This is a genomic window from Vogesella sp. EB (genome assembly GCF_001037925.1).
Classification (GTDB): domain Bacteria; phylum Pseudomonadota; class Gammaproteobacteria; order Burkholderiales; family Chromobacteriaceae; genus Vogesella; species Vogesella indigofera.
Genome location: NZ_LFDT01000027.1, coordinates 1 through 42,991, shown reverse-complemented (window position 1 = coordinate 42,991; position 42,991 = coordinate 1). Strand labels below are relative to the sequence as shown.

The window sequence follows — 42,991 nt, the reverse complement described above, 5'->3', positions numbered from 1 at the left end:
GCGTCGGCGCCTGCGCGGTGGCGGACACGCGGTGGTAGACCACCTCGGGCGGGGTGTGGCGGATCAGCTCGGCCGCCAGCGCGGCGTAGTGCGCCTGCGTCAGCGGGGTGATCTCGCCGCGACGGTACTGCGCCGCCATGCGGCTGCCGCGCACGATCATCAGCGGGTGCAGCTTGAGGCCTTCCACGCCGATGTCCAGCACCGTGGCCAGCGTCTGCCGCACGTGGCGGTCGTCTTCGCCGGGCAGGCCGGCGATCAGGTGGGTGCAGACCTTCAGCCCGCGCTGGTGTGCGCGCTGCACCGCGTCGCGGTAGTCGGCGAGGCCGTGGCCGCGCCGGATCAGCGCCTGGGTGGCGTCGTGCGCGGTCTGCAGGCCCAGCTCCAGCCAGACTTCATAGCCGCGCTGCTGGTAGCCGGCAAGCAGGTCGAGCGCGGCATCCGGCACGCAGTCGGGGCGGGTGCCGACGCACAGGCCGACGACATCGCGCTGGCTCGCCGCCTCGTCGTACAGCGCCTTGAGCGTGGCCACCTCGGCGTAGGTGCTGGTATAGGCCTGGAAGTAGGCCAGATAACGGCGGGCACGGTCGGTCTTGTGCTTCTCGCGGGCGATCTGCTCGGCGATGGACAGCGCGGCGCCCTCGCGGCCGAAGCTTTTCACGTTGCAGAAGGTGCAGCCGCCGCGGTCCAGCGTGCCGTCGCGGTTGGGACAGGTGAAGTCGCCGGCCAGCGACAGCTTGTGCACCTTTTCCCCGAAACGGGTCTTCAGGTAGTGGCCGAAGGTATGAAGGTGGCGGGTCAGGTCCATGCGCAGCCAGGGCTCGTCGGCAGAAAAGCCGGCAGTCTAGCGCCTTGGCCGCCGCGGCGGAGTGAGCGGGATCAAGGCTGTCGACTACAGCCGCACGCCGGCCAGACTCAGCAGCAGGAACAGCAGCGAGCTGCCCAGCAGCGCGATGGCGAGGGTGCGGATGAACTCGCGGACGGTCTGGCGCTGTTCGCGGCTGAACAGCCAGCGGATCAGCAGGAAAGCGGTGACAAACAGCAGGGCAAGCCGGAACAGGCGACCGATCATGGCGAAAAACCGCGAAAATTTGCAGGGAATGATTATTGGCGGCGTTGGCAGGCCTGTGCAAGCGTGCGTCGGCAAGCTAAGCTCTGTCCTTGCTCAGGAGCAGCCTTGAACGGGGACGGGCAGAGCCGAAAAGGCCGCCATTCCTGCCCCCGCCGCCGATTACAAGAGGCAGTTATGTCCAATCTTTCGTCATCCGTCGGCATCGTGACGCCACAGCATGCGGATTTTGCCACGCCGCTGCCGCTCAACAGCGGCCATGTGCTGGCGTCGTATCGCCTGACTTTTGAAACCTACGGCACGCTGAATGCCACGCGCAGCAATGGCATTCTGATCTGCCACGCGCTGTCCGGCCATCACCACGTTGCCGGCCGCTACAGCCCGGACGACAAGGCCGCCGGCTGGTGGGACAACATGGTCGGCCCCGGCAAGCCGATCGATACCAACCGGTTTTTCGTGGTCGGGGTCAACAACCTCGGCGGCTGTCACGGCAGCAGCGGCCCGTCCAGCATCGATCCGGATTGCGGCCAACCCTGGGGCTCGCGCTTTCCGGTGGTGACGGTGCCGGACTGGGTCACCGCGCAGGCGCGCCTCGCCGACCGCCTCGGCATCGACCGCTGGGCGGCGGTGATCGGCGGCAGCCTCGGCGGCATGCAGGCGCTGCAGTGGAGCATCGACTACCCGGAGCGCATCGCCCACGCGCTGGTGATCGCCTCGGCGCCCAAGCTGTCGGCGCAGAACATCGCCTTCAACGACGTGGCGCGGCAGGCGATCATTACCGATCCCGATTTCCTCGGCGGCGATTTCTACGCCCACGGCACCATCCCGCGCCGCGGCCTGCGCCTGGCGCGGATGCTGGGCCACATCACCTACCTGTCCGATGACGGCATGGGCGAGAAATTCGGCCGCATGCTGCGCTCCGGCGAATACCAGTTCGGCTATGACGTCGAGTTCGAGATCGAGAGCTACCTGCGCTACCAGGGCGACAAGTTCTCCGACTACTTCGACGCCAACACCTATCTGCTGATGACCAAGGCGCTGGACTATTTCGACCCGGCCAAGGACTACGGCGGCGACCTGGTGGCGGCGCTGAAAAAGGCGACGGCCAGCTTCCTGGTGGCCAGCTTCACCAGCGACTGGCGCTTCTCGCCGGAACGCTCGCGCGAGACGGTGAAGGCGCTGATCGCCGCCGGCAAGCGCGTCTGCTACGGCGAGATCGAATCGGTGCACGGCCACGACGCCTTCCTGATGACCGACCAACCCTATGTCGACCTGATGCAGGCCTATCTGGACCGCGTGGCCGAGGAGGTGAACGCATGACGACACTGACAACATTGCGCCCCGATCTGCAGCTGATCGCCGACTGGGTGGCCCCGGCCAGCCGCGTGCTGGACCTCGGTTGCGGCGAGGGCGAACTGCTGGCCTGGCTGCAGCAGCACAAGCAGGTCAACGGCTACGGCGTCGATTTCGACGTCAATAACGTGGTCAGCTGCGTCAAGGCCGGCGTCAACGCCATCCAGGGCGACCTCGAGGCCGGCCTCGCCGAATTCGAGGACCAGCGTTTCGAGCACGTGGTGCTGTCGCAGACCATCCAGGCGATGCAGCACACCGAAGAGATCCTGCTGGAGATGCTCAGGGTTGGCCGCGAGGCCATCGTCACCTTCCCCAACTTCGGCTACTGGCAGAACCGCTGGCAGATCATGCAGGGCCACATGCCGGTGTCCGACGACATGCCCTACCAGTGGTACAACACCCCCAACATCCACTGGTGCATGCTGGGCGACTTCGAGAACCTGTGCGCCAAGAACCACATCCGCGTGTTGGAGCGGGTGGTGATGGCGCACGGCCGGCGGGTGAGCTTCCTGCCCAATCTGCGCGGCAGCCTGGCGTTTTACCGGGTCGGCCGCGGCTGACGCAGTGCTGGCCGGGGCCCGGCCCCGGCGGCTTCAGGGCGCGTGATCCGCGCTCTTTTTATTTTGCAGGGACAGGAACGAGTAGATGGCTGATTTTCGCAAGAGCGGCGCGTGGCGCATGGTCATGATCGGGGTGCTGGGTTTTGCCAGCGGCCTGCCGCTGGCGCTGTCCGGCACCGCGATGCAGGCGTGGCTGACGGTGGACGGCCTCGACATCGCCACCATCGGCTTTCTCAGCCTGGTCGGGCTACCGTACACCTTCAAGTTCCTGTGGGCGCCGCTGATGGACCGCTTCGAGCCGCCGCTGCTGGGGCGCCGCCGCGGCTGGCTGGTGCTGTCGCAGCTGGGCATCGCCGCCACGCTGGCGCTGATGTCCCGCACCTCGCCGGCACACGGCATCCAGGCGTTTGCGCTGCTGGCGGTGCTGCTGTCCTTTTTGTCGGCGTCGCAGGACGTGGTGATCGACGCCTACCGCACCGACGTGCTGGCGCCGCAGGAACGCGGCCTCGGCTCCTCGCTGGGGGTGTTCGGTTACCGGCTGGCGATGATCCTGTCCGGCGGCATCGCCATGGTGTGGGCCGATCCGGTCAGCGGCAGCGGTCTGAACTGGAACGGCATCTACCTGCTGATGGCGGGGCTGATGCTGGCGGCGGCGCTGGTGTCGCTGCTGCTGGTGCCGCCGGTGCCGGCCGGCAATGTCGCGCCGCACAGCAACGCGCGCAACGACCTGAAAGGCTTTGTCGCGGTGCTGCTGGCGGTGGTGATCGGCTACCAGTTCACCACCCGCGTCGGCGCGCCGCTGGCCGACGCCGTGCTGTCGCCGCTGTTCGGCAGCGCGGCCCCGGCTGCGGCCAACCTTGTGCCGCCGGTCAATCCGGAGCAGAAAAAATGGGTCGACCTGCTGACGCTGCTGATCGGCATGGCGGTGACCATTCCGCTGGCGTGGTGGGCGGCGCGGCGCGCGCGCTTCGAAACGCTGAACCGCTCGCTGGGCAACTATTTCAGCATGGAGGCGGCCGGCGCCTTCCTGGCGCTGATCATCCTCTACAAGCTGGGCGACGCTTTTGCCGGCGCGCTGACCACCACCTTTCTGCTGAAGGGCGTCGGTTTTGCCCAGGCCGAGATCGGCGTGGTCAACAAGGTGATCGGCATTTGGCTGACCATCGTCGGCGCGCTGGCCGGCGGTGCACTGATGATGAAGCTGGGGCTGTTCCGCTCGCTGCTGCTGTTCGGCGTGCTGCAGCTCTTGTCCAACCTCGGCTTCTGGCTGGTGGCGGTGTCGGGCAAGGGCGCCTGGGGCGGCTTCTCGCTGCCGCCGTTCGACTGGGGACTGGTGGCGCTGCACGAGGCCACCGCGGTCGACAACCTGCTGCTGTTCGCGGTCAGCATCGAGAACCTGACTGCCGGCATGGGCACCGCCGCCTTCGTCGCCTTCCTGATGGCGCTGTGCAACCAGAAATTCACCGCCACCCAGTTCGCGCTGCTGTCGGCGTTTTCCGCCATCGGCCGCGTCTGGGTCGGGCCGATGTCCGGGGTGCTGGCCGAAAGCGTCGGCTGGCCGGTGTTCTTCCTGTTCTCGACGGTGATGGCGCTGCCGGGACTGCTGATGCTGTGCTATCTGCGCGGGCGCATCCAGGCGCTGGACGTACCGCGCGGCGCGCTGCCGGCGGACGATTAAGCCACACCGCAAACCGATTCAAGGAGTCCGAAACATGAAAGGCAAGACCATGGCACTGGCGCTGCTGCTGGCGGCGGCAACGCTGCAGGCGCAGACGGTGGATCAGCAACTGCTGGCGGCGCAGATGGCGTACCAGAGTGCCGACAGCCGCCTCGATGGCGCGCGGCGGCAGAAACAGCAGGCGGAGGCGGAGCAAAGGTTGGCCGCACAGCGGCTGGAGCAGGCGCAGCAGCAGCTGGCGCAGGCCAATCTGCAGTTGCAGCACGCCGACAGCCAGTTGCTGGCGGCGGAGAGCGGCCTGCAGCAGGCGCAGCAGGTATTGAAGGACGCCTGGCAGCAGAAGGAAGCCGCGCAGCAGTAAGCGCCGCGCACGACACCGCTGATCCGGCATTGCGCCGCCTTGTCGTGCGCCCGGTCCGGCCTGTGTCGATGCGCCAGGGTTCGACTACGCGGTGCGGTGTGCTTGGCCGCGGCGGGCCGGTTTAGGGCGCGCTGGCGCCGAGCAGCTGGCGCAGGCGCTGGCTGTCCTGTTCCGCCTTCAGGCGTAGCGTCTCGATCTCGTTGCTGCGCAATTGCAGCTGGGCGCTGGTGCCATCGAGCAGGCGCTGCTGCACCGCGATCTGGCTGGGCAGCCCCTGCAGCGGCTTGCCGGCCTGCTGCAGTCTGTTCGCCTCGGCCTGCAGGCTGGCCAGATGCTGGCGCTCGTGCTGTTGCTGGCGTTGCAATTGCAGCAGGCCCGGCTGCAGTCGCTGCAGCTCGGCGTCACGTTGCCGCTCGATGTCGCGCACGCTGTCGTAGCGCTCGCGCAGTAGCCGGTCCTGGCGCTGCTGCTCGCGGCGTAGTGCCTGCTGCTGCTTGTGTTGGGCGGCGGCGGCGAGGCGGGCCGCCTGCTGTGCCGCCGATTCGCCCGCTTCCAGCAGCACGCCCTGCGGGTTCAGGCGGCTGACGCCGTCGGCCTGTTCCTGCGTCGGCCGCTGGTCGCTGTAGTGCACCGCGCCGTGCTGGTCCTGCCACTTGTATAGCCCGCCGGCCGTGGCCGGCACGGTGACGAGACAGCAGAGCAGGACGGCGCGGCGGGCCATGTCAGGCGCTGACGCCGTACTGGGCGCGGTAGGCACGCACCGCTTCCAGGTTGTCGGCCAGCTCCGGGCTGTCTTCGAGGAAGCCGAGCAGGTCGTGCAGGTTGGCGATGGCCACCACCGGCAGGTTGAAGTCGCGGGCCACCTCCTGCACCGCCGACAGCTCGCCAGTGCCGCGTTCCATGCGGTCCAGCGCGATGGCGACACCGGCCGGCTCGGCACCGGCGGCACGGATCAGCTGCACCGATTCGCGCACCGAGGTGCCGGCGGAGATCACGTCGTCGATGATCAGTACGCGGCCCTTGAGCGGCGCGCCGACCAGGCTGCCGCCTTCGCCGTGGTCCTTGGCTTCCTTGCGGTTGTAGGCGAACGGCACGTTGCGGCCCTGTTCTGCCAGCGCCATCGAGGCGGCGGCGGCGAGGATGATGCCCTTGTAGGCCGGCCCGAAAATCATGTCAAACTCTACGGCGCTGCTGCTGATGGATTTTGCATAAAAACGCGACAGCTGCAGTACGCTGTCGCCATCATTGAACAGGCCGGCGTTGAAGAAGTACGGCGAGGTGCGTCCGGCTTTGGTGACGAATGCGCCAAAACGCAATACCTGCTTGCTCAGCGCAAAACGAATAAAATCCTGACGAAAATCGCTCATTCCCATTTACCTCTTTATGATTAACACTTTGACGTGGCTGAAAAATTGCCGGCAAGGATACCACGGGAGACCCCATGCTTCGAATCGTTTCCGCCAACCTTAACGGCATCCGTTCTGCCGACAAGAAGGGTTTTTTTGACTGGCTGGCTGGGCATCACGCCGATTTTGTCTGCGTGCAGGAGCTGAAGGCGCAGGCCGGCGACCTGTCGCCGCGGATGCAGAATCCGGACGGCATGACCGGCTACTTTCATTACGCCGACAAGAAGGGCTACAGCGGCGTCGGCATCTACACCCGCCAGCAGCCGGACGCGGTCACCATCGGCCTCGGCGTGGACTGGATCGACGCCGAAGGCCGCTATCTGCAGGTCGATAGCGGCAATCTGTCGGTGATCTCGCTGTACCTGCCGTCCGGCTCCAGCAGCGACGAGCGCCAGGACGTGAAATTCCGCTTCCTCGAGGTGTTCAAGCCGCACCTCGACCAGCTGCGCGCGCAGGGCCGCGACGTGGTGATCTGCGGCGACTGGAACATCGCCCACCAGGAGATCGACCTCAAGAACTGGAAGGGCAATGTCAAGAACTCCGGCTTCCTGCCGGAGGAGCGCGCGTGGATGACGCAGCTGCTCGGCGACGGCTGGTGCGACGTGTGGCGCCGCCTGTATCCGGAGGCGCCGGGCTATAGTTGGTGGAGTAACCGCGGCCAGGCCTACGCCAAGGATGTCGGCTGGCGCATCGATTACCACATCGTGACGCCGTCGCTGATGGCGCAGGCGCGCACGGCCAGCGTTTATAAAGACGAGAAGTTCTCCGACCACGCACCGTTGACGGTGGACTACGACAGGAGTGAGTGATGCTGGACGATGACGACGTGTTTCTGATTACCGTCCCCGGCTGGGGCAACTCCGGCGCCAGCCACTGGCAGAGCTACTGGGAGGTGCTGTACCCGCTGGCGCGGCGGGTGGAGCAGGACGACTGGCTGTACCCGACGCGCGACGCCTGGGTGCAAAGGTTGGCCGCGACGGTGGCGGACTGCGACGGCAAGGTGGTGATCGCCGCGCACAGTCTCGGCTGTCACGCCACGGTGGAGTGGCTGGGCCAGGCCAGTCTGCTGGAGCAGAAAAAGGTGAAGGGGGTGCTGCTGGTGGCGCCACCGGCGCTGCCGATCACGCCGCAGCGCGCTGCCGCCAGTGGCGAGCTGCCAGCGGGGGCGCCGCTGCCGGATTTTGCCGGCTTTGCCGCGCCGCGCGAACTGCGCCTGCCGGTGCCGGCACGGCTGGTGGCCAGCCGCGACGACCTGTTCTGCGACTGGACGGAGGCGGAAGCGCTGGCGGCGTGCTGGCAGGTACCGTTGCTCAGCGCCGGCAACAGCGGCCACATGGGCAGCAACAGCGGCCTTGGCGACTGGAAGGCCGGCCAGCGTCTGATCCAGCAGCTGATCCTCGACTGAGGTTGGCCGCGCCTTGCGGCCAACCTTGCAATGAAAACCCCCGCCGAGGCGGGGGTTTTTGTTGCCATTCTCAGAATCTGTCCAAGGTCTCGCGAGCAAGAGCGAGACAAGGCGAAAACGGCTGGGGAAGCGGCGTTGAGCTGGAGATAAACCAGCATGCCGAAGGTGTTTTCAACGCCGTATCGCCCCATTTGCGATCACGTCGCCGCAGACATTGAACCGCTGCTCAGGCGCCGGTGGCGACCGGGCGCGTCGGGTCGCTGCACCACTCGCTCCACGAGCCGGCGTACAGCCGCGCACCGGAGAGACCGGCGTATTCCAGCGCCAGCTTGTTGTGGCAGGCGGTGACGCCGCTGCCGCAGGACAGGATCACCTGTCCGACCGGGGTGCCGTCCAGCAGCGCCAGCCATTCGCTGCGCAGCTGCGCGGCCGGCTTGAACAGGCCGTCGCTGCCGAGGTTGTCCATGAAGAAGCGGTTCTTGGCGCCGGGGATGTGGCCACCGACCGGGTCCAGCGTCTCGTTCTCGCCGGCAAAACGGTCCGGCGCACGGGCGTCGACCAGCTGGTACTGCGGCGTGCACAGGTTGGCCGCAATCTCGTCAAGCAGCACCGCGCTTTCCTGCGGCGTGCCCATGCTGAAGCGGGTGGCGTCGCGTTCCGGCGTGCCGGTGTCCAGCTCGCCGCCTGCCTGCTGCCACGCCTGAATGCCGCCATCGAGCACTGCCACTGCCTCGTGGCCCAGCCAGCGCAGCAGCCACCAGGCACGGGCAGCGTACATGCCGCCGGCGTCGTCGTAGGCCACCACCTGGGTGTCCGGGCCGATGCCCAGCGCGCCGAGGCTGACCGCCAGGCGCTGGCCGTCCGGCAGCGGGTGGCGGCCGTTGCTGCCGTTCTTGGGGCCGGACAGGTGGTAGTCCAGGTGCAGGTAGTGCGCGCCGGGCAGGTGGCCTTCGTCGTAGGCGGCACGACCGAAATCGGGGTCATTGAGGCGGAAACGGCAGTCGAGCAGCACGGTGTGGCGGTTGCCCAGCTGTTGCAGTTCGCTGGCGGAAATCAGGGTAGTAAACATCAACGCTCCTCGGTCAGTGGCTGACGGAGCCGCTTCAGAGCCGGTCTGGGCGGCGGGCAAGACCGGCTGGGAAGTGGTTCCTGTTTGAAATCTTAAACGCGGTTCACCTTACCACCCGCCTGCCATGGCGGCAATGCCGGCGCGGTATTCAGCCGGCCTGCAGCGCATGGCGCAGCTGTGCGGCCAACGTTGGCGAGCCGTGCGCCACGCCGTCGCGCATCGCCGCACCCCACAGCGGATTGGGAAAGTGCTTGTCGTCGGCAAAGCGCGGGATCACGTGCCAGTGCAGGTGCGGCACCATGTTGCCGAAGCTGGCGAGGTTGATCTTGTCCGGTTTCAGCACCTCGCGCAGCGCCTGCTCGGTACGCAGCACCCAGTCCAGCACGTGCGCGCGGTCGGCGCTGTCCAGATCGGTCATTTCCTTGACGTGGGCGTGCCAGATCACGCGGCAGAACGCCGGGTAGTCGGCATCGGCGACCAGGATCACGCGCAGTTTGTCGTCGCGGTACAGGATATCGCCACCGTCCTGGTGGCACAGTTCGCATTGCATGGGTTGTTCCTTTGCTGGCCTAGCGTTTGCCGCGGCCTTCCCAGTTTTCGTAGTCGAAGTCGGCCAGGTTGATCAGGCCGAAATCGCGCGGTGGGCGGGCTTGTTTGCGGGTTTGCTTGTTGGGATTACTGGTGTGGAAACTCAGACTGTCCACTGCTACCAACTGCCAGGTCCGGTCGCGGCGCGACCAGGCAAAGCGGAAGTCTTCACGCCAGCGCCAGTTGCTGCCGCCGTAGTGCAGGAGGGTGAAGCCATCTGGTTGGAAATCCATCCCCTCATACGGGTCACCGAAAATGCCGCCGCATCCGCGACACAGGATGGCCTTGTCGTTGCGGCTGGCAAGTGTCAGTTTACCTGCCGGGGTACGGCTGAACAGGAGCAGGCTGCGTGGACCTTCGTCGTTTGTCGTGTCGTCGGTTTCGATTACCAGAACGGTCTCTTTGCGACCATCCCGGTTGAGGTCTATCTCATCAAGACTGAGTACGCTGTAACCTTTCTGGACAAAAGGGCGCAGTTCCGCTGGCAGTGTCTCAGCGGCGTAACTGCCTGTTGCCAACAGTAAGGCCAGCAGCGCCGCCATGCGGGACAAGGTTGGCCGCAACAGGCTCATACCCACTCCCGTACCGGCAGGAAGTCAGTGTACAGCGCCGCTTCCGGGCTGCCGGCTTCCGGCTGGTAGCCGTACTCCCAGCGCACCAGCGGCGGCATCGACATCAGGATCGATTCGGTGCGGCCGCCGGTCTGCAGCCCGAACAGCGTGCCACGGTCCCACACCAGGTTGAATTCGACGTAACGGCCACGGCGGTAGAGCTGGAACTGGCGCTCGCGCTCGCCCCACGGTGTGTCCTTGCGCCGCGCCACGATCGGCAGGTAGGCATCAAGGAAGCCGTTGCCGACCGCCTGCATGAAGGCGAAGCTGGTGGCGAAATCCGGCTGGTTGAGGTCGTCGAAGAACAGGCCGCCGACGCCGCGCGCCTCGTCGCGGTGTTTAAGATAGAAGTACTCGTCGCACCATTTCTTGTATTTCGGGTAGCTGTCCTCGCCGAACGGTGCGCACAAGTCGCGGGCCACGGTGTGCCAGTGCACCACGTCCTCGACATTGCCGTAGTAGGGGGTAAGGTCGAAGCCGCCACCAAACCACCACACCGGCGCCTCGCCGTCTTTCTCGGCGATGAAGAAGCGCACATTGGCGTGGCTGGTCGGCACGTAGGGGTTTTCCGGGTGGATGACCAGCGACACGCCCATCGCCTCGAAGCGGCGGCCGGCCAGCTCCGGGCGGTGCGCGGTGGCGGAGGCCGGCAGCGCCGGGCCGGTGACGTGCGAGAAGTTGACGCCGGCCTGCTCGAACACCGCGCCGCCGGTGAGTACCCGGCTGATGCCGCCACCGCCGAGACCGGTGTCGCCGCGCTGCCAGCTGTCAGCGACGAAGCGGGCGCCACCGTCGGCGCCTTCCAGCCCGGCGCAGATGCGGTCTTGCAGCTCAAGCAGGAAAGCCTTCACTTGATTGGCGTGGGGGTGGCTCATCGCAATATCCTGAATTCATCAACAAGCGCTGATTGTAGCAAAACCGCCTGACGGGGCTGGCAATGATCGATCTCCACAGCTGGGGTATGGCAAGCAGGTCGCCATCGCGCGGTATCCGTGGGCGGCGCGCCACGAGTGGCATCCTGCCGACCTCGCGCCGCTGCCGCAGGTGCCGCGCTGGCTTGCCGAGGCCGGCGCACGCTTGTCCCATCGCACACGGCAACCGGCGGGTTGCCTTTTTGTGGCCGCTGCCGGCGCGTGGCAGCCGGTTGAGGCATGAATTTAATTCATGAAACGGCCGGATATTTCATTTGCCGGCCGCGGCGGCAGTTCTTAAGCTGGACTGACCATAACAAGCGCCGTGCCGTGTTTTCTGGCGGCCAACCCTGCTTGCCCCTTACTGATGAGCGTTCGCCGATCATGAAAAAAATACTTGCCCTGAGCTGTCTGTTTGCCGCCTTTCATCTCCAGGCGCAGCCGCTGCGCATCGCCACCGATGTCAGCTACCCGCCGTTTTCCAAGCAGAACCCGGATGGCAGCATTGTCGGCTTCGATGCCGACATCGCCCGCGCACTGTGCGACAAGATGAAGGCGGAGTGCGAGCTGAGCGCGCACGACTTTGACGGCATCATCCCCGGCCTGCAGGCCAAGAAGTACGAGCTGGCGATTGCCTCGATGAACATCTCGCCGGATCGCGCCAAGGTGGTCAGCTTCAGCGACATGTACTTCAACATTCCGGGGCGGCTGATCGCCAAGGAAGGCACGCCGGTGAGCGGCGACTGGTTCAAGGGCAAGCGCATCGGCGTGTTGCGCGGCGCGATCCAGATGAAGGAATCGTCGGAGAAGTGGGGCCGCAACGGCGCGCAGATCAAGGGCTACGGCAAGATCACCGATGCCTTCCTTGACCTGAAGGGCGGCCGCCTGGATTACGTCTACGTCGATGCCACCATCGGCGAGGCAGACTTCCTGAAGACGCCGTTCGGCAAGGGCTTCGCCTTCGTCGGCCCGGTGTTCAACGATCCGAAGTACTACATGGGCTCCGGCATCGCCATCCAGAAGGGCAACAAGGAGTTGCTGGCCAAGGTCAACGCCGCGCTGAAGGCGATCCTGGCCGACGGCACCTACCGCAGCATCGAGCGCCGCTACTTCAGCTACGACATCTACCCGCACAAGCACTGAGCCAGGGTTACGTTTACGACCGGCCCCGTCGTGAGCGCGCGGGGTCGGTGGTCGTGTAGTGATTCCCCGTGTGTGCCAGGGTTGGCCGCGGCGCCGGCACGGCTTGACTGGTGCGGCTGGCTGCCAGGCTGGGCTCTGTTGTCGCCGCTAGCGATGCTGGCGGCGGCATAAAAAAACCCGCCATGAAGGCGGGCAAATGCACACGAGGACTATACAGAACAGCAGGAAATCAGAAGCGGTAACCCAGGCCGACTTTCAGCGCGCCGACCGGCGCGGTATCGGTGATGTCTTTGTGGCCGATGTTGCCGATGCCTTCATATTCGACACGGGCGGACAGGTTCTTGTCGAGGTGGTAGGCGGCGCCCACGCCCAGCCCCATGCCGAAGCTGCTGTCCTTGCTGCTGGCCAGCGCGGCCGAGCTGCTGTTGAACTTGCTGCGGATGTGGTTGGCGGACACCTTGCCGTAGACTTCAAACTGCTGGGTTACCGGGATGATGCCAAGTGCAGCGACACGAAAAGTGTCGTAGTCCAGGCTGCCGGCACCGTTCAGGCCGGTGGCGTCGCCGTGGCGCAGGTAGCTGCCCTCGACCGCGAAGTTGTCATTGATACGCTGGCCGACACCGATCTCGACCATGCCGGAGGTGGCATCATCGTCGTTGACCTTGCGGTCGCTGACGCCGGCGCGGTTGGCGGCGCCGTCTTTCAGTGTCCACTGGTTGGCGGAGATGCCGACATTACCGAACACGTAGTTGCCGGTTTCTGCGGCGAAGGCGGTGCTGGCGGTAGCGGCAAACAGGGTAGCGACAAGCAGTTTCTTCATGATGGACTCCGTTTCACGGTGAGTGAGGTTGATGAGTCCATTCTGCGTGCCGCCGTCGCGCAACACTATGGCGCTTGCGTACGCCGACTGTGTGGCTGCTGTGCGTTTATGTGACGCTTTGTGACGGCGCGCCGCCGGCCGGGTGCAGCGGCAGCGTCAGCCCGAAGCGGGCGCCGCCTTGCGGCGACTGGGCAATCCACGCCTTGCCGCCGTGGTGGTGGGCGATCAGGCGCACGAAGGACAGGCCGAGGCCGTAGCCGCCGGTGGCGCGGTCACGCGAGCGGTCGAGGCGCTGGAACGGATCGAAGATGCGCTCGCGCTCCTTTTCCGGAATGCCTGGCCCGTCGTCGTCGACGGTGATGATCAGCTGGCCTTGTTCGACCGCCACCGTCATGCACACCTGCTGCCGCGCGTACTTGAAGGCGTTCAGCAGCAGGTTGCGGGTGGCGACGTACACCAGGCGGCGGTCGAAGGTGGCCTCGCCGCGCGCGCAGTCCAGCGTCAGCTGCAGCAAGGTTGGCCGCAACGGCTGCACCAGCTCGATCAGGTCCTCGAACCACTCTTCCAGGTCGATGGTGTCGTACTCCAGCGGCACTTCGCCGCGATCGAGCTTGGAGTAGCTGAGGCTGACGTTGATCAGCTCGTCCAGCTCCTGCATGTCGCGCTCCATGCCGTCACGGTAGCCGCGGCGTTCGTCGTCGGATTCCGCCTCGTCCATCATGGTCAGCCCGAAGCGCAGCCGTGCCACCGGCGTGCGCAGCTCGTGGGCGATGGCGTGCGCCAGCGCCTGTCGCGTCTCCATCTGCGTTTCCAGCTTTTCCGCCATGCTGTTGAGCTGGCGCTGCAGCGGCGAGAACAGCGGGCTGCGCGCCGCCGGCGCCCGTGCGCCGAGATCGCCCTCCGCCAGCCGCAGCGAGGTGTCGCGCAGCGCGGCCAGGTCGTGCCAGTGCGGGCGCAGGTTGAGGTAGATCAGCAGTGCCAGCGGTACGCCGAAGAAGGCGAACCACAGCACGAACAGGCCCAGCTCGCTGTGCAGCCAACCGCCGCCGCTGCCCTGGCTGTCCAGCGGGCCGATCACCAGCAGCTGGCTGGTGCCGGGCAGCGGTGCGTACAGGTTCTGCTGGCTGCTGTCGAGCCAGCTCTGGCCACTGGCCAGCCGCGCGCGCGCCTCTTCGCCGAGGCTGGCCGGCGGCAGCCTGACCAGCGCCAGCGGATAGGCGAACAGCGGCTGCAGCTCGCGCAGGCTGGCGTCGCGCCGCGCCGGTGGCTGGCGCAGCAGCTCGCGCTGGATCAGGCGCACGGTGCCGTCCATCTGCTTTTGCAGCCGTTCGCGCTCGCTGTTGGCGGACAGCACGATCAGCAGCAGCACAAAGCCGAGCAGCAGCACGAACTGCAGCAGCATGGTCTGCGCGAAGTAGCGCGCGAACATGCGCGCCATGCTCAGCGGCGCTCTCACTCCCAGTCGCTCCGCGAGAACAGGTAGCCCTTGCCGCGTACGGTCTTGATGCGGGTCGGTGTTTCCGGGTTGTCGTCCAGCTTCTTGCGCAGGCGCGAGATGCGGGCGTCGATGGAACGGTCGAGGCCGTCGAAGCCGATGCCGCGCAGCTGGTTCATGATGTCGTCGCGCGACAGGATTTCGCCGGCGTGGCTGGCCAGCAGCCACAGCAGGTCGAATTCGGCGGTGGTCAGCTCCAGCGACTGCGCGTTGAGCACCGCCTCGCGCGTGCTCTGGCAGATGCTGAAACGGCCGAAGCCGAGCTTGTCCTGGTCGCCGTTGTCGTCGCCGCCGCTGTCGCTGCGGCGCAGCAGGGCGCGGATGCGCGCCAGCAGGCGGCGCGGCTCCACCGGCTTGGCCAGATAGTCGTCGGCACCCAGCTCCAGGCCGAGGATTTCGTCGATCTCCTCGTCGCGGGCGGTCATCATCAGGATGCGCCCCGGGTAGCGGTGGCGTACCGCGCGGCAGACTTCAAAGCCATCCTTGCCCGGCAGCATCACGTCGAGGATCACCAGGTCGGGCATGATCTCGATGATGCGTTCGGCAGCGCCGTCGCCGTGGGCATGGTGCTGGATGTCGTAGCCGTTCTTGCGCAGGTAGCTGCTGACGAGGTCGGCCAGGCGCTGATCGTCCTCGATCAGCAACAGACGTTGGTTCATGGCAGATCCTTGTGGGGTGACTGGCCGGTTATACCGCAATTCCGCCAGCAGGCAAAACAGCCCGCGGTGGGCGGGCTGTGCGGTGGCAGATGGCCGGCGCGGGCAGGGACGGCTGCCGGCACCGGGCTGGCGCGGCGCGCGTTACAGCCAGAAGTCCTGGCGCACGCGGTGCGCTTCCAGCAGGCGCTGGAACACGCCGGGGTCCTTGGTGTAGGTCATCTCGCCGCTGGCCGGACGGTAGAAGTCGAGCAGGCGCGATACCCAGAAACGCAGTGCCGCGGCGCGCAGCATCACCGGCCACGCCTTGTGCTCGTCCGCGGTCAGCGGCCGGATGCTCTGGTAGCCGGCGATGACGGCGCGTGCCAGTTCGGTGTCGATCTCGCCCTGCGCATCGCGCGCCCAGTCGTTGAGCGCGATGGCGAGGTCGTACAGCAGCACGTCGTTGCAGGCGTAGTAGAAGTCGATGAAGCCGGCGATCTTGTCGCCATCCATCAGCACGTTGTCCTTGAACAGGTCGGCGTGGATCACCCCCTGCGGCAGGAAATCAAAGCGGTGACTGTCCTGGAACGCGACTTCGCTGCGCAGGCTGGCAGCATCCGCGGCCGGCAGCTGCGGATACAGCGAGGTGGCGGTGCGGCTCCACCATTCCGGGCCGCGCGGGTTGTGCATGCGGCGCGGGAAGGTGCTGCTGGCCTTGTGCATCTGAGCCAGCATCTCGCCGATGGCGTGGCACTGCGCCGCGTTCGGCTGCTCGATGTCATGGCCGTCGAGGCAGCTGACCAGGCACGCCGGCTTGCCGGCCAGCAGCGAGGCAAACTGGTCGTTGTGGTCGGCAATCGGCGCCGGACAGGCGACGCCGTGTCGTGCCAGGTGGCTCTTCAGCTCCAGGAAGTAGGGCAGCTCATCCAGCTGCAGCACCTCGAACAGCGTCAGCACATAGCGGCCATGGGTGGTGGTGACAAAGTAGTTGGTGTTGGTGACACCGGCCACAATGCCTTTCAGCTCGACCAGCTCGCCCAGCGCATAGCGCTGCAGCCACTGTGCCAGCTCTGCGGTCGAGACCGAGGTATAAACCGACATGCCCGCTCCTCAGAAGGTCAGCAGGACCCACTGCGGCACCACCAGGCGCTGCGACGGGTCGATGCGTTTCATCTGGCCGTTACCCTCGTCGTCACGCAGGTAGTACGGTGGCGCGTTTTTCGGCGTCACTTTCAGCAGGTAGAGGCGGCCGTTGAGACGGTATTCCTCGATGCTATTGTCGCCGTCCTGGATGATGCGGATTTCCGGCTCTGCCATGGCATCGGCGGCAATGGTCGGCGGTGGCGGCAGCACCGCGGCGGGGGTATCGGCCAGCGCCGGCAGGGCGATGGCGGCCAGCACGGCCAGAATCAGGCGGGACATGGTGTTTCCTTGGTTGTCGGCGCTGGCGGGCAGCGCCGGTCGGCAAATATTACAGATTGAGCAGCTGTTCGCGTTCTTCCGGCAGGGCCTCGAAGCCGCGGGTTTCGTAAAAGGTGAAGATGGTTTCCACGATCTGCTGCGGGTCGTCGATCAGCTGTAGCAGGTCGAGGTCATCGGCGTTGATCAGGCCGTCGCCGATCAGGCGTTCGCGCACCCAGTCGAGCAGGCCACTCCAGAATTCGATGCCGCACAGGATGATCGGCATCTTGCGCGTCTTGCCGGTCTGGATCAGCGTCAGCGCCTCGAACATTTCGTCCAGTGTACCAAAGCCGCCGGGCATCACCACATAGGCCAGTGCATGTTTGACGAACATCACCTTGCGGCTGAAGAAGTGGTCGAACTTCAGGCTCAGGTCCTGGTACTCGTTGGGGCGCTGCTCGTGCGGCAGCACGATGTTGAGGCCGACCGACGGGCTGTTGCCGTAATAGGCGCCCTTGTTGGCCGCCTCCATGATGCCGGGGCCGCCGCCGGAAATCACCGCAAAGCCGGCGTCGGATAACAGGCGGGCAATGTCCTCGGTCAGCTTATAATAGCGATGATCGCGCGGCGTCCGTGCGCTGCCAAAAATACTTACAGCTGGACTGATCTGTTGCAGTTCTTCTGCCGATTCAACAAATTCCGACAGAATTTTCATCACATGCCAAGCTTCGCGCGAGCGGAAACGCTGCATCATCGCGTAGCGGTCGCTGGTTTGCGGTAATTTATCGGACAAGCTCATATCTGCCCCTTTTCTTATGAAAACCTTGTTATTGATTGACGGCTCTTCTTATTTGTACCGAGCCTTCCATGCGATGCCCGACTTGCGCTCACCCACCGGCGATCCGACCGGTGCCATCTACGGCATGGTCAACATGCTGCGCCGGCTGGAGAAGGAAGTGCAGTTCGATTATAGCGCCTGCATTTTCGATGCTAAAGGTAAGACTTTCCGCGACGAGCTGTACCCGGAGTACAAGGCCAACCGTCCGTCGATGCCGAGCGACCTCGCCGCGCAGGTCGTCACCGTGCACGAGGTGGTGCGTGCCAGCGGCTGGCCGCTGCTGATGGTGGACGGGGTGGAGGCCGACGACGTGATCGGCACCCTGGCCCGTACCGCGGAGGCCGCCGGCATGCGGGTGATCGTGTCCACCGGCGACAAGGACATGGCGCAGCTGGTGACGCCGGCGGTGACGCTGGTCAACACCATGACCAACGAGCTGCTGGACGAGGCCGGGGTGAAGGAGAAATTCGGCGTGCCACCGAGCCTGATCATCGACTACCTGACGCTGATCGGCGACAAGGTAGACAACGTGCCGGGCGTGGACAAGTGCGGCCCGAAGACGGCGGTGAAGTGGCTGGAAGAGTACGGCACGCTGGCCGGGGTCATCGCACAGGCGGACAAGGTCGGCGGCAAGGTCGGCGACAACCTGCGCGCGGCGCTGGCGTGGCTGCCCAAGGGACGCGAGCTGATCACCATCAAGTGCGACGTGCCGCTGCAGGCCGAGATGCCGCAGGGCATGGCCAGCCTGCTGCATGGCAGCAAGGACAAGGCGCGGCTGGCGGAACTGTTCGCCGCCTGCGGCTTTCGCACCTTCCTGCGCGAAGTCAGCGAGCCGGCGGCCGATACCGCCACCACCCGCCCCGCCGCGCCACGGGCGCAAGCAGCGCTGCATACCAGCGGCGACCTGTTCGGTGACGACAGCGCGGCGGTGCCGGATGCCGTTGCCGGTCACGAACCCGCCACCGCCATCGCGCGTCACTACGACACTATTCTCAGCAGCGAGCAGCTGGACGAGTGGCTGCAAAGGTTGGCCGCGGCCGAGGTGGTGTCGCTGGATACCGAGACTACCAGCCTCGACCAGATGCAGGCGCGCTTGGTCGGCATCAGCTTCTCGGTGGCAGCGGGGCAGGCCGCCTACCTGCCGCTGGCGCACCGCGGCCCGGATGCGCCGCAGCTGCTGGATTTCGACGCCACGCTGGCCAAACTCAAGCCGTGGCTGGAAGACGCCGCCAAGAAAAAGCTGGGGCAGAACCTGAAGTACGACCGCCACGTGTTTGCCAACCACGGCATCACCCTGCGCGGCGTGGCCGACGACACGCTGCTGGCCTCCTACGTGATCGAGAGCCACGAACGCCACGGCATGGACGATCTGGCGCGCCGTCACCTGAACGAAACCACGGTCAGCTACGAGGAAATCTGCGGCAAGGGCGCCAAGCAGATCGGCTTTGCCGAGGTGGCGGTGGAGGTTGCGGCCAACTACGCGGCCGAGGACGCCGACATCACCCTGCGCCTGGCGCAGCACTTCGCGCCGCTGCTGCACGGCAAGCTGGCCGAGGTCTACCGCGACATCGAGCTGCCGGTGGCGGAGGTGCTGTTCGCGATGGAGCGAAACGGCGTGCTGATCGACCGCGACAGGTTGGCCGCACAAAGCCACGCGCTTGGCAGCGAGATGCTGCAGCTGGAGCAGCAGGCCTACGCGCTGGCCGGCCAGCCGTTCAACCTCAATTCGCCCAAGCAGCTGCAGGAAATCCTGTTCGGCAAGCTCGGCATCGCCACCAAGGGCGTGCGCAAGACGCCGTCCGGCGGCTTCTCCACCGACGAGGAAGTGCTGGAAAAACTGGCGCTGGATCACCCGCTGCCGAAGCTGATCCTGCAGTACCGTGGCCTCGCCAAGCTGAAATCCACTTATACCGACAAGCTGCCGACGCTGATTAATCCACAGACCGGCCGCGTGCATACCACTTATGCACAGGCGGTGGCGATTACCGGCCGTCTGGCCAGCTCCGACCCCAACCTGCAGAACATCCCGGTGCGCACCGCCGAGGGCCGCCGCGTGCGCGAGGCCTTCATCGCCGCGCCCGACCACGTGATCGTTTCCGCCGACTATTCGCAGATCGAGCTGCGCATCATGGCGCACCTGTCCGGCGACGCCGGCATGCTGGCGGCGTTTGCCAGCGGCGAGGACATCCACAAGGCTACCGCGGCCGAGGTGTTCAGCACCCCGCTGGCGGAAGTCAGCACCGAGCAGCGTCGTGCCGCCAAGGCCATCAACTTCGGCCTGATCTACGGCATGGGCGAATTCGGCCTCGCCTCGCAGCTGGACATCAGCCGCGACGCCGCCAAGCTGTACATCGACAGCTACTTCCGCAAATACCCCGGTGTCGCGGAATACATGCAGCAGACGCGCGATGCGGCGCGCGAGCAGGGCTATGTCGAGACCGTGTTCGGCCGCCGCCTGTATCTGCCGGAAATACGCGCCGCCAATCAGGCGCGTCGCGCCGGTGCCGAGCGCGCCGCGATCAACGCGCCGATGCAGGGCACCGCCGCCGACCTGATCAAGCTGGCGATGATCGCGGTGCAGGACTGGCTGCTGGCCGAGCGGTTGCAGAGCAAACTGATCATGCAGGTGCACGATGAACTGGTGCTGGAAGTGGCGGACAGCGAACTGGCGCTGGTGCGGGAAAAACTGCCGCAGCTGATGGCCGGCGTCGCCGCGCTGAAGGTGCCGCTGCTGGCGGAAGTCGGTGTCGGCAGCAGCTGGGAGAGCGCACACTAGACGCGCGCAGGTCTTCCCCGCATGGCAAAAGGTTGGCCGCAACAGCGTGCGCTGTTGCGGCCAACCTTTTTTGCAATCGCGCCGCTTAGCGCGTGTTCACGAGCTCGCGCGAGACAAGGCGAAAACAGCTGAGGAAGCGGCGTTTATCCAGATATACACCAGCATGCCGAGGCCGTTTTAAGCCAGTATCGCCCCCGTAGAGATCAGTTGTAGCCGATCGTGAACAGGCGCTTACAGCGACTCGGCGACGCAGACGCGGTTGCGGCCCTTGGCCTTGGCCTGGTACAGCGCCTGGTCGGCGTGGCGGATCAGCTCGCTCAGCTCGCGGCAGGCCGGTGAAAGCGAGGCGACGCCGATGCTGACCGTGATCGGGATGGTGTGGTCCTGGTGCGCTATCGGCAGCGCGGCGATGGCGTTGCGCAGCCGTTTCGCCACCACCAGCGCCTCGCCGGCCGGGGTATCGGGCAGGATGGCGGCAAACTCCTCGCCGCCCATGCGGCACACCAGGTCGCTGGCGCGCAGCGTGCTCTTCACGCACTGGGCGAAGGCCTGCAGCACCACGTCGCCGCCCTCGTGGCCGTGGCCGTCGTTGACGCGCTTGAAGTGGTCGATGTCCATCATCAGCAGGCTGAACGGCTTGCCGAGGTAGCGCGCCTCCTTGAAACGCTGCGAGGCGAGGTCGAGGAAGTGGCGGCGGTTGGCAAGGCCGGTCAGGCCGTCCTGCGTCGCCAGCCGGTACAGCGCGGTGGCGCGCTGCTCCTGCTGGATGGCAATCGCCATCAGGTGCGAGGTGCGGCGCACGATGTCCAGTGCTTGCGAATCCGGCGCGCAGGGGCGGTCGTGGTAGAGGCCGAAGGTGCCGAGCACCTTGCCGTCCTGCGCCAGGATCGGCAGCGACCAGCAGGCGTGCAGCCGGTGAGCGGCGGCCAGCTCGCGGTAGTCCTGCCACAGCGGATCGCTGGCGATGTCGCTGACGATCACCATCTCGCCGCGCTGCGCGGCGGTGCCGCAGGAGCCGATGCCTTCACCAATGCGCAGGCCGTCGATCGCCTCCTTGTATTCGCTGGCCAGCGACGGCGCCGCCGCCAGGTACAGCCGTTCGCCGGCCTCGTCCAGCAGCATGATGCTGCACATCGCGCCACTGAGCTGGTTCTCGATCATCTGGCAGGTCCAGCCCATCACTTCCTGCAGCGGCCGGTCGTTGGCAATCATCTCCAGCAGCCGGTTCTCGTCGGCTTCCCACAGCCGGGTGGCGTGCTGCTCGCTGATGTCGCGGTCGATGCTGAGCAGCGACTGCAGCTGGCCGGCGTCGTCGAACTCCGGCAGCAGCCTCGACTCGAACACGTAGAGCCGCTGCGGCAGGCTCAGCTCGCTGATGAAACGCTGCGGCTTGCCGCTGGCGATCACCTGCTGCGCATTGTGGCGGATGGCGTCCTTCAGCTGCGCGGGCAGGCGCCGTTCTTCCAGCGTGCAGCCGATGTGTTCCGCTGCCGGTGTCGGCGAGAAGTTGCTCAGCGTGTTGTTGATGAAGCGGCAGCGCAGCTCGAGGTCGTAGCGGGTGATGATGTCTGGCGAATTGTCGACCAGGGTGCGAAAGGCGTGACGGTCCTCGCGCACGCTGATCAGCCAGCCGTCGCGCAGCGGCGTGACCAGCCACTCCAGCAGCAGGCCGTGCGCCGGTAGCGTCAGTCCCTTGTTGTCAGGCTGATCGAGGCGCTGCTGCACCGCTTGCGGCAGCAGCGTGGCCGGCAGCGGGCTGCCGACGGTGGGCAGCGGGCTGCCGTGGCAGGCGATGCTGAAACGCTCGCTGACGAAGACGACCTGTCGCGACAGGTCAAGCAGCAGGTAACCGGCCGGCAGCGCGCTGAGGACGGTTTCGAGAGTGGCTTGGGCGAACACGTTGTGCTCCTGCGAGCCATGGCCGCGCGGCGGGCAATGGCAAATCCGGAATAATGTTTGAAGCATAGTACCTGAATGCCATGGCCGGTGATATCCGCTGCAGGACGTAGTGCCGAGGGCGGGCATCGCCAAGCTGCGCCGGCTGGAGTATTCTGCCATGGTCAGCTACAGGAGCATTCCGTGGAGTATTTTCCGATTTTCATGCGCCTTGCCGGCGAGCCGTGCCTGCTGGTCGGCGGCGGCGAGGTGGCGGTGCGCAAGGCGCGCCTGCTGCAGTCGGCCGGCGCCCGGCTGACGGTGGTGGCGCCGCAGCTGGTGCCGGAGCTGGCCGCGATGGCGGCCGCCGGCGAGGTGTGCCATATCGACGCCTGTTTCCAGCCGGCACAGGTCGGCGGCCAGCGGCTGGTGGTGGCCGCCACCAACGAGCGAGAGGTCAACCGCCTGGTGTCGCAGACGGCGCAGGCGCTGGGCATTCCGGTCAATGTGGTGGACGACCCCGAGCTGTCCAGCTACATCACGCCGGCCATCGTCGACCGCTCGCCGCTGGTGATCGCGGTATCGACCGGCGGCGGCGTGCCGGTGCTGGCGCGGCTGATCCGCGCGCGGCTGGAAAGCCTGATCCCGGCCGGTTTCGGCCGCCTGGCGCAGTTCGCCGCGCGTTTCCGCGACCAGGTCAAGGCGCGCTTCGGCAATGTCGAGGAGCGGCGGGCGTTCTGGGAGGCGGTGCTGGAAGGGCCGCTGGCGGAGCAGGTGATGAACGGCGACGAGCGTGCTGCCGAGGCCGACCTGCTGCAAAGGTTGGCCGCAGGCGACAGCACGCCGTCCGGCGCGGTGTACCTGGTCGGTGCCGGCCCCGGCAACCCCGACCTGCTCACCTTCCGCGCCCTGCGCCTGATGCAGCAGGCCGACGTGGTGCTGTACGACAATCTGGTGGCGCCGGAGCTGATGGAGCTGGTGCGCCGCGACGCGGAACGCATCTTCGTCGGCAAGCAGCGCGCCAACCACACCATGCCGCAGGAAGAGATCAACACCCTGCTGGTGCGGCTGGCGCAAGAGGGCAAGCGCGTGCTGCGGCTGAAGGGCGGCGATCCGTTCACCTTTGGCCGTGGCGGCGAGGAAATCGAGCTGCTGGCCGAGCACCGCATCCCGTTCGAGGTGGTGCCTGGCATCACCTCGGCCAGCGGTGCCGCCGCCTACGCCGGCATCCCGCTGACCCACCGCGATCACGCGCAGGCGGTGGTGTTTGTTACAGGTCATAAAAAAGACGGTAGCATTCAGCTAGACTGGCCGGCACTGACGCGCCCGGATCAGACAGTGGTGGTATACATGGGACTGGCGATGGCGGCCGAGATCTGCGACGCCTTCATCGCGCACGGCAAGGGGGCGACCACGCCGGCGGCGGTGGTGCACCGTGCCACCACCGCGCAGCAGCGTACCGTGGTCGGCACGCTGGCCAGCCTGCCGGCTAAAATCGCACAGAGCGGCATCGCCTCGCCGGCGCTGATCATCGTCGGCGACGTGGTGGCGCTGTCGTCGCGGCTGGGCTGGTTCCGTAGCGTCGAGGAAGTGGCGGTAACTCCCGACGCGCAGCAGTGAATCCAGGGCGGTGACGGCGCGGTACCGTCACCACGTCATAACGAGGGCAATACCGGCTCGTCCGGAGCAAGACAATCATGGTAGGTGTACTGATCATTTCGCATGGCGAGCTGGGCTTGTGCCTGGCCGACTGTGCACGGCACGTGCTGGGGCGCGTGCCGGACAATCTGGCCATCCTCGGCGTCGAGAAACAGGACAATCCCGACGCGCGGCTGCTGGACGCGCAGGCATTGATCGACAAGATCAATGACGGCAGTGGCGTGCTGGTGTTAAGCGACATGCTCGGCGGGACGCCTTGCAATATTGCCAGCCGCTTGCGTCAGCGCGGTGTGGTGGAGGTCGTTGCCGGCGTCAACCTGCCGATGCTGGTGCGTGCGCTGAGCTACAGTGCGCAGCCGCTGGAGGTGGTGGTCAGCAAGGCGATTACAGGGGGACTGGAAGGCGTGTACTACGTCATTCCCGAGGGAAAAGAATGAAAACACAGCAAATCGAGATCATCAACAAGCTGGGCCTGCACGCGCGCGCCTCCAGCAAGTTCACCCAGACCGCCAGCCGTTTCAAGGCCGAAGTCTGGATCGCGCGCAACGGCCGCCGCGTCAACGGCAAGAGCATCATGGGGGTGATGATGCTGGCGGCAGCGAAAGGCTCGCAAATCGAGCTGGAAACCAATGGCGAGGACGAAGACCTCGCCATGGCGGCCTTGGTCGAACTGATCAACAACCGCTTTGACGAGGCGGAATAACCGCCCGCAACAAGAACAGGTACCGGACAGGGGAGAGGGCGCAACATGAGCATCGTTCTGCACGGGGTACCGATCGGTGGCGGCATCGCCATTGGCCGTGCCCACTTGCTGTCGCAAAGCATGGATGATGTGGTGCATTACAGTATCGATGACCACGAAATCGCGGCAGAACAGCAGCGTTTCGACCAGGCGGTGCGGGCCACGCGCAAACAGCTGGAAATGCTGTGGGGCAGCATCCCGGAGAACGCCCCGGCCGAGCTGGGTGCGTTCCTGTCGCTGCACATCATGCTGCTGTCAGACGTGACCCTGACGCGCGACCCGCGCGAACTGATTGCCAGCCTGCGCTGCAACGCGGAGTGGGCGCTGAAACAGCAGTGCGACACCCTGATCGAGCAGTTCGACGCCATCGAGGAAGACTACCTGCGCGAACGCAAGCACGACGTGCTGCAGGTGGTGGAGCGGGTGTTCAAGAACCTCGGCGGTCACACCACCGAGTTGCAGCTGTCGGAAGGGCTGGACGGCGATGCCATCCTGGTGGCGCACGACCTGTCGCCGGCCGACATGGTCTACTTCAAGGATTCCAACGTCGCCGCCTTCGTCACCGATGTCGGCGGCGCCACCAGCCATACCGCCATTCTCGGCCGCAGCCTGGACCTGCCGTCGGTGATCGCGCTGCACCACGCACGCGAGCTGGTGCGCGAGGACGAGCTGATCATCGTCGACGGCCAGCAGGGCGTGCTGCTGATCAACCCGGAACCGACGGTGCTGGCCGAGTACCGCCGCCGGCAGCGGGCCTGCGTCGAGGCGCGGCGCAAGCTGTCCAGCATCCGCAACACCGATGCCATCACCGAGGACGGCACCCCGATCGAGCTGCTGGCCAATATCGAGCTGCCGCAGGATGCGGCCAACGTGCTGCAAGCCGGCGCCGTCGGGGTCGGCCTGTTCCGCAGCGAGTTCCTGTTCCTCGGCCGCGACAACCTGCCGTCGGAAGACGAGCAGTTCGACGCCTACCGCATGGTGGCGGAGCTGACCGGCGGCGCGCCGGTGACGGTGCGCACCATGGACCTCGGTGCCGACAAGAGTCCGCGCTGGCTCAATCACCAGCTGGCGGAAAACCCGGCACTGGGGCTGACCGGCATCCGCCTGTGCCTGGCCGAGCCGCTGATGTTCCGCGCCCAGCTGCGCGCGCTGCTGCGCGCCTCGGCCTTCGGCAAGATCCGCATCCTGTTCCCGATGATCAACAGCCTGGGCGAGCTGAAGCAGTCGCTGACCCAGCTGGAGTACGCCAAGGCCGAGCTGCGCGCCGAAGGCATCGCCTTTGCCGAGGCGGTGGAAGTCGGCGCCATGATCGAGATCCCGTCGGCGGCGCTGGTGGTGGGTAGCTTCATCAAGCATGTCGACTTCCTCTCCATCGGCACCAACGACTTGATCCAGTACACGCTGGCGATCGACCGCAACGACGACACCGTCAGCCACCTGTACGATCCGATCCATCCGGCGGTGCTGAAGCTGATCTCCTACACCATCAAGACCGCCAGCAAGGCCGGGGTGCCGGTATCGGTATGCGGCGAGATGGCCGGCGACGCGCGCCTGACCCGGCTGCTGCTGGGCATGGGCTTGCGCCGCTTCTCGATGCACCCGGCCAACCTGCTGGACGTGAAGCAGCAGGTGCTGTCCAGCCACCTCGACGAAGTCGGGCCGCACGTCGCGCGCATGCTTCGCAGCGAAGACCCTGATAGAATCGCCGATCTTCTGCAACAACTGAATGCCGGGCCGGACGCCTGATCCGGCTTTTTTCTTTTCTATGCTCAAAGACGCTATCGATCTGTCCGCCGTGCGCCGCGTGCTTGTCATCAAGCTGCGCCACCACGGCGACGTGCTGTTGTCGTCACCGGTGCTGTCGGTGCTGAAGACGCACGCGCCGCATGCCGAGATCGACGCGCTGGTGTATCACGACACCCGCGACATGCTGTCCGGCCATCCGGCGCTGTCGCAGCTGTTCACCATCGACCGGCAGTGGAAAAAGCTCGGCCTGCGCGGGCAGCTGGCCGCCGAGTGGCAGTTGCTGGCCGGGCTGAAAGCCCGCCACTACGATCTGGTGATCCAGCTGACCGAACACAAGCGTGGTGCCTGGCTGAGTCGCTTGCTGCGACCGCGCTGGGCGGTGGCGCCGGGCGGCAATTTCGGCAAGTTCTTTGCCAACAGTTTCAGCCACCGTTACCCGGTGATCAGCGGCAATCGCCGCCATACCGTCGAAATCCACCTCGATGCCTTGCGTCGCCTCGGCATCTATCCGGCAGCCGACGAGCGCCGGCTGCGGCTGGTGGCGGGCGAAGCGGCACAGCAGAGCGTGCGCCAGAAGCTGGCGGCGCAGGGTGTCAGCGGCCGTTATCTGGTGATCCATCCGACCTCGCGCTGGCTGTTCAAGACCTGGCCCGCCGCGCGCATGGCGACGCTGATTGAGCAGTTGCGCGCGCAGGGCGAAACGGTGGTGCTGTCGGCGGCGCCGGATCCGGCGGAGCTGGCGCTGCTGGCCGATATCACCGGCCGGCTGTCGCAACCGGTAGCTTCGCTGGCCGGGCAGCTGAGCCTGAAGGAGCTGGCGGCGCTGATCGACGGTGCGCAGGCCTTCATCGGCATGGATTCGGTGCCGATGCACATCGCCGCGGCGATGCAGACGCCGTGCGTGGCGCTGTTCGGCCCCTCCGGCGACATCGAGTGGGGGCCGTGGCAGGTGCCGCACCGCCTGCTGCGCACCGAGCTGCCCTGCCGCCCGTGTGGCAAGGACGGTTGTGGCGGCGGCAAGCGCAGCGAATGCCTGGAGCTGATCACCGAAACACAGGTACTGGCGGCCTTCAACAGCCTGATGGCCGAGGTCGGCGCATGATGCGACTGGTGATCGTGCGGCAGAAATACAATCCGGCCGGCGGCGCCGAGCGTTTTGTCAGTCGTGCGCTGTCGGCGCTGTCGGCGCAGGGTGGACTGGAAGTGAACCTGATCGCGCGCAAGTGGGAGTCGCTTTCCGGTGTGCGCGCCTTTGCGGCCAACCCTTTCTATCTCGGCAGCGTCTGGCGCGACTGGGGCTTTGCCTGCGCCGCGCGCCGGATCTGGCAGCGCGAAGGTTTCGAGCTGGTGCAGTCGCACGAGCGCATCGCCGGCTGCGACATCTACCGCGCCGGCGACGGCGTGCACCGCCACTGGCTGCAACTGCGCCGCCGGGTGCTGTCGCGCTGGGGCCGCATTACCTTGCAACTGAATCCCTACCACCACTACGTGCAGTGGATGGAGCGGCGCATGTTCCTGCATCCGCGCCTGAAAACGGTGATCTGCAATTCGCAGATGGTGAAGCGCGAGATCCAGCACTATTTCGACCTGCCGGACGAGCGTTTTGCCGTGATCTACAACGGCGTTGATACCGCGGCGTTTCATCCGTCGCTGCGCGAACATCGCGACGCGATGCGTGCACAGTGGCAGATTCCGCCAGCGGCACCGTTGCTGCTGTACGTCGGCTCCGGTTTCGAGCGCAAGGGCGTGGCACGCGCCTTGCAGGCCATCGTGCCGCACCCCGAGGTGCAGTTGCTGATTGTCGGCAAGGACAAGCACGCCGCGCAGTACCAAAGGTTGGCCGCAACGCTGGGCATCGCGTCGCGTGTACGTTTTGCCGGCGCGCAAAACGACGTCAAGCCGTTTTACGGTATGGCCGACGCCTTCATCCTGCCGACCTTGTATGACCCGTTTCCCAATGTCTGTGTCGAAGCGCTGGCCTGCGGTTTGCCGGTGTTCACCACGCAGCAGTGCGGTGCCGCCGAGCTGATCCGCGACGGCGACAACGGCTGGGTGGCCGACGCGCTGGACGGCGCCACCCTGCGCCAGCAGCTCGGCCAATGGCTGGCCAGCCGTGCCGAGTGGCCAAGCTTGGCCGCGGCGGCGCGGGCCAGTACCGCCGACCTCACGCTGGAGCAGATGGCCGGCCGTTTGCTGGCTTGCTACCGGCGCTTGCTGTGACAGGGCCCGGCTGGCGCCGGGCTGGTTTATAATCGTCTGTTTTATCGTTGGTTTTTCGCATGACAACTCCTTCTGCGGTCAGCAGTTTTGCGCTTTACAAGCGGGTGCTCGGCTACCTGAAGCCTTACTGGAAGGTGTTCATGGTGTCGCTGCTGTCGATGAGCATCGCCGCTGCCACCGAGCCGGCGTTTGCCCGGCTGATGAAACCGCTGATCGACGGCGGCTTCGTCAACAAGGACGGCTCGTCGCTGATCTGGGCACCGCTCGCCATTGTCGGCCTGTTCCTGGTGCGCGGGCTGACCAGCTACATCAACGAATACTCCACCAGCTGGTTGACCGGCCATCTGGTGCAGACGCTGCGCGAAGAGATGTTTGCCAAGCTGGTGCGTCTGCCGGTGAACTACTACGACGACCATCCGTCCGGACGGCTGCTGTCGCGCATCGCCTTTGACGTCAATCTGGTGACCGAAGCCGGTTTCAACGTGATCACCGTCACCGTCAAGGACGGCATCACCATCATCGGCCTGCTCGGCCTGCTGTTTTATACCGACTGGCAGCTGACGCTGATCTGCCTCGCGGTACTGCCGGTGGTGTCGCTGTGTGTGCGCCTGGTCAGCAAGCGCCTGCGCGGTCTGTCGCGGCAGAACCAGCAGAATATCGCGCAGCTGACCCAGGTGCTGGGCGAAACCATCGATTGCCACCGCGTGGTCAAGGTCTATGGCGGCGAAGGTTACGAGGCGCAGCGCTTCCAGCGCACGGCCGAAGCCATCCGTCACAACGGCGTCAAGCAAAGCGCCACCTCGTCGGCCAATACCGGCGTCACCCAGCTGTTCATCGCCTGCGCGCTGGCGGCGATCCTGTATTTCGCCGCGCTGCGTGCCCACAGCGGCAGTTTCACCGCCGGTGACTTCATGTCCTTCCTCACCGCGATGCTGATGCTGTTCGCACCGGTCAAGCGCATCACCAGTATTTCGCAGTCGCTACAGAAAGGCCTTGCCGCCGCCGAAAGCGTGTTCGGCTTCCTCGACGAGCAGGGCGAACCGGACAACGGCACCCGTCGCCTGCAGGGCACGCGTGGCGAGCTGGCATTCGACAATGTGCAGTTCAGCTACCCCAATGCCGAGCGTCCGGCACTGCAGGACATCCGCTTTGCCATCAAGCCGGGTGAAACGGTGGCACTGGTCGGCTCCAGCGGCAGCGGCAAGACCACGCTGGTCAGCCTGATCCCGCGCTTTTACGAGCCGTCGGCAGGACAGATTACGCTGGACGGCATCCCACTGACCGACATCGCCCTCGGCAGCCTGCGCCAGCACATCGCGCTGGTCAGCCAGGACGTGGTGCTGTTCAACGACAGCGTGGCGGCCAACATCGCCTATGGCCGCATCGGCGAAGTCAGCCGCGAACAGGTTGTCGACGCCGCCCGCGCCGCCAACGCGCTGGAATTCATCGAGGCGATGCCGCAGGGCTTTGACACCATCATCGGCGAAAACGGCGTGCGCCTGTCCGGCGGCCAGCGCCAGCGGCTGGCGATTGCCCGCGCCTTGCTGAAAAACGCGCCGATCCTGATCCTGGACGAGGCAACCAGCGCGCTGGATACCCAGTCCGAGCGGCTGGTACAGGCGGCGTTGGAGAACCTGATGCAGAACCGCACCACACTGGTGATTGCCCACCGCCTGTCCACCATCGAGCACGCCGATCGCATCGTGGTGATGCACCAGGGGCGTATTGCCGAAGTCGGCAACCATGCCGCACTGATCGCGCAGGATGGCCTGTACGCCAACCTGCACCGCCTGCAGTTCAAGGAGCCCGCGCATGACTAAGCCGGTGCTGACCATCGTCCATACCGAATCCTCGCTGGGCTGGGGCGGGCAGGAACACCGTACCTTCAAGGAGATGGTCGGCCTGCGCAGGCTGGGCCACCGCATGATCCTGCTGTGCCAGCCCAAGGCCAAGTTCGGCGCCCGTGCGCGCGAGGCCGGCTTCGAGGTATTTGAAGTCCGCATGCGCAACGGCATCGACCTGCCGGCGGCGTGGCGCATGGCGGCCATCATCCGTCGCGTGCAGGCCGATGTGGTCAATACCCACAGCGGCCGCGACAGCATTCTCGGCGGTCTGGCCGGTTTGCTGGCCGGCCGTCTGGTGGTGCGTACCCGCCATCTGGCGCTGCCGATCACCTCGCGTTTCACCTACACCACGCTGCCGCACCATGTGGTCAGTGTCAGCGAGCATGTGCGCCGCTACCTGATGAGCGAGGGCGTGCCGGAGTCGCGCGTGTCTACCGTGTATACCGGCATCGACCCGCAGGTGATGCAACTGGACGGGCCGTCCACGCTGCGCGCCGAACTGGGTATTGCCGACAGCACCCGCGTGATCGGCACCGTGGCCATCCTGCGCATGAAAAAGGGCCACCGTTTCATCGTGGAGGCGGCCGACCGCATTCTGGCCGCGCATCCGGACACCCATTTCGTGTTTGCCGGCGACGGCGCGCAGATGGACAACCTCAAGACGCTGATTGCGGCCAAAGGGTTGGCCGCACGCATACACCTGCTCGGCCTGCGCCGCGACATTGCCAACGTGCTGGCCGGCTGCGACCTGTTCCTGCTGCCGACCGAGCAGGAGGCGCTGGGCACCTCCTATATCGAGGCGATGGCGATGGGCCTGCCGGTGGTGGGCACCAATGTCGACGGCGTACCGGAAGTGGTCCGCGACGGCGACAACGGCCTGCTGATCGCACCGGGCGACGCCGCCAGTCTGGCCGAGGCGGTCAACCGCCTGCTGGGCGACGACACGCTGCGTCAGCGTATGGCGGGGCGCAGCCGCGAGCTGGTGTCGTCGGTATTCCACGTCGATACCATGTGCCAGTCGATGCTGGACCTGTATCGTCGCCTGCTGGCACAACGGGGGCAGGGATGAAACAGGCCAAAGCCATTCCGGTACTGATGTACCACCACGTCAGCCCCAGCCCCGGCCTGGTGACGGTCTCGCCGCAGACCTTCGAGCACAATATGCGCTGGCTGGCGGAAAACGGCTGGACCACCGTGCGTTGCGACGACCTGGCCGGTTTTCTCGCCGGCCGGCCGCTGCCCGACAAAAGCGTGCTGGTCACCTTTGACGACGGTTATCTCGACAACTGGGTCTACGCCCATCCCGTGCTGCAGCGCTACGGCCAGCAGGCCACGCTATTCACCATCACCGGCTGGATCGGCGATGGCGCGGTGCGTCCGCACGACGGTTGCGGCCAACCCTTGCCGGCCACGCCGGATCACAAGGGCTGCAAGCAGGCGGTGGCCGACGACCGCCACGATGCGGTGATGATGCGCTGGAGCGAGATCGAGGCGGCGCGCGCCGCCGGCACCTTCGAGTTCCACAGCCATACTCACAGCCATGCGCGTTGGGACAAGCTGTGTGCCAGTCGCGAAGACAAGCGCGAACGGCTGGCCGCCGATCTGGCGCAGTCGCGTGCCACGCTGCAGGCGCGGCTGGGTTCGGTCAGCGATCACCTGTGCTGGCCGCAGGGCTATTTTGACGACGACTACCTGGCCGTGGCCGACGCCGCCGGTTTCCGTCACCTGTACACGGTGGACAAGGCGCTCAACACCCGTGCCACCTCGCCACGGCACATCGGTCGCATCGTGACCAAGGATCGCCGCGACGGCTGGTTCGGCCGCCGCCTCGGCCTGTATCGCCGCCCGCTGCTGGGCCGCGCCTATCTGGCGTTGCGGGGCAAATAATGGGCACCCGCATCCGCGAAAACCTGCTGGCGTGGGGGCTGGGCTTGGCCCGCCGTTTCGACCGCCGCGCGCCGGACCCGGCCGAGCTGGGTACCGCTGCCATCCGCCGCATCCTGGTGATGTCCTGCACCGCCATCGGCGACACGCTGCTGTCCACACCGGCCATCCGCAGTCTGCGCCAGCGCTACCCGCAGGCGCGCATCGTGCTGCTGGTCAACGCTCCGTATCACGGTCTGTTTGCCGATAATCCCGACATCGACGACCTGATCGACTACCACGGCGGCTATCGCCGTTTTGTGCGTCTTGCGCTGGCACTGCGCCGCGAGCGTTTCGATCTGGTGGCCATTCTGCATGCCAACGAGCCGCAGGCCACGCCGCTGGCGTATCTGAGCGGTGCCCGCTGGCGCTTCAAGCTGCCCAACAACAGCCGTTTCCGTTTTTTGCTCAGCAATCACCAGCAGGTCAGCAACTGGCGCGATTTCACCCACGGCATTGACCAGCGCCTGGCCGTGGCCACGCTGGCCGGTGCCGACGGCAGCGACAAGCACATGATCCTGCCGGTGGCGGCACAGAACCGCGATGCGGTGGCCGGCTGGCTGCAACAGCAATACGGCATCACCCCGCAGCAGCCGGTGATCGGTTTCCAGGTGGGCGCCTCGACCGCCAGCCGGCGCTGGCGGCCGGAGCGCTATGCCGAGCTGGCGCAGCGCCTGCTTGCGGCCAACCCCGTGCTGCGCATTGTCGTTACCGGCTCGCCACAGGAGCGGGCGCTGGCCGATGCCGTTGCCGATGCCGTCAACGACGCGCGGCTGGTGGTGACGGCAGGGCAGCTGCCGCTGACGCGGATGCCGGCGTTGGTGCAGCGTTTCGCCTGTCTGGTGACGCCGGACACCGGCATCATGCACATGGCGATTGCGGTGGGCACGCCGATCGTCGGCCTGTTTGCCGCCGCGCACTGGCACGGTTCCGGCCCGACCACCGATCTGAAGCGCCATATCGTGATCCAGAAACACCGCACCTGCGACCCCTGCCTCGGCAAACGCTGCCGATATGCGGCGCCGCCGTGCATGGACAATATTACGGTTGACGAAGTGCTGGCCGCCTGTGAGCGCCAGTTGTCGTTGCAACCGGAGAATCCTCAATGACAACCCGAACCAGAATCCTGTTGCTGGATACCGGCAACGAATGGGGCGGCGGGACCAATAGCCTGTTCGAGCTGCTCAAGCGCATCGACCGCGAGCGTTTTGACATCACCTGCCTGTTTTACCGCGATTACAGCAAGGGCCAGAGCACGCTGTCGCACGAGCTGGCCGCTATCGGCATGCGGCTGCGATTGTTGCCGCAGCGCAAGCAGCCTCTGTGGGCCAAGCTGGCCAAGGAACTGGCGCGTGGCTTGCTGGCCTGGCATAAGCCCTGGCGCCAGGCCCTGGTCAAACGCATCGAGCACGCCTGGCGCATTGCGCCCAATGCGGCGGCGATTGCGCGCCAGCTGCGTAACGAGCGCTTTGACCTGTTGTACATGAACAACCAGCCGCGTTCCAACCTGGAAGGCTATCTGGCGGCCGAACAGAGCGGCGTGCCGGTAGTGCAGCATTGCCGCATCGAGCCGCTGATGGATGCCGCCGATGCGGCCATCGTCAACCGCGTGGCCAGCAAGGTGATCGGCGTCTCCAATGGCGTGGTCGGAGCGCTGGTCCGACACGGGGTGCAGGCGGACAAATGCGTGGCGGTGCTGAACGGCATCGACCCGGACCAGCCCCTGCCTGATGGCGCGGCGGTACGGGAACAACTGCTGGCTGGCCGCGAGCACGAGATTGTGCTGGGTGCGGTCGGGCAGCTGGTGGAACGCAAGGGGCTGCGCTTCTTGCTGCAGGCGACGGCCGAACTGGTGCGGCGCCAGCTGCCGGTGCGCCTGCTGTTGGTCGGCGACGGCCCGCAGCGCGCCGAACTGGAAAGGTTGGCCGCAAGCCTCGGCATTGCCGGGCAGGTGGTGTTTGCCGGCTTCCAGCCGCAGCCGCTGGCCTATACCGCGGCGATGGACGTCTGCGTGCTGGTGTCGCAAAGCGAGGGCCTGCCGCGGGTGCTGCTGGAGGCGATGCTGCTGGCCAAGCCGGTAGTGGCCTCACGCGTGGTTGGCTCGCAGGAGCTGGTCGCCGATGGCGACAGCGGCCTGCTGGTACCGTATGGCGACAGCGCGGCGCTGGCCGAGGCGCTGGCTAAACTGGTGGCCGATGCCGGCCTGCGTCAGCGCATGGGGCAGGCCGGGGAGGCGCGGGTCAAGGCGCAGTACACCATCGCCCGCTACGTGGCCGGTACCGAGGCCATTCTGGCGGAGGCGGCGCGCAAACCATGATCTACGTGCTGCTGACCTATCTGCTGGCGCCGTGGTGGTGGCTGGCCAAGCGCTTGCAGCGCCGGGGCAAGATCAAGCGCATCCTGCTGGTGCAGACTGCCAAGATCGGCGACATGCTGTGTGCCACGCCGGTGATCCTGGCGCTGCGGCAGCACTATCCCGACGCGCAGCTCACCGTGCTGCACGCGCCGGTCACCGGCAAGATCATTGCCGGCCTGAGCGAGGTCGACCACTGCATCGCCATCCGCTCCGACTCCTGGCGCGGCTGGGCGGGGAAATGGCGGCTGGCGCAGCTGATTGCTGGCGGGCGCTACGACCTGGCGGTCAACCTGTCACCGTCGCTACCGATACTGTGCGGGCTGATCTGGTCCGGTGTGCCGTGCACGCTGTCCATCATGCCGACCAAGGTTGGCCGCACGCTGGCCGCGCTGCGCCACTGTATCGACCTGACCGAACAGCATCGCCCGGGCGAACTGGTACTGGCTACCAAGCAGCGCCTGTTGCAGCAGCAGGGCATCGCCATGGGCCTGCGCAAGAAAATGGCCATCGCCGCCAGCGGCGAAACCGTGTGTGACCGGCTGGGTGTTACCCCTGACCATTCCGCCATCGGACTGGCGATCTCCAGCGCCAACAAACTGAAGGAGCTGGGCGAGGACTTGCTGGCGGCGCTGGTGACGCGGCTGTTGCAGGATTATCCGGGACAGGTGGTGCTGATCGGCGGCCCGGAAGACGGCCCCTGTGCTGCTGCCGTGGTGGGGCGCGTGAAGGGCGCCGAACGCGTGATCAATGCCGCCGGCGCCTTCCAGCTGGACGAGCTGCCGGCGCTGATGCAGCGCTTGAAGCTGTTCATCGGCGTCGACTCCGGTCTGACCTATCTGGCGGATACCTTTGACGTGCCTATGGTCGTGATCGTCGGGCCGGTGGATTTTCGCGAGCAGCGACCGCTGGGGCCGCAAGTACGTTTCGTGTCGAAACAGCCACCCTGCTATCCGTGTGCCTTTGTATTCAACGCCCCTTATACCTGCAAGACGGCTGATCGAGCCTGTATCCGCACTGTTGCGGTTGGGGACATCCTGGCGGCAGCGAAAGAAGCCCTGAATGACTGATACTCGCCCTTCTTCCTCTCTGGCGCGCTACGGGGCGCTGCTGGAGAAACCGCTGTTCTTCCTGATTGCTCTGTTCTGTTTTGCCTCGGCCTCGACTGCGCTGACCGGCCTCATGAATGTCTCTTTTTTCATGGCTGTCATCCTTTGGACTGGCTGGCTGCTGTGCGTGCGGCCAACCCTGCCGTGGCGTAGTGGGATATTCCGCCTGTTTATGCTGCTGGTAGTGGTGTTTGTCGTCTCGCTGCTGCTCAATGGCGACTGGCTGGCCAACAACCTCAACGAGTTCAAGAAGGACCACCTGAAGCCGTTGCTGGTATTTCTGGTGGCGTGCAGCTTTATCCGTCGCGAGCAGCAGGTTCGCATCATTCTGCTGGGCTTTGTGCTGGGCTTTGCCCTGCGCTCGTTATTGGTGCTGGCTTATTACGGCCTTGATCTGGCTTGGCTGGCACCGTACCGGCGCGGCTATGCGATGGATGCGGTGTTCTATCTGTTATTGACTTCGGTGTTGTTGCTATATGGGCAGGACTGGCTGTCGCGCCGTTGGCGCGTGCTGCTGGTGGTGATGTGGGGTGTGGAAATGCTGAACCTGGTGTTGCACCAGAGCCGGACACCACTGTTGGTCATCGTCGCCAGCCTGCTGTTGTTGCTGCTGCTTAACGGCTCGTGGCGTAAGAGCCTGCTATTGCTGCTCGGGTGCGTGATCTCAGCGGCAGGGCTATTTGCTGCCAAGCCTGAACTGTGGCAGCGCTATGCTTCCACATTCCGTAGTGACACTTACCAACAGGATCCGGCTCTGCTGGAACGCCAGGGTATCTGGGTTGCGACCGACTTTCTGATCCGCCAGCAGCCGGTACTTGGTTATGGGCCAGGCTGGCGCAAGCTGGCACTGCTGGCACGGCATGAGCAGTTACTGAAGTATCTGCAGGCTGGAACTCACCCACGAAATCGTTCTGCCTATTTATATTTCACTGGACGAGCATATCCGTATGGCAAAGCCAACCCTCACAGTCTGTACTTTCAGGTGGCGCTGGAAACCGGCTTGTTGGGTTTGCTGGTGTACCTGTCATTCCTGTTGGCGATACTGTGGCTGGCATTTCGTCAAGTTTGGCGGCAGACGGTACGCCATCCGGTTGCCAGCAGTCTGTTGGTCATCATCCCGGCCTTCTTGCTGGTGGGGTTTGCCAATGGCATGTGGGCAAATGCGGTGTTACTGATGATGCTGGCAGGCATGCTGCTGTCGCAGGTGGTGCTCCGTTCCGGCTCTTCTTCGGGAAAACTGGCATGAAGATTTTGGTGATACGCCGTGACAATATTGGCGATCTGGTTTGTACCACGCCATTGATAGCAGCTCTGCGTGAAAAATATCCGCAAGCAGCAATCTATGCACTGGTCAATGACTACAACAAGGACGTGCTGGATGGGCACCCGCTGCTGGATGGCGTGTACTTCTATACCAAACTGAAGCACCGCGGAGCGGGGGATTCGGTTGTGCGGGTAATCTGGCGCAAGCTGATGACCTACCTTGCGTTGCGGCGCGAGCATTTTGATTACGCGATTGTGGCCGGCTCGGGTTATCCCAAGAATGCCGTACGTCTGGCAAAGGCCGCCAGACCGAAACATGTGATCAGTTTTGTGTCGGAGGGGACAGACTATGATGGCATCGTGGACTACCCGATCCCCTTCACGCGGGATCATGTATTCCGTCATGAAGTAGAGTGTCTTGCCGAACTTTTGTTACCGCTTGGTGTGACTCAAGCTCCTGGCAGGCTGAATTTGCCTGCTGTTGTGGTGCCTGATGTCTTGGCCCGACGTTTTTCCACCAGGCAGCGCCCGGTTATCGCCTTGCACATCAGTGCCCGCGAGAACAGCCGGGTCTGGGCAGTCGAGCATTTTTGCGAGGTGATCCGTACCTGCTTGTCGCGGGACGTGGATTTCCTGTTGTTGTGGGCGCCAGGCGCCGCCGATGATCCTCGTCATCCGGGGGATGATGAGAAAGCGGATTACATTCGCAGCCAGTTCCCGGAGCACGAGCGTTTGGTGTTTTATCCCACCCGGACGGTCAAGGAGTTGATGGCAGCATTTTCTTGTGCCGATCTGGCGGTGTGTTCGGATGGCGGCGGTCTGCATCTCGCGGCAGGGAGCGGGGCCAGCGTGGTTGGCCTGTTCGAGCATCTGGAAAAGAAGACCAAGCATTGGTATCCGTGGCAGGTGCCGCACCGGGTGCTGACCTCCGGTTCCGAACAGGACTGGCAGGTTGCCCATATTCCGGTAGCGGATGTTGTGCGTGCCATCGAAGACTTGCTGCCGCACAGTTAGGGTACTACCTGCCGATAGCGACTGATCCGAACAACCTCGAGTCGGCCCATACGCCGTTGTGATTGCGGCCAACCTTGCTCAAGGTTGGCCGCAATGTTTTGGTGCTCCGTCCGCAGTAAACAGGCGTCAGAAGAAACGGTTGACCTCTTCCACCACCTGGTCGTCCAGTGTGCCGGCAGCCTGTGCCAGCGCCAGTCGCGCCTGCAGGAAGTTGTAGCGTGCCTGCGCCAGCGCGCGGATGGCGTCCTGGTAGTCCTTTTCCGCGTTGAGCAGGTCGAGGTTGGTGCGCACGCCGACGTCCTTGCCGAGGCGGGTGGCGTCAAGCTTGCTCTTGGCGGAGACCAGCAGCTGTTCCTGTGCCTTGACCAGCGCCGCGCCGTTGCTGACGCCCAGCCAGCTGCGGCGCACGTTCTGCGCGTTCTGGCGGCGGATGACTTCCAGGTCCTCGCGTGCCTTGTCGCGGTTGGCCGCGGCTTCGGTCACTTGCGAGTCGATGGCACCACCGGCGTACAGCGGCAGTGTCAGGCTGAGGCCGAGGCTGCTGCCGCGCGTGGTGTCGCGGCCGCTGGCGACGCTGCTGGCATCGGTGCTGCGGTTGTGGCTGTAGCCGGCGTTGAGGCTGACCGTGGGCAGGTGCTTGCCGCGCGCTTCGTCCAGGTTCTTTTCGGCCAGCGCCAGCTGCTGCTGTTGCAGCTGCAGCGCCAGGCTGTTCTGCTGTGCGCGTTGCGTCCACGTCTCCAGCGTGCCGAGGTCGGCGGCGCTCAGTTGTGGCTTGTCGCGCAGGCGGCGGATGCTTTCCGGGTTGAGGCCGGTCAGCTGCGCCAGCGCGTTGCGCTTGAGGTCGAGGTCGCTGAGGGCGGCGATTTCCTGGGCGGTGGCGGCGTCGTAGCCGGCCTGTGCTTCGTGGGTGTCGGTGATGGTGGCGGTGCCGACCTCGAACGCCTTGCGCGCCTGTGCCAGCTGGCGCTCGTAGGCGCTCTTGGTGGCGCGGGTGACGTTGAGCACGTCCTCGGCCAGCAGCGCGTCGAAGTAGGCCTTTGCGACGTCGATCACCAGTTGCTGGCCGCTGGCGTCGAACTGCAGCTGCGCCACGGTGCTGGCGATCTTGCCCTTCTGGTAGCCGCTGTAGCTGGCGGTGTCGAACAGCGGTTGCGTCAGCTGCACGCCGAGGCTGTCGCTGCGGTAGTTGCCGGCCGCCGGTTGCAGCGGCTTGGTCTGGGTGCTGGCGGCGCTCAGCCCGACGCTGGGCAGCAGCAGCGCGCGGCCCTGGACCGCCTTTTCGGCCCCGGCACGGTTGGCGGCGCTGGCGCTGGCGTAGCCGGCATCGTACTGGCGCGCGGCATGCAGCGCCTGCAGCAGGTCGAAGGCGTGGGCCGGGGCGGCGAGGGCGCTGCCGAGCAGGGCGCCAAGGCCTAGGGTGCGGATGAGCTTCATAGTGGGCATTCCGGTTGCATCATGAAAGCGGTGAAGCCTCTACCTTACCCAATTCCGGTAGCGGCTTCACTCGGGATTGATTAATTTGTTTGCGGGCGCTTGACGCCGAACCACTGCGCGTACAGCGCCGGCAGGAACAGTAGCGTCAGCACGGTGGCCACCAGCAGGCCGCCCATGATCGCCACCGCCATCGGCCCCCAGAAGGTGCTGCGCGACAGCGGGATCATCGCCAGGATCGCCGCCAGCGCGGTGAGCATGATCGGGCGGAAGCGGCGCACGGTGGAGCCGACGATGGCCTCGAAGCGGTCGATGCCCTCGCCGATGTCGGTTTCGATCTGGTCGACCAGGATCACCGAGTTGCGCATGATCATGCCGAACAGCGCGATCACCCCCAGCATCGCGACAAAGCCGAACGGCGCACCGAACAGGATCAGCGTCAGCGTGACCCCGATCAGGCCCAGCGGCGCGGTCAGCACCACCAGCAGCGTGCGCTGGAAGCTGCCGAGCTGGATCATCAGCAGCGTCAGCACGACGATCAGCATCAGCGGCGTCACCTTGGCGATCGCGCCCTGCGAGTTCTGGCTGGCTTCCAGCGAGCCGCCCAGCTCGATGTGGTAGCCCAGCGGCAGCGTCTTCTCCAGCTGCTGCAGCTTGGGCCACAGCGCCTTGGAGATGTCGGCCGCCTGCACGCCGTCGGCGGCATCGGCGCGCACCGTCACCGTCGGCAGCCGGTTGCGGCGCCAGATGATGCTTTCCTCCGGCTGGTAGCTGATGCTGCCCAGCTGCGCCACCGGCACGTACTTGCCGCTGGCGGTCTGCACCATCAAGCTGCCCAGCGCCTCCACCTGCTCGCGGCCGGCGTTGTCCAATCGCGCCACGATGCCGATGCTGCGGTCGCCTTCACGCCATTCGCTGACGGTGCTGCCGCTGATCAGCAACTGCAGCTGGCGGCTGAGCGACTGGCTGGAAACCCCCAGCACGCGCGCCTTGTCCTGGTCGATTTCCACCCGCAGCGACTTCACCTGCTCGCCCCAGTCGATGTTGATGTGACGGGCGCCGGGATGGGCGCGCAATAGCGTCTCAACGTTGGCCGCAATGCTGCGCACTTTGGCGTGGTCCTCGCCCATCACGCGGAACTGCACCGCGTAGCCGACCGGCGGGCCGTTCTCCAGCCGCGTGACGCGGCCGCGCACCATCGGGAAGTCACGTTCGAACAGCGTTTCCAGCTTGTGCTTGACGTCTTCGCGCACCTTTTCGTCCTGCGTCATCACCATCAGCTGCGCGTAGTTGAGGTGCTGCTGCTGCTGGTCCAGCGGCAGGTAGAAGCGCGGGCTGCCGCCGCCGACGTAGGCGGTGGTGCTGACCACGTGTTTATCGTCCTTGATCAGCGCCTCCAGCTTGCGTACCTCGGCCTCGGTGGCCTGGTAGCTGGCGCCCTGCGGCAGCCACATGTCCACCATCAGCTCGACGCGGTTGGAGGAGGGAAAGAACTGCTGCTGCACGAACAGCTTGAACGCCACCAGCGACAGGATGAACGCGGCCGCGGTCAGCGCGATCACCGTCTTGCGGTGGTCGAGGCACCACTCCACCGTGGCGCGGAAGCGCAGGTAGAACGGCTTGTGGTAGACGTCGTCGTGCGCATTGCCGGCGTGGTGCTCCGGCAGCAGCTTGTAGCCGAGGTAGGGCACGAACACCACCGCCACGATCCACGACAGCAGCAGCGCGATGCTGACCACCGAGAACAGGCTGAACACGTACTCGCCAGCGTTGGACCTGGCCATGCCCACCGGCAGGAAGGTGGCCGCGGTGAGCAGGGTGCCGGTCAGCATCGGGAAGGCGGTGCTGGTATAGGCAAAGGTGGCGGCCTGGAACTTGTTCCAGCCCTGTTCCAGCTTCAGCGCCATCATTTCCACCGCGATGATGGCGTCGTCGACCAGCAGGCCCAGCGCGATGATCAGCGAGCCGAGCGAGATGCGCTGCAGGTCGATACCCAGCAGGTACATGGCGAGGAAGGTCATCGCCAGCACCAGCGGGATGGACAGCGCCACCACGATGCCGTTGCGCACGCCCAGGCTGAGGAAGCACACCGCCAGCACGATCACCACCGCCTCGATCAGCACCTTCATGAATTCGCCGACCGCGTTCTTCACCACCTGCGGCTGGTCGGACACCGAGTGGATCTGCATGCCGACCGGCAGCTTGTTCTGTACCTCCTGCATCAGCAGCTGCAGGTTGTTACCCAGTTTCAGCACGTCGCCGCCCTGCTTCATGCTGATGGCGAGGCCAAGCGCCGGCTTGCCGTCAAAACGCATGCCGAACGACGGCGGGGTGACGAACTGGCGCTCGACGGTGGCGATGTCGCCGAGGCGGAAGCTCTTGCCGCCGGCGCTGAGCGGGGTGTCGGCAATGGCCGCCACCGAGCCGTAGCTGCCGGAGACGCGCACCCAGATGCGGTCGCTGGCGGTGTCGTAATTGCCGGCCGGCGTCATCGCGTTCTGCTCCGCCAGCGCGCTCCAGATGGTGCGCGCGTCCAGCTGCAGCGCCGCCAGCTTGGCGTTGGACAGTGTCACGTAGATGCGCTCTTCCTGCTCGCCGATCAGGTCGACCTTGCCGACGTCGGGCAGGCGCAGGATCTCCTGGCGCACGCCATCGACGTAGCGGCGCACCTCCTCGTAGCTGAAGCCGTCGCCGGTAAAGGCGTAGATGTTGCCGAAGGTGTCGCCGAATTCATCATTGAAGAACGGGCCGCGGATGTCGGTGGGCAGGGTGTGTTTGATGTCGCCGAGCTTCTTGCGCACCGTGTACCACAGCTGCTGCACGTTCTTCGGCGGCACGTCCTCGCGGATCGACAGGATCAGCAGCGCCTCGCCCGGCTTGGTGTAGCTCTTCACGTACTCTAGCTCGCCCATTTCCTGCAGCTTCTTCTCGATCTTGTCGGTGACCTGCTGCTCGGTCTCCAGCGCGGTGGCGCCGGGCCACAGCACGCGCACCATCATCGCCTTGAAGGTGAATTCCGGATCTTCCTTCTGTCCCAGCTGGGTGTAGGCGAACAGCCCGGCCACCATCAGCACCACCATCAGGTACTGCACCAGCGAGCCGTTGCGCAGCGCCCATTCCGACAGGTTGATTTTTTTCATCGTCGCCGTCCCTTATTGCTGCAGCAGGCTGACGCGCTGGCCGTCGCGCAGCAGGTGAACACCGGCGGTGACCACTTTCTCGCCGCCGGCAAGGCCGGACTGCAGTGTCACGCCCTGGCTGTCGAGGCGGGCGACCTGCACCGCCTTGCGGCCAACCTTGTTGCTGCCGTCGATCAGCCACACGTAGTGCTTGCCGTTCTCGTCGAGAATGGCGCTGTGCGGCAGGCGGATGGCGCGCGGCTGGCCGCTGGCGGCCAGCGCGCTGATGCGCGCGGTCATGCCCAGCCGCACGCTGTCGTCGCTGGCGGCCAGCTGCAGCCGCGCGGCGTAGGTGCGGGTGGCCGGGTCGGCGTCGGCGGCCAGCTCGCGCAGGCTGGCATCCAGTTCGCGGCCGTCGGCCCACAGCGACACCTTGAAGCCGCTGGCGCGGCGCACCCGTTCCAGCGCGTTTTCCGGCACCTGGAACAGCACCTCGCGCGCGCCGTCGGCGGCGAGGCGGGCGACCACCTGGCCGGCGGCCACCACCATGCCCGGCTCGGCGCTGATCTCGCTG

General features: G+C 65.6%; 40 protein-coding genes. 22 read left to right on the top strand and 18 right to left on the bottom strand.

The features are described 5' to 3' along the window. Both ACG97_RS13720 and ACG97_RS13715 read right to left on the bottom strand, forming a co-directional pair. A partial coding sequence (locus tag ACG97_RS13720) for a TIGR01212 family radical SAM protein (protein WP_047967938.1) occupies positions 1 to 805 on the bottom strand: 805 nt, incomplete at its 3' end. Between the two features lie 84 nt (positions 806 to 889). After that, positions 890 to 1,069, bottom strand: coding sequence for a hypothetical protein (locus ACG97_RS13715; protein ID WP_047967937.1), 180 nt, complete (start codon positions 1,067 to 1,069; stop codon positions 890 to 892). 174 nt (positions 1,070 to 1,243) lie between these two features. Between ACG97_RS13715 and ACG97_RS13710 the strand changes: the two genes are divergently transcribed. From ACG97_RS13710 to ACG97_RS13695, 4 genes are all read left to right on the top strand, one after another. After that, a complete protein-coding gene (locus ACG97_RS13710; RefSeq protein WP_047967936.1) occupies positions 1,244 to 2,386 on the top strand; it encodes a homoserine O-acetyltransferase in 1,143 nt (380 codons plus the stop codon). Continuing rightward, positions 2,383 to 2,979 carry a methionine biosynthesis protein MetW gene (metW, locus tag ACG97_RS13705; RefSeq protein ID WP_047967935.1) on the top strand — a complete coding sequence of 199 codons (597 nt, stop codon included), beginning with the start codon at positions 2,383 to 2,385 and terminating at the stop codon, positions 2,977 to 2,979. The genes ACG97_RS13710 and metW overlap by 4 nt, the downstream gene beginning before the upstream one ends. A gap of 85 nt (positions 2,980 to 3,064) precedes the next feature. Continuing rightward, positions 3,065 to 4,657 carry a muropeptide MFS transporter gene (locus ACG97_RS13700; protein ID WP_047967934.1) on the top strand — a complete coding sequence of 531 codons (1,593 nt, stop codon included), beginning with the start codon at positions 3,065 to 3,067 and terminating at the stop codon, positions 4,655 to 4,657. 34 nt (positions 4,658 to 4,691) lie between these two features. Further along, entirely contained in the window at positions 4,692 to 5,018 is a 327-nt protein-coding gene (locus ACG97_RS13695) for a hypothetical protein (RefSeq protein WP_047967933.1), read from the top strand. A 121-nt stretch (positions 5,019 to 5,139) separates the two neighbouring features. Here the strand turns inward: ACG97_RS13695 and ACG97_RS13690 are convergent, their stop codons facing one another. Together ACG97_RS13690 and pyrE are read right to left on the bottom strand one after the other, a co-directional pair. Then, on the bottom strand, positions 5,140 to 5,739 hold the full coding sequence (locus ACG97_RS13690; protein WP_047967932.1) for a DUF4124 domain-containing protein: 600 nt from the start codon (positions 5,737 to 5,739) through the stop codon (positions 5,140 to 5,142). Position 5,740: 1 nt separating this feature from the next. Then, positions 5,741 to 6,385: an orotate phosphoribosyltransferase gene (pyrE, locus tag ACG97_RS13685; protein ID WP_047967941.1), complete on the bottom strand. Its 645-nt coding sequence runs from the start codon at positions 6,383 to 6,385 to the stop codon at positions 5,741 to 5,743. 74 nt (positions 6,386 to 6,459) lie between these two features. Between pyrE and ACG97_RS13680 the strand changes: the two genes are divergently transcribed. Further along, positions 6,460 to 7,233 carry an exodeoxyribonuclease III gene (locus tag ACG97_RS13680; protein ID WP_047967931.1) on the top strand — a complete coding sequence of 258 codons (774 nt, stop codon included), beginning with the start codon at positions 6,460 to 6,462 and terminating at the stop codon, positions 7,231 to 7,233. Next, a complete protein-coding gene (locus tag ACG97_RS13675) occupies positions 7,233 to 7,829 on the top strand; it encodes an alpha/beta hydrolase (RefSeq protein WP_047967930.1) in 597 nt (198 codons plus the stop codon). Before ACG97_RS13680 ends, ACG97_RS13675 begins: the two co-directional genes overlap by 1 nt. Before the next feature lie 226 nt (positions 7,830 to 8,055). Here ACG97_RS13675 and ACG97_RS13670 read toward each other — a convergent pair whose 3' ends face one another. The 4 genes from ACG97_RS13670 to hemF all read right to left on the bottom strand — a co-directional run bounded on the left by ACG97_RS13670 (position 8,056) and on the right by hemF (position 10,972). Continuing rightward, positions 8,056 to 8,898, bottom strand: coding sequence for a sulfurtransferase (locus ACG97_RS13670; protein ID WP_047967929.1), 843 nt, complete (start codon positions 8,896 to 8,898; stop codon positions 8,056 to 8,058). Between the two features lie 148 nt (positions 8,899 to 9,046). Further along, positions 9,047 to 9,448, bottom strand: a complete 402-nt coding sequence (locus ACG97_RS13665) for an HIT family protein (RefSeq protein ID WP_047967928.1) — start codon at positions 9,446 to 9,448, stop codon at positions 9,047 to 9,049. 19 nt (positions 9,449 to 9,467) lie between these two features. Then, positions 9,468 to 10,058: a hypothetical protein gene (locus ACG97_RS17705; RefSeq protein WP_047967927.1), complete on the bottom strand. Its 591-nt coding sequence runs from the start codon at positions 10,056 to 10,058 to the stop codon at positions 9,468 to 9,470. After that, positions 10,055 to 10,972 carry an oxygen-dependent coproporphyrinogen oxidase gene (gene hemF / locus ACG97_RS13655; RefSeq protein WP_047967926.1) on the bottom strand — a complete coding sequence of 306 codons (918 nt, stop codon included), beginning with the start codon at positions 10,970 to 10,972 and terminating at the stop codon, positions 10,055 to 10,057. The genes ACG97_RS17705 and hemF overlap by 4 nt, the downstream gene beginning before the upstream one ends. 420 nt (positions 10,973 to 11,392) lie before the next feature. Here hemF and ACG97_RS13650 point away from each other — a divergent pair, with 420 nt between their 5' ends. Beyond that, positions 11,393 to 12,151: a transporter substrate-binding domain-containing protein gene (locus ACG97_RS13650; RefSeq protein WP_047967925.1), complete on the top strand. Its 759-nt coding sequence runs from the start codon at positions 11,393 to 11,395 to the stop codon at positions 12,149 to 12,151. A gap of 229 nt (positions 12,152 to 12,380) precedes the next feature. Here the strand turns inward: ACG97_RS13650 and ACG97_RS13645 are convergent, their stop codons facing one another. The 6 genes from ACG97_RS13645 to ACG97_RS13620 form a co-directional block, all read right to left on the bottom strand. Continuing rightward, positions 12,381 to 12,971 (bottom strand): porin family protein, encoded by a 591-nt coding sequence (locus tag ACG97_RS13645; RefSeq protein WP_156168049.1) that lies wholly within the window; start codon positions 12,969 to 12,971, stop codon positions 12,381 to 12,383. Between the two features lie 106 nt (positions 12,972 to 13,077). Continuing rightward, positions 13,078 to 14,427, bottom strand: coding sequence for an ATP-binding protein (locus ACG97_RS13640; protein WP_047967923.1), 1,350 nt, complete (start codon positions 14,425 to 14,427; stop codon positions 13,078 to 13,080). Next, positions 14,424 to 15,125, bottom strand: coding sequence for a winged helix-turn-helix domain-containing protein (locus ACG97_RS13635; RefSeq protein ID WP_047967922.1), 702 nt, complete (start codon positions 15,123 to 15,125; stop codon positions 14,424 to 14,426). Before ACG97_RS13635 ends, ACG97_RS13640 begins: the two co-directional genes overlap by 4 nt. A 141-nt stretch (positions 15,126 to 15,266) precedes the next feature. Next, positions 15,267 to 16,205 (bottom strand): homoserine kinase, encoded by a 939-nt coding sequence (gene thrB, locus ACG97_RS13630; protein WP_047967921.1) that lies wholly within the window; start codon positions 16,203 to 16,205, stop codon positions 15,267 to 15,269. Positions 16,206 to 16,214: 9 nt separating this feature from the next. Further along, positions 16,215 to 16,526, bottom strand: a complete 312-nt coding sequence (locus ACG97_RS13625) for a DUF2782 domain-containing protein (protein ID WP_047967920.1) — start codon at positions 16,524 to 16,526, stop codon at positions 16,215 to 16,217. A 49-nt stretch (positions 16,527 to 16,575) separates the two neighbouring features. Then, positions 16,576 to 17,304 (bottom strand): TIGR00730 family Rossman fold protein, encoded by a 729-nt coding sequence (locus ACG97_RS13620; protein WP_047967919.1) that lies wholly within the window; start codon positions 17,302 to 17,304, stop codon positions 16,576 to 16,578. A 16-nt stretch (positions 17,305 to 17,320) separates the two neighbouring features. Between ACG97_RS13620 and polA the strand changes: the two genes are divergently transcribed. Then, positions 17,321 to 20,119 carry a DNA polymerase I gene (polA, locus tag ACG97_RS13615; protein ID WP_047967918.1) on the top strand — a complete coding sequence of 933 codons (2,799 nt, stop codon included), beginning with the start codon at positions 17,321 to 17,323 and terminating at the stop codon, positions 20,117 to 20,119. A 231-nt stretch (positions 20,120 to 20,350) separates the two neighbouring features. On the opposite strand, the gene ACG97_RS13610 is transcribed toward polA, so the two are convergent. Next, positions 20,351 to 22,018, bottom strand: coding sequence for a diguanylate cyclase (locus tag ACG97_RS13610; protein ID WP_053068181.1), 1,668 nt, complete (start codon positions 22,016 to 22,018; stop codon positions 20,351 to 20,353). 180 nt (positions 22,019 to 22,198) lie between these two features. On the opposite strand from ACG97_RS13610, the gene cysG reads away from it, so the two are divergent. The 14 genes from cysG (at position 22,199) to ACG97_RS13540 (ending at position 37,867) form a co-directional block, all read left to right on the top strand. Continuing rightward, on the top strand, positions 22,199 to 23,614 hold the full coding sequence (gene cysG / locus ACG97_RS13605; protein WP_047967917.1) for a siroheme synthase CysG: 1,416 nt from the start codon (positions 22,199 to 22,201) through the stop codon (positions 23,612 to 23,614). 77 nt (positions 23,615 to 23,691) lie between these two features. Continuing rightward, the gene (locus tag ACG97_RS13600) at positions 23,692 to 24,090 is read left to right on the top strand and encodes a PTS sugar transporter subunit IIA (protein ID WP_047967916.1); all 399 of its coding nucleotides are present in this window, start codon (positions 23,692 to 23,694) and stop codon (positions 24,088 to 24,090) included. Then, positions 24,087 to 24,356: an HPr family phosphocarrier protein gene (locus ACG97_RS13595; RefSeq protein ID WP_047967915.1), complete on the top strand. Its 270-nt coding sequence runs from the start codon at positions 24,087 to 24,089 to the stop codon at positions 24,354 to 24,356. Before ACG97_RS13600 ends, ACG97_RS13595 begins: the two co-directional genes overlap by 4 nt. A gap of 45 nt (positions 24,357 to 24,401) precedes the next feature. Next, positions 24,402 to 26,141, top strand: a complete 1,740-nt coding sequence (gene ptsP, locus ACG97_RS13590) for a phosphoenolpyruvate--protein phosphotransferase (RefSeq protein WP_047967914.1) — start codon at positions 24,402 to 24,404, stop codon at positions 26,139 to 26,141. 19 nt (positions 26,142 to 26,160) lie between these two features. After that, positions 26,161 to 27,243, top strand: a complete 1,083-nt coding sequence (gene rfaQ, locus ACG97_RS13585; RefSeq protein WP_047967913.1) for a putative lipopolysaccharide heptosyltransferase III — start codon at positions 26,161 to 26,163, stop codon at positions 27,241 to 27,243. Then, positions 27,240 to 28,361 carry a glycosyltransferase family 4 protein gene (locus tag ACG97_RS13580; RefSeq protein WP_047967912.1) on the top strand — a complete coding sequence of 374 codons (1,122 nt, stop codon included), beginning with the start codon at positions 27,240 to 27,242 and terminating at the stop codon, positions 28,359 to 28,361. Before rfaQ ends, ACG97_RS13580 begins: the two co-directional genes overlap by 4 nt. 59 nt (positions 28,362 to 28,420) lie before the next feature. Beyond that, on the top strand, positions 28,421 to 30,181 hold the full coding sequence (gene msbA, locus ACG97_RS13575; RefSeq protein ID WP_047967911.1) for a lipid A export permease/ATP-binding protein MsbA: 1,761 nt from the start codon (positions 28,421 to 28,423) through the stop codon (positions 30,179 to 30,181). After that, positions 30,174 to 31,274 (top strand): glycosyltransferase family 4 protein, encoded by a 1,101-nt coding sequence (locus tag ACG97_RS13570; RefSeq protein WP_047967910.1) that lies wholly within the window; start codon positions 30,174 to 30,176, stop codon positions 31,272 to 31,274. Before msbA ends, ACG97_RS13570 begins: the two co-directional genes overlap by 8 nt. Then, positions 31,271 to 32,092, top strand: coding sequence for a polysaccharide deacetylase family protein (locus ACG97_RS13565; protein WP_047967909.1), 822 nt, complete (start codon positions 31,271 to 31,273; stop codon positions 32,090 to 32,092). The genes ACG97_RS13570 and ACG97_RS13565 overlap by 4 nt, the downstream gene beginning before the upstream one ends. After that, positions 32,092 to 33,237: a glycosyltransferase family 9 protein gene (locus ACG97_RS13560; RefSeq protein WP_047967908.1), complete on the top strand. Its 1,146-nt coding sequence runs from the start codon at positions 32,092 to 32,094 to the stop codon at positions 33,235 to 33,237. The genes ACG97_RS13565 and ACG97_RS13560 overlap by 1 nt, the downstream gene beginning before the upstream one ends. Next, on the top strand, positions 33,234 to 34,445 hold the full coding sequence (locus tag ACG97_RS13555; RefSeq protein ID WP_047967907.1) for a glycosyltransferase: 1,212 nt from the start codon (positions 33,234 to 33,236) through the stop codon (positions 34,443 to 34,445). Before ACG97_RS13560 ends, ACG97_RS13555 begins: the two co-directional genes overlap by 4 nt. Further along, on the top strand, positions 34,442 to 35,551 hold the full coding sequence (locus ACG97_RS13550) for a glycosyltransferase family 9 protein (RefSeq protein WP_047967906.1): 1,110 nt from the start codon (positions 34,442 to 34,444) through the stop codon (positions 35,549 to 35,551). Before ACG97_RS13555 ends, ACG97_RS13550 begins: the two co-directional genes overlap by 4 nt. Further along, positions 35,544 to 36,836, top strand: a complete 1,293-nt coding sequence (locus ACG97_RS13545) for an O-antigen ligase (protein ID WP_082133799.1) — start codon at positions 35,544 to 35,546, stop codon at positions 36,834 to 36,836. The genes ACG97_RS13550 and ACG97_RS13545 overlap by 8 nt, the downstream gene beginning before the upstream one ends. Next, the gene (locus ACG97_RS13540; protein ID WP_053068180.1) at positions 36,833 to 37,867 is read left to right on the top strand and encodes a glycosyltransferase family 9 protein; all 1,035 of its coding nucleotides are present in this window, start codon (positions 36,833 to 36,835) and stop codon (positions 37,865 to 37,867) included. The genes ACG97_RS13545 and ACG97_RS13540 overlap by 4 nt, the downstream gene beginning before the upstream one ends. Before the next feature lie 126 nt (positions 37,868 to 37,993). Here ACG97_RS13540 and ACG97_RS13535 read toward each other — a convergent pair whose 3' ends face one another. The 3 genes from ACG97_RS13535 to ACG97_RS13525 form a co-directional block, all read right to left on the bottom strand. After that, on the bottom strand, positions 37,994 to 39,301 hold the full coding sequence (locus ACG97_RS13535; protein WP_047967904.1) for a TolC family outer membrane protein: 1,308 nt from the start codon (positions 39,299 to 39,301) through the stop codon (positions 37,994 to 37,996). A gap of 80 nt (positions 39,302 to 39,381) precedes the next feature. Further along, entirely contained in the window at positions 39,382 to 42,438 is a 3,057-nt protein-coding gene (locus ACG97_RS13530; RefSeq protein ID WP_047967903.1) for an efflux RND transporter permease subunit, read from the bottom strand. A 12-nt stretch (positions 42,439 to 42,450) separates the two neighbouring features. Continuing rightward, positions 42,451 to 42,991, bottom strand: a 541-nt coding sequence (locus ACG97_RS13525; protein ID WP_047967902.1) for an efflux RND transporter periplasmic adaptor subunit, incomplete at its 5' end; no start/stop codon positions are given.

Excerpts from the sequence above, each read along its gene's own strand:
- ACG97_RS13600 (WP_047967916.1), top strand. The coding sequence starts at position 23,692 with ATGGTAGGTGTACTGATCATTTCGCATGGCGAGCTGGGCTTGTGCCTG.
- metW (WP_047967935.1), top strand. The coding sequence starts at position 2,383 with ATGACGACACTGACAACATTGCGCCCCGATCTGCAGCTGATCGCCGAC.
- ACG97_RS13620 (WP_047967919.1), bottom strand. The coding sequence starts at position 17,304 with ATGAGCTTGTCCGATAAATTACCGCAAACCAGCGACCGCTACGCGATG.
- ACG97_RS13570 (WP_047967910.1), top strand. The coding sequence starts at position 30,174 with ATGACTAAGCCGGTGCTGACCATCGTCCATACCGAATCCTCGCTGGGC.
- ACG97_RS13675 (WP_047967930.1), top strand. The coding sequence starts at position 7,233 with ATGCTGGACGATGACGACGTGTTTCTGATTACCGTCCCCGGCTGGGGC.
- polA (WP_047967918.1), top strand. The coding sequence starts at position 17,321 with ATGAAAACCTTGTTATTGATTGACGGCTCTTCTTATTTGTACCGAGCC.
- ACG97_RS13670 (WP_047967929.1), bottom strand. The coding sequence starts at position 8,898 with ATGTTTACTACCCTGATTTCCGCCAGCGAACTGCAACAGCTGGGCAAC.
- ACG97_RS13550 (WP_047967906.1), top strand. The coding sequence starts at position 34,442 with ATGATCTACGTGCTGCTGACCTATCTGCTGGCGCCGTGGTGGTGGCTG.
- rfaQ (WP_047967913.1), top strand. The coding sequence starts at position 26,161 with ATGCTCAAAGACGCTATCGATCTGTCCGCCGTGCGCCGCGTGCTTGTC.
- thrB (WP_047967921.1), bottom strand. The coding sequence starts at position 16,205 with ATGTCGGTTTATACCTCGGTCTCGACCGCAGAGCTGGCACAGTGGCTG.
- ACG97_RS13555 (WP_047967907.1), top strand. The coding sequence starts at position 33,234 with ATGACAACCCGAACCAGAATCCTGTTGCTGGATACCGGCAACGAATGG.
- msbA (WP_047967911.1), top strand. The coding sequence starts at position 28,421 with ATGACAACTCCTTCTGCGGTCAGCAGTTTTGCGCTTTACAAGCGGGTG.
- ACG97_RS13545 (WP_082133799.1), top strand. The coding sequence starts at position 35,544 with ATGACTGATACTCGCCCTTCTTCCTCTCTGGCGCGCTACGGGGCGCTG.
- ACG97_RS13715 (WP_047967937.1), bottom strand. The coding sequence starts at position 1,069 with ATGATCGGTCGCCTGTTCCGGCTTGCCCTGCTGTTTGTCACCGCTTTC.
- ACG97_RS17705 (WP_047967927.1), bottom strand. The coding sequence starts at position 10,058 with ATGAGCCTGTTGCGGCCAACCTTGTCCCGCATGGCGGCGCTGCTGGCC.
- ACG97_RS13560 (WP_047967908.1), top strand. The coding sequence starts at position 32,092 with ATGGGCACCCGCATCCGCGAAAACCTGCTGGCGTGGGGGCTGGGCTTG.
- ACG97_RS13650 (WP_047967925.1), top strand. The coding sequence starts at position 11,393 with ATGAAAAAAATACTTGCCCTGAGCTGTCTGTTTGCCGCCTTTCATCTC.
- pyrE (WP_047967941.1), bottom strand. The coding sequence starts at position 6,385 with ATGAGCGATTTTCGTCAGGATTTTATTCGTTTTGCGCTGAGCAAGCAG.
- ACG97_RS13695 (WP_047967933.1), top strand. The coding sequence starts at position 4,692 with ATGAAAGGCAAGACCATGGCACTGGCGCTGCTGCTGGCGGCGGCAACG.
- ACG97_RS13665 (WP_047967928.1), bottom strand. The coding sequence starts at position 9,448 with ATGCAATGCGAACTGTGCCACCAGGACGGTGGCGATATCCTGTACCGC.
- ACG97_RS13540 (WP_053068180.1), top strand. The coding sequence starts at position 36,833 with ATGAAGATTTTGGTGATACGCCGTGACAATATTGGCGATCTGGTTTGT.
- ptsP (WP_047967914.1), top strand. The coding sequence starts at position 24,402 with ATGAGCATCGTTCTGCACGGGGTACCGATCGGTGGCGGCATCGCCATT.
- ACG97_RS13565 (WP_047967909.1), top strand. The coding sequence starts at position 31,271 with ATGAAACAGGCCAAAGCCATTCCGGTACTGATGTACCACCACGTCAGC.
- ACG97_RS13580 (WP_047967912.1), top strand. The coding sequence starts at position 27,240 with ATGATGCGACTGGTGATCGTGCGGCAGAAATACAATCCGGCCGGCGGC.
- ACG97_RS13530 (WP_047967903.1), bottom strand. The coding sequence starts at position 42,438 with ATGAAAAAAATCAACCTGTCGGAATGGGCGCTGCGCAACGGCTCGCTG.
- ACG97_RS13710 (WP_047967936.1), top strand. The coding sequence starts at position 1,244 with ATGTCCAATCTTTCGTCATCCGTCGGCATCGTGACGCCACAGCATGCG.
- ACG97_RS13680 (WP_047967931.1), top strand. The coding sequence starts at position 6,460 with ATGCTTCGAATCGTTTCCGCCAACCTTAACGGCATCCGTTCTGCCGAC.
- ACG97_RS13645 (WP_156168049.1), bottom strand. The coding sequence starts at position 12,971 with ATGAAGAAACTGCTTGTCGCTACCCTGTTTGCCGCTACCGCCAGCACC.
- hemF (WP_047967926.1), bottom strand. The coding sequence starts at position 10,972 with ATGAGCCACCCCCACGCCAATCAAGTGAAGGCTTTCCTGCTTGAGCTG.
- ACG97_RS13625 (WP_047967920.1), bottom strand. The coding sequence starts at position 16,526 with ATGTCCCGCCTGATTCTGGCCGTGCTGGCCGCCATCGCCCTGCCGGCG.
- ACG97_RS13595 (WP_047967915.1), top strand. The coding sequence starts at position 24,087 with ATGAAAACACAGCAAATCGAGATCATCAACAAGCTGGGCCTGCACGCG.
- ACG97_RS13690 (WP_047967932.1), bottom strand. The coding sequence starts at position 5,739 with ATGGCCCGCCGCGCCGTCCTGCTCTGCTGTCTCGTCACCGTGCCGGCC.
- ACG97_RS13700 (WP_047967934.1), top strand. The coding sequence starts at position 3,065 with ATGGCTGATTTTCGCAAGAGCGGCGCGTGGCGCATGGTCATGATCGGG.
- ACG97_RS13535 (WP_047967904.1), bottom strand. The coding sequence starts at position 39,301 with ATGAAGCTCATCCGCACCCTAGGCCTTGGCGCCCTGCTCGGCAGCGCC.
- ACG97_RS13635 (WP_047967922.1), bottom strand. The coding sequence starts at position 15,125 with ATGAACCAACGTCTGTTGCTGATCGAGGACGATCAGCGCCTGGCCGAC.